Below are 55719 nucleotides of genomic sequence, written 5' to 3'. Positions count from 1 at the left end.
GGTTGAAGGGCGCGGCGATCGGCACCTTGACGTGACCGAGCCCGAGCGAGGACGCGATCGCCACGGGCGCGAGCAGATGCGCGGCGTCGAACAGGCCGATATTGAGCTTGTCGCGCACGTTCGACCAGGAGACCTCGCGCACCAGCTCGACCTCGAGCCCCTCGTTGGCGACAAATCCCTTGTCGACCGCGACGATCAGGGCGGCGGCATCGACCAGCGGAATGAACCCGATGCGAAGGGGGGCGGTCATTTCAGCATCTCCGACGCGGTGATGATCGACTGCGCGATCTCGCCGATTTTCTTCTTCTCGCGCATCGCGGTGGAGCGCAGCAGCACATAGGCCTCGTCCTCGGTCAGGCCCTTCACCTTCATCAGGATGCCCTTGGCGCGTTCGATGATCTTGCGGTCCTCGAGCTGCGACTTGGTGCGCTCCAGCTCCTCCTGGAGTTTTGCGAAGGCGTTGAAGCGGGACACGCAGAGGTCGAGGATCGGCTTGATGCGCTCCTTCTTCAGCCCGTCGACGATATAGGCCGACACCCCCGCCTCGACCGAGGCCTGGATCGAGGCTGAATCGCTCTGGTCGACGAACATGGCGATCGGCCGCTTCACGGCGCGGCTGACCTGGAACATCGCCTCCAGCACGTCGCGGCTGGGGTTTTCCAGATCGATCAGGATGATGTCGGGGTCCACCGCATAAATACGGGCGAGCAGGCTCTGCATCTCGCGGATGTGGACGACCTGGGTGAACCCGGCCTCCCGCAACCCCTCCTCCAGGATCGCGGCCCTGACAGGGCTTTCATCGACGATCACGATTTTGGGCGACTGTTCGGCGCTCATGGCTCACTCACGGCAGGTGATTCATCCATAGCACGCCAGATCGCCCTGCAAAGGGTTGTAATTATGGGCAATTGGGACTAGCTCAGACCGGTCAATCAGGCAAATCAGATATGGATCAGACGGCTGCGCCCAAGGTCAGCTTCGTGTCGCTCGGGTGTCCCAAGGCATTGGTGGATTCCGAGCGCATCATCACGCGCTTGCGCGCGGAGGGCTACGAGCTCGCCCGCAAGCATGACGGCGCCGACATCGTCATCGTCAACACCTGCGGTTTCCTCGACAGCGCCAAGCAGGAATCGCTCTCGGCGATCGGCGAGGCCATGGCCGAGAACGGCAAGGTGATCGTGACGGGTTGCATGGGCGCGGAACCGGAAGCGATCGAGCAGGCCTATCCCGGTGTGCTCTCCATCACCGGCCCGCAGCAATACGAGAGCGTGCTCGACGCCGTGCACCGCGCGCTGCCGCCGGCGCACAATCCGCATCTCGACCTGGTGCCGCCGCAGGGCATCAAGCTGACGCCGCGCCACTACGCGTACCTGAAGATCTCCGAGGGCTGCAATAACCGCTGCACCTTCTGCATCATTCCGAAGCTGCGCGGCGACCTCGTCTCGCGCCCGGCCAACGACGTGCTGCGCGAGGCCGAGCGCCTGGTCGGGGCCGGCGTCAAGGAGCTGCTGGTGATCTCGCAGGACACTTCGGCCTACGGCGTCGATCTGAAATATGCCGAGAGCCCCTGGAAGGACCGCCAGGTCCGCGCAAAATTCCTCGACCTCGCGCGCGAGCTCGGCGAGCTCGGGGCCTGGGTCCGGCTGCAATATGTCTATCCCTACCCGCACGTCGACGACGTCATCGCGCTGATGAGCGAGGGCAAGGTGCTGCCCTATCTCGACATCCCGTTCCAGCATGCGAGCCCCGAGGTGCTGAGGGCGATGAAGCGCCCGGCGGCGCAGGACAAGACGCTGGCGCGGATCAAGCGCTGGCGCGAGGAATGCCCTGATCTTGCTCTGCGCTCGACCTTCATCGTCGGCTTTCCCGGCGAGACCGATTCCGACTTCGCCTATCTGCTCGACTGGCTCGATGAAGCCGAGATCGACCGCGTCGGCTGCTTCAAATACGAGCCGGTCGCCGGCGCCACCTCGAACGCGATCGAGAACCCGGTGCCGGAAGAGGTCAAGCAGGAGCGCTACAACGCGCTGATGGCCCGGCAGCAGAAGATCTCGGCACGGCGCCTGAAGCGCAAGATCGGCACGCGCCAGCAGATCATCATCGACGAGGTCGGTCCGACCGTGGCGAAGGGCCGCTCCAAGGCCGATGCGCCCGAGATCGACGGCGCGGTGTATCTGACGAGCCGCCGCCCGCTGCGGGTCGGCGAGATCGTCACCGCCAAGATCGAACGCGCGGACCAGTACGACCTGCACGGCAGCGTCGCCGGGTTTTGAGCTTCACGACGCCTGTCGGCCGTCACGCGCGGTAAACACTTCCTTGGCCGCGAACAGCCCGTTCACCGCCGCCGGGAAGCCCGCGTAGACGGCCATCTGCATGATGATCTCGACGATCTCCTCGCGCGACAGCCCGACGTTCAGGCCCGCCTCGATATGCACCTTGAGCTGAGGCGCGGCATTTCCAAGCGCCGTCAGCGCCGCGATCGTTGCGATCTCCCGATCGCGCAGGCCGAGGTCCGGGCGGCAGTAGATGTCGCCGAAGGCAAACTCGATCACGTATCGTGCGAAATCCGGAGCGATGTCGGCCAGCGAGGCGACGACCTGTTCGCCGGCTCTGCCGTCAATGCGCGACAGGGCCCGCTGGCCGCGATCGAACCGGCTTTCGGCTTGTGGTTGGGCGTGCGTCATCTTCCTTCGTCCTCTGTTCGCCGCCGGCATAGCCGGCGATCTTGGTATCAAGGACGAGCAGGCATTCCTGGAGTTCGGCAATCTGCGTGCGCACCTGTTCTCGGTGGACCTCCAGCATCTGCCGCCGGGCTGGACCGGTGGTTTCGCCTTCATCACGAAGCGCCGCATAACGCAACATGTCCCGGATCGGCATTCCCGTGGTCTTGAGCCGACCAATGAATGTGATCCATGTGAGGATCGATGCGTCGAAGTCACGCTGACCGGAACGATCCCGGTTGGCGTATGGCAGCAGCCCGACCCGCTCATAGTAGCGCAGCGTGTGAGTCGACAAGCCGGTTCGTTTTGCGAGATCGCCGATCTTCATGTGTGCCCGTTCTCGTATTGACGCATGTACAGATACCCCTTCGAGCGCACTCTAAGTCAAGGGGACCGAAAGTGCTGCTTCCGGCGAGACCAAAATGGCACGACAGCAGAAGATTTTGGCGCGCCGGCTGGGCGGCAGCATCGCGGACTTCAGGACGCTGCCAGCCATTTCGGCACCCAGCGCTCCGGGCGCGGGGCGCGGGCGAGATCGGCCTTCGCTTCGGTGAGCAACGCCGGTTCGCCGTCGATGGTCGGGCGCACATCGTATTCAAAGCTCGGCATGATCCGGCCGTCGGCATAGAGCCCGAATTTCATCGCGTACCACAATCCGAGCTCGGGCTGCGCGCGGCGCATCTCTTCGCGCAGCTCGCGCAGCAGGGATTCGATCGACGCAGCTTCCTCGAACGGCTGCGGCCCGCGCGTCAGCACGCGCGCCTGGTACTGCTTGCCGACGATCGCGACCTCGAAACGCGTGTTGTCCCAGGCATTCTTGCCCTTGGGCAGATGGGCGGCGAGCCGCCAGCCGAGCTCGGCCATCATGCGATGGTTGGCCCAATAGTCCTCGCGGTCCCGGCTCCATTTTTCCATGAAGCCGCGGAAGTCGGGCAGCTCCGCGGCCCGATCGTCACACGTCGCCATGTCGGCAACGGGCTGTGCAGCGAGCCATTGCGCGAGTTCGCCGGTCTGAGGCTCGATCTCGCGATGCGGCTTCAGATCGCTCCAGGCCCTGTCGAATTGCTGCGACGTCAGCCTTGTCAGCAGCGCGTCGAGGCTCGGCGCCAGCAGCTCGTAGTCGCCCTCGGATCCCAGCCCGACGATCGGCGGATTGTCGCGGTCGAGGCCCGCGCCATACCAGCCGCCGACGGCCGAGCCGTCAGGCAGCCGCATGAACAGCGAAAACCGGTCGCGCAAAGGACTGCCGTCGACGATCGGCGCGGAGTCCGAGAACTGGCCCTGCAGCGAGAAGCAGCCGACGCTGCCCCAGGGGCGCCCCTCGAGCCAGGCGGCGAAATCGACCAGCAGCGGAGGCGCGTCGATGCCCGGCGGAAATGCGCCGCGAATGCTGTCGAGATCGATTGGGTAAGGCGTGTCGGACAAGGCTGAAAACTGGTCTGATTGGTCCCGTCTTGCTTGGTCTGAACCGCCATGAATCCGGTTCGAACCAAATTGCGTCCCATGATCACAAACGCGCCAGTGTCCCGATGGTTGCTGCAGGGCGCGGCACCGCAAGACTGCCTGCGCACCGCAATGTGACACTATAATGCATTCACGCAGGGGTCACGGACTCGGCCTAACTCTGCCCGCGTTTTCAACGCGAGCGAGGAACGAGGATGAGCCGCCTCTCGGACATGCTGCGCACGCAGCGCTTCGACGATTACCGCTTCTACCACCAGAGCACCGTGAACCAGACGCTGCACCTGATCAGCGCCGTCATCTTCCTCGGCTGCTACGCCCTGCTGTTCAAGGACCCCGCCATCGCCGGCATCGTCGGCTGGCTCGCGATGCTGACGCGGCAGACCGGGCATTTCTTCTTCGAGCCGAACGGCTACGACGCCGTCAACGACGTCAGCAACGAATACAAGGAAGCGGTCAAGGTCGGCTACAACCAGGCCCGCAAGATCGTGCTGCTGCTGGTCTGGGGCAGCGCGCCGCTCGCGCTGTTCGCCTTTCCGACGCTGTTCGGATTGTTCGAGGCGCCGGACTCTCGGCTCGATTTCATCCGGCATGTCGGCGCGCTCTGGCTCGCGATCGGCATCGGCGGCGGACTTGCGCGCATGCTGCAGCTCTTCGTTACCTGCGACGTCACGACGGGCCTCGTCTGGGTGTTCAAGGTGCTGACCGATCCCTTCCACAATATCGCGCTGTACTGGAATTCGCCGTTCAAGCTGCTGCGCGGCGAGCTGATCGACACCGCGATCGCGGACGCGGATTGGGGCTGTGAAGAGGCCGAGGAAGCCGCGTACCCGACCTGACCGATGCACGCTCGGCGAGCATCTCGCAAAATGCCTGCTTGACAAGTCCTGCTATTCGGCTGTACGGACGCGCCCCATGATCAACGCCCGGACCAACCAGCGCACCGAAATGCTCCGCCGTCGCTCCCGCGACGACGAGAGGGTGCGCCATGTCCGAGGACGCCGCTGAACCACTGAATTCAGCTGAAGTTTTCGAGAAGGCCGCACTCGCAAGGTGCGGCCTTTCTGCTTTTTTGCGCCCTTTTTCCACCCGACCTCCAGAGGAGTACGACATGACCACGCATCCATATGACGCGCTGATGGACATCACCGCACGGCCGAAGACCGTGTTCGTCCGCGGCGCCGGCTCCTACCTCTGGGACGACAGCCGCAAGCGCTATCTCGATTTCGTGCAGGGTTGGGCCGTGAACTGCCTCGGCCACTCCCCGCCCGCGATCGCCGATGCGCTCGCAGCTCAAGCCAAGCGGCTCTTGACGCCGAGCCCGGCCTTCTACAACGAGCCGAGCCTGAAGCTGGCGCAGGCGCTGGTCGAGCACAGCGCGTTCGATCAGGTGTTCTTTGCCAATTCGGGCGCGGAAGCCAACGAGGGTGCGATTAAGCTCGCGCGCAAATATGGCAGCCTGCACAAAGGCGGCGCGTTCGAGATCATCAGCTTCGAAGGCGGCTTCCACGGCCGGACGCTGGCGACGATGTCGGCTTCGGGCAAGAAGGCGTTCGCGCCGCTGTTCGAGCCGAAGGTCGCGGGCTTCAAGAAGGCCAAGCTCAACGACATCGCCTCGGTCGAGCAGCTGATCAACGCCAACACCGTCGCCGTGATGCTCGAGCCGATCCAGGGTGAATCCGGCGTGTGGCCCGCGACCGATCAGTTCCTGCAGCAGCTGCGCGCGCTGACCGAGACGCATAGCCTCTTGCTCATCTTCGACGAGATCCAGACCGGCATGGGCCGGACCGGAAAGCTCTTCCACTACGAGCATGCGGGCATCGCGCCCGACATCATGACGCTCGGCAAGGGCATCGGCGGCGGCGTGCCGCTCGCCGCCCTGCTCGCGACCGAACGCGTCTCATGCTTCGAGCACGGCGACCAGGGCGGCACGTTCAACGGCAACCCGATCATGTGCGCGGCGGGCCTTGCCGTGCTCGAGGAGGTCAAGAAGCCCGACTTCCTCAAGACGGTCACCGAGACCGGCCTGCTGCTCGAAAGCGAGTTGCAGAAGGTCTCGGCCCGGCACGGGCTTGGCGGCGTCCGCGGACGCGGCCTGTTGCTCGCGCTCGATCTCAAGCTGCCGATCGCACCCGGCATCGTCGCGCAGGCGTTCGAGGCCGGCGTGCTGCTGAACGCCCCGCAGGTCGACAGCTTGCGCTTCATGCCGGCGCTGAACGTCACGAGGAGCGAGATCGCCGAGATGATCGAATGTCTCGATGCGATCCTGACCAGGGCCGGCGCGGCAAGACGCGTGGCGTAAGATAGTCTCGTGCCCCGGACGCAGCGCAGCGCTCTCAAGGCGATGCGAAGCATCGTCCGGGAGCGGTGCGCTACAGAGCCGGGGCCCATCTCACCGCAGCGCGTGCCGGATCTGGGTCCCGGCTCAGCGCTGCGATGCTCTCCGGGACACCAGAGCTACGGCTTCAAGATCGAAGCGCCGGTGGTCTTGCGGCTTTCGAGATCGATATGGGCCTTGGCGGCGTCCTTGAGCGCGTAGGCGTGGTTGATCGGCACGTGCAGCTTGCCGTTGATGACGGCGGCAAACAGCGTGTCGGCGCCCTCCAGTAGCTCCTTGCGCGTGCCGATATAGTCGTTGAGCTTCGGCCGCGTGGCGAACAGCGAGCCGTGATTGTTGAGCTCGGCGATCGCGAACGGCGGCACCGGTCCTGAGGCATTGCCGAACGAGACGAACATGCCGCGCGGCTTCAGGCAGGACAGCGAGCCCGGGAACGTCGCCTTGCCGACGCCGTCATAGACGACGTCGCAGCCCTCGTTGCGGCTGATCTGCTTGACGCGCGCGACAAAGTCCTCCTCGTTGTAGAGGATGACGTGATCGCAGCCATTGGCCTCCGCAAGCTCGGCCTTCTCGCGCGAGCCGACGGTGCCGATGACATGCGCGCCGAGCGCCCTCGCCCATTGGCAGGCGAGCAGGCCGATGCCGCCGGCCGCGGCGTGGACCAGCACGCGATGATGCGGCTCGACCTTGAAGGTCTTGTGCAGGAGATACCAGACCGTCAGCCCCTTCAACATCAGCACGGCGCCCTGCTCGTAGGTGATGTGATCGGGCAGCTTGACCAGCTTCTCCCAGGGGATGTTGCGCTCGCCGGTATAGGCGCCGAGATTGTGGTAATAGGCGACGCGGTCGCCGGGATGAAAATTCGTGACGCCTGGCCCGACCGCGACAACCTCGCCCGAGGCCTCGTTACCGGCGATGAAGGGCAGTCCCGGCGCCTTGTAGAGGCCGGTGCGGTAATAGACGTCGATGAAGTTGAGGCCGACCGCATGCTGGCGGATGCGCACCTCGCCCGGCCCGGGCGCCGGCACGTCGACGCTCTCATAGACCAGGGCTTCGGGGCCTCCGACCTTGTGCACACGCATGGCTTTGGTCATCACCGGACCTCCTCTTCTTGCGGCTGAGCGAAAGCCATCGCGCCCGCCTTGTCAACTCGATGCCGATCGGGCCGATCAAGCCGTCGGCTCGCGTTCGGGGCTGATGAGCAGCTGCGTCATGCGAAGGATCGCACCAATCGTATCAAGGCGTCGCTGAAGCTGATCCAGAGCGCGATGGCGCAGAGCACGACGGTCACCCCGGTGCCGACGCGAAAATCCATTTGCAGCGTGTAGAAGGCGAGCAGCGCCCAGATCGCGATCAGCGACATCGTCAGCCAGCGCAGCCGCACGACCCTGACGGGGTGCAGCACATGGATCGGCACGAAAGTCAGCACGACCAGCGCGGCGACGAGCAGCGTCGCCCACACTGGCGGCCAATGCAGCAGGAACAGATAGAACGCGGCCGCATTCCACAGCGCCGGGAAGCCGCGGAAATGATTGTCGTCGGCCTTCATGCGCTGATCGGCGAAATACAACGCGCTGGTGACGATGATGGCGATGCCCAGCAAGGGAGCCGCGACCGGCAGCAGCATGCCGCTCGCGACGATCGCATAGGCCGGCACGAAGACATAGGTGACGAAGTCGACCACGAGATCGAGCACGTCGCCCGACCAGTTCGGCTGCACGTTCTTGACGTCGAGCCGGCGCGCGATCGGCCCATCGATCGCATCGATGATCAGGGCGACGCCCAGCCATTGAAACATCGCCGCCCAGTGCTCGCGCACGGCCTCCAACATCGCCAGGAGCGCGATCGCCGCGCCGAACGCGGTGAAGATGTGCACCGAGAAGGCTGCGGCGCGCATCGCCGCTCTCGGCTTGAGGGAATCCTGCTGAATATCCATGGCTTCTGCTATCAGAATGCGACCGGTTTGCACATCCGCCATTGCGGCGCACGATCGCACAATTCGCCATAAAATCAGGGAAATATAGGTGGGCTTGAATTTGCCGCCCGGCGTGTCAAATGTCGTTCCATGACAGACGCATCGACACTCCATGACGCGGCCGTGATCGGCGGCGGACCTGCCGGACTTGCCGCGGCGATCGCATTGGCGCAGGCGGGTGCCCGGACCGCACTGGTGGCGCGCCGCGTGCCCTATGCCGACAATCGCACCACCGCATTGCTCGGCGCCTCCATCGATCTGTTGGAAAGCCTCGACGTCTGGTCGCGCTGCAGGGACAAGGCGGCTGCGCTGGAAGTCATGCGCCTCGTCGACGACACCGGCCGGCTGTTTCGTGCGCCGGAGGTGCGCTTCTCCTGTCACGAAATCGGCCTCGATGCGTTCGGCTACAACATCGACAATCGCTCGCTGATGCTGGCGCTGGAAGCGCGCGCGGCCGAGCTGCCCAATCTCATCCGCTTCGACGACGAGGCCGAAAGCGTCGTCCTCGAAGCCGACGACGTCGCCCTGCGCACGGTGTCCGGACAGTTTCTCTCGGCCCGCCTCGTGGTCGGTGCCGACGGCCGGCACTCGCTGTGCCGCGAGGCTGCCGGCATCGAGGTGGTCAGGCGCGAGCTCAACCAGACCGCGCTGACCTTCAACGTCGGCCATGCCCGGCCGCATCGCAACGTCTCGACCGAGTTCCACACGCCGCACGGACCTTGCGTGTTCGTGCCGCTGCCCGGCGACCGCTCCAGCATCGTCTGGGTCGCGGCGCCGACGGAAGCCGAACGGCTGCGCGGCTCGAGCGACGAGGAACTGTCGGCCGCGATCGAGAAGCAGTCGCATTCGATCCTGGGACGGATGAATGTGGAGCCGGGGCGCAACCTGTTCCCGCTCGCGATCGAGCGTCCGAAATGCTTCGGTCGCGACCGTATCGCGCTGGTCGGCGAAGCCGCCCATGTGGTGCCGCCGATCGGTGCCCAGGGCCTCAATCTCGGCCTGCGCGATGCCGCCGACATTGCCCGGCTCGCGGGCGAGGCCATCGCCGCGGGACAGGATCCCGGCGCGGACGAATTGCTCAAGCGCTACGATCGCGCCCGGCGGCCCGACATCTTGAGCCGCACCTTTGCGATCGACATCGCCAACCGCTCACTGCTCAACGACTTCCTGCCGCTGCAGCCAGTCCGCGCCGTCGGCATGCACCTTCAGCGTGACCACCGACGCGAAGGTGCCAAGCAGCACCGCGACGGAGGCGGGCTCGATCCAGGCATCGTTCTGACGGGCGATGACGAACACGTTGAGCGCCGGCGGCAGCGAAGCCATCAGCACGGCGGTGGCGGCCCAGGGCTGTGCGAACGGGCCGAACGCCAGCATCAGGGCGAATGCCGTGAGCGGATGGATCAGCAGCTTCACCGCGATCACCCCCGGCACCTCCCACGGCACGCGATCGAACGGACGCAGCGCCACGGTCACGCCGAGCACGAACAGCGCGGTCGGCGCGGCCGCGTTCTGCAGGAAGGTGATGGTGCGGTCGAGCGCGACCGGCAGCTCGATATGCAGCGCCGCCACCGCCGCGCCGAAGCAGGCCGACATGATCAGGGGATTGAGCACGATCTGCTTGAGCACGACGCCGAAAGCGTGGACGAGCGAGGGATGGTCGCGGTCGGACAGCTCGATCAGGAGCGGCACGATCGTGAACAGGAATATGCTGTCGCAGCAGAAGATCAGCGCGGTCGGCGCGGCCGCCTTCGGCCCGAGCACCGCGAGCGCGAGGCCGGGGCCCATATAGCCGATATTGCCGTAGCCGCCGGAGAGGCCCGCGAGCGTCGCCTCGCGCAGCGTCAGCCGTCCGAATAGCTTGCCGACCACCAGCGCCAGTGTGAACGCCGCGACCGTCGACAGCGTCGTCGCCACCAGGAACGGCGGGTTATTCAATTCCGAAAACGGCGTCTTCGACATGATCGCAAACAGCAGCGCCGGCAGCGACACGTAGAGCAGGAAGAAGTTCATCCAGGCGAGCCCCGATTCCGGGATAGACTTGAGCTTGCCGCAGGCGAAACCGACGAAGATCAAGCCGAAATAAGGCAGCGCTAGATTGAGGATATCGGCCATTGCTGAAGTTTTTTCTGAAGGCTTGGAGGCTATCCGCCCCGGAGACGAAGGTTAATTCCAGCTGAGGGCACTAGCATCGGCCACAATCCTGGTCTATCGACGGGGGATGATTAAAGCGCGGACCGCCAAATTCCAGATCGGACAGGTCGTTCGCCACCGGATCTTCTCGTTCCGGGGGGTGATCTTCGACATCGATCCGGAATTCAACAACACCGAGGAATGGTGGCTGTCGATCCCCGAGGAGGTGCGGCCCCACAAGGACCAGCCGTTCTATCACCTGCTCGCGGAGAACGCGGAGTCCGAATACGTCGCCTATGTCTCGGAGCAGAACCTGTTGGCCGACGATTCCGGCGAGCCGGTCCGGCATTCGCAGGTCGCCGAAATCTTCGTCAAGGACAAGGCCGGCGGCTATCGCCCGCGCAATCCCTCGCTGAACTGATCGTCGCCGATCGCGGCCAGCAAAAAAGGCGCTCGAACCGAGCGCCTTTTTCACGTCCGGGATTTGCTCCCGATTACTTCTGACCGGTCGGAGCCGCGCCGGGCGCGCCACCCTGCTGCTCGAGCTTCTTGCGCTGCTCTTCGGCCTTCTTCTGCAGCTCTTCCTGCAGCTTCTTCTGGGTCTCCTCGAACACCTTGGGATCGGTCGGCGGACCGTCATAGGCCTTCTGGAATTCGCCGGTGAGCGGCAGCGGCAGGGTCAGCGGTGCGCCGTTGGCATTGATCGCCTGGACAACCAGATTCTGGCCCTTCTTCATGTTGTTGATGAGCTCGGGCGTGGCCTCGTAGTCGGACATGCAGCCGTTCTGGAAGCAGATCACATAGGGCTGCTGCAGCGGCGCGTTGCTGTCGACGATGATGCGGGTGCCGTGCACGAGCTGCATGCCGAGCGGCAGCGTCACGCGCAGGATCTTCTTCGGCTCGCCTTCCGGCTCGATGATCACGGCCGCGATGACCGGCTGGCCCGACTCGATGCGACCGTCCTTGCCGGTGAAGCAGACCTGCTTGGCATTGGCGTCCTGGCCCTTGAGGCAGAACTTGGTCCAGGGCGCGTAGATCAGCTGGATCTGCTGATCGGCGGGCTGGGCTGCGCCCTGCTGCGGGGCGCCTTGTGCCGGAGCCTGCTGGGCCTGCGGGGATGCTGCGGGCGCCGGAGCCTTCGGAGCCGCCTTGGGGGTCGCCTTCGGGGCTGGGGCGGCCTTGGGCGCGGCCGGTGCGCCGGGGGCCGGTGCAGGGGTCTGAGCCTCGGCGGTAAACGGAACGGCCAACGCCGTCGCCGTCAACAGGGCGAGAAGTCGCCCGCGCGGCCGGACGGACGCGGCCAAGTAACGGAAATTCATTGCGGAAAACCCTTTCTGAACGGGAAGTGCCCGAACCGCTCCGAAGCGCCGAACCTGGCCGCCTTGGGCGCGGCTCTCTCCCCGTCAATTGAGGCGGATAAGTGACGGGCTCGACGCTCTTGCGCGATTGGGTGCCTTCTTAACGTGGCCGACGAAAAGATCAATGCCGACAAGCGTCTTTGGCCGGTCTGGGGCGAAAGCCGCATCAAATTCCCTGTGATAAGATTCGAACCCCGCCGGTCCTCGAATCACGTGTGCCGATGTTCATGTTCCAGCGCCTCTTCGAGGGCCCCGGCCTCCGCCTCTGTGCGCTTGCCCTTGCGCTTGCCGGGGTGCAGTCGGCCGGCGCCGCCGCGGCCGAGGAGGCTCACGCGATCGCCATGCACGGCAAGCCGGCGATGGCCGCCGACTTCAGCCACATGCCCTACGCCAACCCCGATGCCCCCAAGGGCGGCCGCCTGACCTGGGGCATTCTCGGCACCTTCGACAGCCTCAATCCCTTCATCGTGAGGGGATTGGCGGTGCAGCCGGTCCGCAACTACGTGGTCGAGAGCCTGCTGGCGCGCGGACAGGACGAGCCGTTCACGCTTTACGGCCTGCTCGCCAGGACCGTCGAAACCAATGACCAGCGAAGCTTCGTCACCTTCCATCTCGATCCCCGCGCTCGCTTCTCCGACGGCAAGCAGGTCACGGCCGAGGACGTGCTGTTCTCCTGGCAGCTGCTGCGCGACCATGGCCGCCCCAATCACCGGCAGTATTACGGCAAGGTCGCCAAGGCCGAAGCGCCCGATCCCCTCACCGTCCGGTTTGACCTGACAGGCGCCAATGACCGCGAGCTGCCGCTGATTCTCGGCCTGATGCCGATCATGCCGAAGCACGCGATCGACGTCGCGACCTTCGAGGAGACGACGCTGACGGCGCCGCTTGGCTCGGGCCCCTATCGCATCACCGCGGTGAAGCCCGGCGCGAGCGTGACGCTCACGCGCAATCCCGATTATTGGGGCCGCGACCTCGCCATCAATCGCGGGCTCTACAATTTCGACGAGATCAGGCTCGACTATTTTCGCGAGGCCAATGGCCAGTTCGAGGCATTCAAGCGCGGCCTCTACGATTTCCGCGTCGAGCACGAACCGCTGCGCTGGCACGACGGCTACGATTTTCCGGCCGCACGAAGCGGCGAGGTGATCCGCGACACCGTCAAGCCGGGCCTGCCGCAACCTTCCGAATTCCTGGTGTTCAACACCCGCCGTCCGGTCTTCGCCGACATCCGCGTGCGGCAGGCCCTGACGCTGCTGTTCGATTTCGAGCTGGTCAACCGCAACTATTTCTTCGGGCTCTATTCGCGCGCGGCCGGCTACTTCGCCGGCTCGGAGCTGTCGGCCTATGGCAGGCCTTCGGATGCACGCGAGCGCGAGCTGCTCAAACCTTTCGCCGCACAGATCCCGCCCGGCATCATGGACGGCAGCTACCGCCTGCCGGTCACCGACGGATCAGGCCGCGACCGGACCACGCTGCGCGCCGCGCTGAAGCTGCTGTCGGAGGCCGGCTACGATCTCGACGGCACCGTGCTGCGCGATCGCGCGACCAAGACCCCCTTCACCTTCGAGATCATGGTGACGACGCGCGACCAGGAGCGCATCGCGCTCGCCTTCCAGCGCGACCTCAGACGCGCCGGCATCGAGGCCAGCGTGCGCTCGGTCGACCCCGTGCAATTCGACCAGCGCCGGCTCGCCTACGAGTTCGACATGATCCAGAACCGCTGGGACCAGTCGCTGTCGCCCGGCAACGAGCAGTATTTCTATTGGGGCAGCGCGGCCGCCGACAATCCGGGCACCCGCAACTACATGGGCGCCAGGGATGCCGCCGTCGATGCCATGATCGCCGCCCTGCTCGAGGCCCGTGAACATACGGATTTCGTTGCGGCGGTGCGCGCGCTCGACCGCGCCCTGATCGCGGGCTTCTACACAATCCCGCTGTTTAACGTCTCGGAGCAATGGATCGCGCGCTGGAATCGGATAGAACGGCCCAAGACCACCTCACTCTCGGGCTATTTGCCGGAGACTTGGTGGTCGAAGGGGCAGCCGCAAGCTCATCAAGCGAAGTGACGCCGTGAACCAGCCAGCAGTATCGCCGACGCTCGACACATTGTTTCAGCGCACGCTGATGCGGCAGCCGCACGCGACCGCCCTGCTCGATCCGCTCAACAAGGCACGCATCACCGGGCACCAGCCGCGGCGGATGAGCTATGCCGAGGCCGATACCGCCATCGAGGCGCTGTCGGCGCATTTCGTCGAATCGGGCCTGCCGGCCAACTCCGTCATCGCAATCCAGTTGCCCAACACGGTCGAGTACGTGCTGACCGTGCTCGCCGCCCATCGCGCTGGCCTCGTCGTCGCCGTGCTGCCGCTGCTGTGGCGCCATGCGGAACTGACCGCCGCGCTCAACCGCACCGCCGCGCGCGCCATCGTCACCATGAGCACGGTCGACGGCGTCAGCTATGCGGATCTTGCCATGCACGCCGCAGCCGAGGCGTTCTCGATCCGGCACGTCTACGGCTTCGGAAGCGACCTGCCCGAGGGCATGGCTTCGCTCGACGACGTCCTGGCGCGCCCGCCCGGCACCACGCGCGCCGTGATCCAGGACGGCCGCAAGGCGGCCATGATCTCCTTCGATGTCACCGCGGAGGGCTTCCGGCCGGTGCCGCGGCCACATTTCAGCCTGATCGCGGGTGGCCTTGCGATGTCGCTCGAGGCCGACATCAAGCAGGGCGCGACGGTGATGGCGGCGTTCACGCCGATGTCGTTCGCAGGGCTTGCCTCCTCGCTCGCGGTGTGGCTGCTCTCGGGCGGCACGCTGGCGCTGCATCATCCGTTCGAAAACGATGTGCTGGAACAGCAGATCAACGCGCACGAATGCGAGGTTCTGATCGCGCCGGCGCAGCTCGCGCTGCGGCTCAGCGATGCCGACCTCGCGGCGCGGCTACCCACGTTGCACAACGTCGTCGGCCTGTGGCGCGCGCCCGAGCAGGTCGCGGCGAGCGATGCCTGGATCGCGCCGCATGCGCCGCTGACCGACGTCTATCTGTTCGGCGAGGCCGGATTGTTCGGCGCCCGGCGCGGCGAGGACGGCATGCCGGTGCCGGTGATGCCGGGGCCGCACGGCGCGCCGCGGGAGCAGTCCGGCTCCTCCATCGCCGGCGAGATCCTGCTGACGCCGAGGGGTACGCTCGGCCTGCGCGGCCCGATGGTGCCGATCGCGGCTTACGCCCCGCCGCAACCGGTCGGCGAGACGCTGACGGCGCAGCCGCCGCGCGATTATGTCGACACCGGCTATGCCGCGCGGCTCGACCGCCCAAGCGGGGCGATCTGCATCACCGCGCCGCCCTCCGGCATCATGGCGGTTGGCGGCTATCGCTTCCTCTCCAACGACCTGCAGGAATGGGCGCGCCGGCTCGGCCAGGGCGCCCTGCTCACGGCGCTGCCCGACCGCCTCTCCGGCCACCGGCTCGCCGGGCGCGCCCAGGACAATGCCCGCGCCCGCGAGGCGCTCAGCGAACTCGGGCTTAACCCCCTGATGGTCGAGGCTTTTCGTGACCGCTCCGGGGCGGCCTAGGCGCAGTTTTGCCACCTCCGTTGACGCCGCATTAAGGCGGCCAAACTAGATTGCGCAGCAAATTGTTGCGCGATCAGAGTTTGTCGAATGTCCCAGGCGGGCCCGATCCTGTTTGTGTCCGATGCCGAACGCCCCGCCTTCGTGGCAGCGCTGGACGAGGCCCGGCTCTTTCCGGTCGTCGACACCGACTGGGCCAGCGCGACGCGCGCGGTCGAGGAGGTGCAGCCGGCCGCGGTTCTCGCCCTGATGCATGACGGACACGAGCCGTATATTGCGCCGCTCGCACGGAAGATCGCCGCTCAATTGCCTTACCTGCCCTTCGTGACCCTGGATGCGGCGGGCACACTGCCGCACAACGCCCTGCCCTTCTGCTCGCGCGGTGGCAATCCGGACCGGCTGATCGCGCGGCTCCGCGCCGCGCTGCGCGTGCGGACATTGCATGCAACGGTTCTGCGCCGGTTGCCCGAAGTGAAGGTCGCGCTGCCGCAAGGCGATCCCGCACGCGACGCCACCGTGCTCCTGATCGGCCGCGGCGCGGCCTATCCCGCGCTCTCGGTCGCGCTCGGCGAACGCGTCGGCGTGGTCGGCGCGCTCTCGATCGAGGTCGCCGCAAAACACCTCAACACCCGCGACCTCGACGGCATCGTGCTCGCCGAAGGTTTTACCGCGCGCGTGACCGACGCGTTTCTGACCGTGCTCGCCGAGGACACCCGCTTCCGCAGCCTGCCCGTGGTCGTCACCGCGCACCAGCTCACCCAGCGCTACGACCTGCCCAATCTCGAGCTGATCGCGGGCGAGCCGGCGAGGATCGCGGCCAACGCGCTGCCCTTGATCCGCCAGCACGCCCTGGAAGCGCAGCTGAGCCGCACGCTGCGCTCGATCGATGCCGGCGGCTGGCTCGATCCGCGCAGCGGCCTGCTCACGGTGGAAGCCTTCGCCCGCGATTTCGCCAAGGCGGTCGAGCAGACGCTGGCGCGCGGCGGCGGCCTCTCGGTCGCGCGCTTCGCCTTCGATCCCAACAATCCCCGCGCCCAGCTCGACGCCGCCCGCATCCTCAGCCGCCTGATGCGGCAGATGGATTTCGGCACCGCGCAGAAGGACGGCTCGGTGATCGTGGTGTTCGCCGAGACCGACTTCCGCACCGCGCACATGATCGCGCGCCGCCTCTCCGCGGTGATGCGGCACACCTCGAACGGCAAGCACGAGATGCGCAGCGATCCCGTGGTCAGCGTGGACTCGTTGTCACCGTCTGATACGGCCAGGTCCTTGCTGGCGCGGCTGTCGGCGGATGCGTCGAGGGCGGCGTCGTAAGGTCTCGTGCCCCGGGCGCAGCACAGCGCTCTCGAGGCGATGCGAAGCATCGTCCGGGAGCGGTGCGCTGCAGAACCGGGGCCCACCAATGCCTCGAAGAACTGGGTCCCGGCTCTGCGCTCCGCTTCGCTGCGCTTGTCCGGGACACGATAAATCCTACGCCGCCTTCTTGCTCTCGGCGAGCTGCGCCAGCTGCCGCATGATCTCGGTCGTGCCGGCGAGGCGCTCTTCCGGCGTCTCCCAGTCCTGCAGGAACACCACCTTCATGTCGGGCCGCACCTTGGCGGCCTGGCCGTAGCTGCGGATGAAGCTCACGAGGCGGTCGGGATAGGCGAAGGAATTGTCGCGGAAGACGATGACGGCGCCCTTCGGGCCGGCGTCGATCTTCTCGACATTGGCCCTGCGGCAGAACGCCTTGATCGCGGCGACCTTGAACAGATAGCGCACCTCGTCCGGCAGCACGCCGAAGCGGTCGCGCATCTCGGCGCCGAAATTCTCTATCTCCTCCTCGGTGTCGAGATCGGCGAGGCGCCGGTACAGCGACAACCGCACCGAGAGGTCGCTGACATAGTCCTCCGGAATCAGCACGGGCATGCCGATGGTGATCGACGGCGACCAGCGGTCGGCGGCTGGCTCGGAGACGCCGGCCTTGAGGTTGACGATCGCCTCCTCCAGCATCGATTGATAGAGCTCGAAGCCGACCTCCTTGATATGGCCGGACTGCTCCTCGCCGAGCAGATTGCCGGCGCCGCGGATGTCGAGATCGTGGGAGGCGAGCTGGAAGCCGGCGCCCAGCGTCTCCAGCGATTGCAGCACGGTGAGCCGGCGCTCGGCCTGCACCGTGATCTTCTGCTGAGCCGGCAGCGTGAACAGCGCATAGGCCCGCAGCTTGGAGCGGCCGACGCGGCCGCGGAGCTGATAGAGCTGGGCAAGGCCGAACATGTCGGCGCGGTGCACGATTAGCGTGTTGGCGTTGGGGATGTCGAGGCCAGACTCGACGATGGTGGTCGACAACAGGATGTCGAACTTGCCGTCGTAGAACGCGGTCATGATGTCCTCGATCACGGCAGGCGGCATCTGGCCGTGCGCGACCGCGACCTTCATCTCGGGCACGTTCTTGTCGACGAAGTCCTTGACCTCGGCGAGGTCGTCGATGCGCGGCACGACGTAGAACGCCTGGCCACCGCGATAGCGCTCGCGCAGCAGCGCCTCGCGGATCATCAAGGGATCGTGCGGGGCGACGAAGGTGCGAACCGCGAGGCGGTCGACCGGGGGCGAGGCGATGATCGAGAGCTCGCGGACTCCGGTGAGCGCAAGCTGCAGCGTGCGCGGAATCGGCGTCGCCGACAGCGTCAGCACGTGCACCTCGGCGCGCAGCGCCTTCAGCCGCTCCTTGTGGCTGACGCCGAAATGCTGCTCCTCGTCGACGATGAGCAGGCCAAGGTCACGGAACTTGATGGTCTTGCCGAGCAGCGCATGCGTGCCGACGACGATGTCGACCGAGCCGTCGGCGATGCCCTTCTTGACCTCGTTGAGCTGCTTTGTAGGGATCAGGCGCGAGGCCTGCGCGACATTCACGGGGAAACCCTTGAAGCGCTCGGAGAAGGTTCGGTAGTGCTGGCGCGCCAGCAGCGTGGTCGGCACCACGACCGCGACCTGCTTGCCGTCGAGCGCAACCGCGAAGGCGGCGCGCAGCGCCACCTCGGTCTTGCCGAAGCCGACGTCGCCGCAGATCAGGCGATCCATCGGGCGGCCCTTTTCGAGATCCTTCAGCGTGGACTCGATCGCGCCCAGCTGGTCCTCGGTCTCGTCATAGGGGAAGCGCGCGCAGAACTCGTCATAGAGGCCCTGCTGCACCGGCAGCTTCGGCGCCTCGTGCAGCATGCGCTCGGCCGCGATCTTGATCAGCTCGCCCGCGATCTCGCGGATGCGGTTCTTCAGTTTTGCTTTTCGGGTCTGCCAGCCGCTTCCTCCCAGGCGATCCAGCTCGACACTGGTCTGGTCCGAGCCGTAGCGCGACAGCAGCTCGATGTTCTCGACCGGCAGGAACAGTTTCGTTTCGGCGGCATAATGCAGCTCGAGACAGTCATGCGGTGCGCCGGCGACGTCCAGCGTCTGCAAGCCGATGAAGCGACCGATGCCGTGATCGACGTGGACGACGATGTCGCCGGCCGTGAGGCTCGTCACCTCCGAGATGAAATTGTCGAGCTTGCGGCTGGCCTTGCGCGGCCGTACCAGGCGGTCGCCGAGGATGTCCTGCTCGCTGATGACGGCGATCTCGTCGGTCTCGAAACCGCTTTCGAGGCCGAGCACGGCGAGCATGGTCTCGTTGCGCGGCGTCGCCTGCACCGTCCGCCAGGAGTTGACGCTGGTGGTGTGGGCGAGCTTGTGGTCGCGCAGCATCGAATTCATGCGATCGCGCGAGCCCTCCGTCCACAGCGCGATCACGACCTTCTTGCGCTGCGCCTGCAGCGCCATGACGTGGCTGACGACGGATTCGAACACGTTGACATTGCTGTCGTTGCGCTCCGGCGCGAAATCCCGGCCCTTGCGTGCGCCGGCATCGAGGACGCTCGTCCCGTCGGTCGGTACCGAAAACGGCGTCAACCGCGCCAGCGGGATCTCGCCGAGGCGCTTGGTCCATTCCTCCTCGGTCAGATACAGTCGGTCAGGCGGCAGCGGCTTGTAGATCGCGCCGCCGCCGGGATGCTCCATCGCCTCGCGCCTCGCCTCGTAATAATCGAGGATCTGCTTGAAGCGCTCGCGCACGGCGTCCTCGGCCTGCGGCTCGATCGCGATCGCAGCGCCTTGCAGGTAATCGAACAGCGTGTCCATCCGGTCCTGGAACAGCGGCAGCCAGTGCTCCATGCCGGGATGGCGGCGGCCTTCGCTGACGGCCTCGTACAGCGCATCGTCACGCTCTGGCGCGCCGAACTCGGCGACATAGCCCATGCGGAATCTGCGGATGGTGTCGGTGACGAGCTGGAATTCGGAGACCGGCACGAGATCGAGCGAACGCATGTCGAGCAGCGTGCGCTGGGTTTCGGCGTCGAAGGAACGGATCGATTCAAGGCTGTCGCCGAAGAAATCGAACCGCACCGGCTGCTCGAGGCCGGCGGGAAACAAATCCAGAATACCGCCGCGCACGGCATATTCGCCGGGCTCGCGCACGGTGGAGGAACGGTTGTAGCCGTTGTGCTCGAGCCAGGCCACGACGGTGTCCATCGGCACGACATTGCCGGGCGCGACCGACAGCGCCTGCGCGGCGACCAGCTCGCGCGCGGGCACGCGCTGCACCACCGCGTTCACCGTGGTCAGCACGATCAGCGGCTTGTCGCTGCCGGTGAGCGAGGCCAGCCGCGCCAGCGTGGTCAGGCGCTGCGCGAGAATTCCGCCATGTGGCGAGACGCGGTCGTAGGGTTGGCAATCCCAGGCTGGAAAGGTCAGGACCGGCAGATCGGGCGCGAAGAACCGCAAGCCGCGCTCGAGCTGCTGCATGCGCCCGCCATCGCGGCAGACCACGGCAAGGCTGACCGCCGGCTTCTTCGGCCGCGCCGCGATGGCACGGGCGAGATCGGAGACGACGAGGCCTTCGGCACCTTCCGCGACATTGGCAAGCGTCAGCGCGCGGCCGGGCGCGAGCAGCTCGGCCGGCGATTTCATCCCCTGCTTCATGCGTTGCCGTCCGCGATCGGAAACGCCTTGATGCGGGCAAACAGCGCGCCGGTGACATCGGCCGGCAGCACCTTGTCGCCGGTCATGGCGGCATAGAGATCGGGATCGTTGACCTCGAGCAGGCGCTCGAGCTCGCCGAGCTCGGCGTCGGAGAGATTGCCAATCTCGGCATCGGCGAAGCGGCCGAGGATCAGGTCCATCTCGCGCGTGCCGCGGTGCCAGCAGCGGAACAGAAGCCGCTTGCGGCGCTCATCCAGCCCGCCGCTCGATCGTGTCGTTCCCGTCATGCCTCAAATCCAGTCAAACGCAGAAAGCCCGGACGTGCCGGGCGGGGGTGATATAGCCACTCGGACCCCCAGTGTCAGCCCTTTGTTATTGCATTTGTTTGGGGACCGTCATTGCCGGGCTTGACCCGGCAATCCATCGTCCTTGAAAAGATGGATGCGCGGGTCCCTGCTCCGCCAAAGGCTTCGCCGGGCTTTCGATTTCGGGCCGGCGAAGCCTAGCGAAGACGGCAAGCCCGCGCATGACGAATGTTGCGAGAATGCGCCCCAGCCTGCTTAATCCGCTGTTTGCTCCCGTGACCAGCCTGTCCGGCGTCGGTCCGAAGCAGGACAAGCTGCTGCAGTACCTGCTCGGCCGCAGCGAGACGCCGCGGCTGGTCGATCTGCTCTTGCATCTGCCGAGCCAGGTCATCGACCGCCGCGCCCGGCCGAAGATCCGCGACGCGGCCCAGGGAACCGTGGTGACGCTGGAGGTCACCGTCGATCGCCATCGCCCACCGCCGCCGCGCAACGCGCGCGCGCCGTATCTGGTCTATGCGAGCGACGATACCGGCGACGTGGTGCTGACCTTCTTCCGCGCCAAGCCGGGCTATGTCGAGAAGCTGCTGCCGATGGGCGCGAAGCGCTACGTCTCCGGCACGCTGCAGATGTACGACGGCATCCCGCAGATCGTGCATCCCGATCGCGTGCTCGACGAGGAGGCGATCTCGAAGCTGTCGGGAATCGACCCGGTCTATCCGCTGACGGAAGGGCTCGCGCTCGGCTCGCTCCGCCGCGCGATCGCGCAGGCGCTGCTGAAGCTTCCCACGCTGCCGGAATGGCTCAGCCCGGAGGTGCTGCGCCGCTGCAACTTCCCGCCGATTGCGGAAGCGCTCAACCGCGTGCACCAGCCGGTCGAGCTGACCGACATCCTGCCCGACCGGCCGTTCTGGTCGCGCCTCGCCTTCGACGAACTCTTGGCCGGCCAGCTCGCGCTCGCCCTGATCCGCGCACAGCTGCGCCGCCCCGCCGGCGTGCGCAATGCCGGCGACGGACATCTGCGCAACAAGATCATCGACGCCCTGCCTTACGCGCTGACGCCGTCACAGCGCAACGCTGCGGCGGCGGTTGCCGAAGATCTCAAGCAGCCGGTGCGCATGCTGCGCCTGCTGCAGGGTGACGTCGGCTCCGGCAAGACCGTGGTGGCGCTGCTCGCGGCCGCCGCAGTGGCGGAAGTCGGCAAGCAGGCCGCGCTGATGGCCCCGACCGAGATCCTGGCGCGCCAGCACATCAAGACCATCGCCCCCCTCGCCGAGCGCGCGGGGATGCGGGTCGCGATCCTCACCGGCCGCGAGAAGGGAAAAGAGCGGCGCGAGCTCATAAGCCAGCTCGCCGCGGGCGAGATCGATCTCCTCGTCGGAACCCATGCACTGATCCAGGACGATGTGATCTTCCGCGACCTCGCGCTCGCCGTCGTCGACGAACAGCACCGGTTCGGCGTGCGCGAACGGCTCGCGCTGACGTCCAAGGGCGAGGCCGTCGACGTGCTGGTGCTGAGCGCCACCCCGATCCCGCGCACGCTGGTGCTGACCTATTTCGGCGACATGGACATCTCCGAGCTGCGCGAAAAGCCGGCCGGCCGCCAGCCGATCGATACCCGCGCCGTGCCGATGAGCCGCATCAGCGAGGTCATGGACGGCGTCGGCCGCGCGCTCGAAGCTGGCAAGCTGGTCTACTGGATCTGCCCGCTGGTCGAGGAATCCGAGGCGGAAGGCACCGAGCATCTCACCAATGCGACCAAGCGTTTCGAGACCCTGCAAAAGCGTTTCAGCGACCGCGTCGGCCTCGTCCACGGCCAGATGAAGGGCACCGAGAAGGACCGCGTGATGGCCCAGTTCGCGGCGCACGAGATCGGCCTCCTGGTCGCCACCACCGTGGTCGAGGTCGGCGTCGACGTGCCGGCCGCGACCATCATGGTGATCGAGAACGCCGAACGCTTCGGCCTTGCCCAGCTGCACCAGCTGCGCGGCCGCATCGGACGCGGCTCGGACGCGTCGACCTGCATTCTGCTCTATGGCGAGCCGCTCGGCGAGATGTCGAAGGCGCGGCTGAAAGTGATCCGCGAGACCACGGACGGCTTCCGCATCGCCGAGGAGGACCTGAAGCTACGTGGCGAAGGCGACGTGCTGGGCGTGCGCCAGAGCGGCCTGCCCGGCTACCGCATCGCGCGCCCGGTGGTGCACGGCCAGCTCATCGCTCAAGCCAGAGACGAGGCGCTGCGGATCCTCAAGGAGGATCCGAAGCTGAAAGGCGAGCGCGGCGAGGCGCTGCGCTGCCTGCTGTATCTCTACGAGCGGGATGAGGCCATTCCGCTGATTGGGGCGGGATAGACCAAGCATGCCAGCTCCGCGGGCTCATGCAGCCTCCGGCGCGAACACGCGCAAGCGGTGACCATCAGGATCGAGCGCGACGAAGTTCGTGCCGAAGTCCATCCGGGTCGGCACCTGGGCAATGGCAAGTCCGCGCATTTTCCAGGCCGTGTGTGTCTCCTCCACGGCGGCCGCATCGCTCACCGTAAACGCCACTTCGCTGCCGCCGGGCTGTCCGGCGGTATTCGGTTCGGCGGTGGCGCGCGACCACAAGCCGAGCATTACGCCGTCCCGCAACGGCAGCATGGCGAAGGTCGGCGACTGCTCGATGATCGGGATACCCAGCAACTCGTTGTAGAACTTGGCGCTTGCCGCCGGGCTTTCGACATGGAGCAACAGGAAGCTGAAGTCTGGCATGTGAGGTCCCCTCGTTCGGCGCTCGGTGACGTGAGCGCGACGCAGAAACCTATAGCTCGGCATGCTGTCAGTTTATGTCAGCAGCGTCGACGCCAATCACTGCTCCGGCACGCCCTCCAGAGCGCGCCATTCCTTCAACAGCGCGGCGCGCCGTCGTGGATAGCGTTTAGCCGTCGATTTCAACGCCGTGATGCGGTCCGTCCGGAAGTGCCGGTAGCCGTCTCGAAGCTCGCACCAGGCGACGACGACGCGCACGCGATCGAAAAAGGCGAGAGCGAACGGCCAGATTGTGCGCCGCGATGGACTTCCCTTGCCGTCGGCATAAGCAATCTGCATCTTGCGCTCGGCACGGATCGCGTCGCGGATCGATGCGAGCTCGGTATCACCCGCCGCGAGCGCTTCGCCCGGGCCGATCAGCAGGCTCGACGCATCAAGGCTCGTGCGCAAGTCGTCCGGAAGCACCGCGCCGATCTTGGCGAGTGCGTTGCGCGCGGCATCGCCGAGTGGCTGATCGGCGCGTTCCGCCACCCATCGTGAGCCGAGCACCAGCGCCTCGATCTCCTCCTCGCTGAACATCAGCGGCGGCAGCATGAAGCCGGGCCGCAGCACGTAGCCGACGCCGGCCTCGCCGTCGATGTGCGCCCCTTGCGCCTTCAAGGTCTCGATGTCGCGGTAGAGCGTGCGGAGCGACACGCCGAGCTCGTCGGCGAGCGCGGCGCCCGCGACCGGCCGTCGATGCCGGCGCAGCACCTGAATCAGGTCGAGCAGTCGTTGCGAGCGGGACATAAGCGAGCCTCGGGCGAGGCATACTACGCCATGCTGCCAGGACATGGCAGCATCAGAGCAGGCGCCCCAGGGTCTGCTTGCGCGCGATGCTCGCCGCGAAGGCCTTCATCAACGCAACGTCGGCCGCCTCCCCCTTCGCATCCTCCGCCAGGTGCTCGAACCACCTCGCGAAGCCCTCGTAGATCTGGCTGGCCGGATGATCGGGTCCGAGGAAGCCGGAAATCTCCCGCATCTCGGCGACCCAGCGATAGGCCTTCGGGATCATGTCGGGCAGCGCGACTTCGAGCCGGGCCAAAATCGCGGGCTGGCTGAGCGCGAGTTCGTCGCGGAGCGCATCGGCCGCGCCCGCTTTCGTGGCCGCGATCACCATCGCCGAGCCGATGCCGGCAAGGCCCTTGACGATGCCGGCATAGGACATTTTCAACGCCGACGCCGCGCCGACCGGGCCTTCGACGATCCGCACGTCGAGGCCGAGATCCTTCAGGACGGCGACGTCCTTGGCGTGCTCACCCGACATGTAGAAGGCCGGGCTCTTGCCCCCTCGCTGCGGCGGAAAGCCGATGATGCCGGCATCGACGAACGGCGCCTGCGCCGAGCCGATGATCTCCTCGATCCTTTGCACGGTATCGACATTCACCGCGTTGCAGTCGACGACCACCGGCTTCTTCTCGCGCCTGACGATCAGCGACGCCAGCCGTTCGGCCAGCGCGACGGCTTCACCCGGCGGCACGATCGAGAGGATGATGTCGGCGTCCGCGATCGCCTCGTCCTCGGCGCCGACCATGCCGGCGTCTGCCGCGCGTTTCAGCGTCGCCTCGCTGCGCCCCTTCAAGGACGTCAGCACGCGCGCACCATGTTCGTTGAGACGGCGGGCGACAGCGCTGCCCATGGCGCCAGGGGCGAGAATCGCAATGGTTTTGGACATCGTGCACTCCAGCTCGAACGCGAGCGAGGCGCTCGGCTCGACGTGAGACTAGCAGAGGACGAATGCGCCCGCGTGAACGCGGGCCATCCCGCGACGGAATGGCCCTACTCCGCCTTCGCAGGCTCGGGCCGGAGCGTGGAGGCATTGGCAATACGCGCGGCATTCGCCATGCCCGCAAGCGCGGCCGCTTTCTTCGGATCGGGCGTCGAGCCCGGCTGCACGACGCCGGCCGACATGATCAGCGTCGCGGCGTCCTCGGCGGTGAGATCGACTTCGATGATCTTGCTCTTGGGGACATAGAAGAAGAAGCCGGTGGTCGGGTTCGGCGAACACGGCAGGAACACCGAGACATGCTCCTCCTGCCCCGGCAGGCTGCGTGAGATGTCCTCGTTCGGCGATTGCGAGATCAGCACGATCGACCACATGCCCGGCGAAGGAAATTCGACCAGGCCGACTTTGCGGAAGCTCGAGCCCTTGCCCGAGAACAGCGTCTCGAACACCTGCTTCAGGCCGCGATAGATCGCGCGCACCGCCGGGATCCGGCCGAGAAAGGTTTCGCCGACATCGACCAGCGTGCGGCCGATCAGATTGGCCGCGAGGAAGCCGACCAGCGTCAGCGTGAAGAATGCGACAATCAATCCCCAGCCGGGAACGCCATAAGGAAGATAGGTTTCCGGCCGATAGGCCAGCGGCACGAACGGCCGTACCACGCCGTCGACCCAGGTGACGAACCACCAGACCAGATAGAGGGTGATCGCGATCGGCCCCGTCACCACGAGGCCGGTCAGGAAATAATTGCGAAAACGGCCCATCAGGCCGGTATGCGGTTCCGGAACGGGATCAAGTGGCGCAGGCGCGTCGTCGCGGGGGGTCATTCGGGTTCCAGGTCGGTCGCTACAAACAAGCTAGGGTCTTCTAGCAGGTTTTGGAAGACTGCAGCCGACCGATATCCCTATTGCCTATTCCACGGTCACCGATTTCGCGAGATTGCGCGGCTGATCGACATCGGTCCCCATCACGACGGCCGTGTGATAGGCGAGCAGCTGCACGGGGACGGCATAGACCATCGGCGTGAAGGCTGCCGCCATATCGGGCATAACGATGGTGACCAGGGACTCGACGGTCGCCTCTGCCGCGCCCTTGGCGTCGGTCATCAGGATGATGTTGCCGCCGCGCGCGGCGACCTCCTGCATGTTGGAGACGGTCTTCTCGAACACGCGATCATGTGGCGCGATGACGACGACCGGCATGGTCTCGTCGATCAGCGCGATCGGCCCGTGCTTGAGCTCGCCGGCGGCATAGCCCTCGGCGTGGATGTAGGAGATCTCCTTCAGCTTGAGCGCGCCTTCGAGCGCCAGCGGGAAGCTGGTGCCGCGGCCGAGATAGAGCACGTCGCGCGACTTGGCGATCCGGTGCGCCAGCTTCTCAATCTGGAGCTCGCTCGTGAGCGCATCGGCCATCAGGCGCGGAACCTCGACCAGCCCGTGGACGAGCTTGGTCTCGTCCTCGTCCGACAATTCGCCGCGCGCCTTGCCGGCCGCGATCGCGAGGTTTGCCAGCACCATGAGCTGGCACGTGAACGCCTTGGTCGAGGCGACGCCGATCTCGGGTCCCGCCAGCGTCTGCAGCACCGTCTCGCTCTCGCGCGCGATCGTCGAGGTCGGCACGTTGACGACCGCGATCGTGTGCACGCCCTCGGCCTTGGCATAGCGCAGCGCCGCCAGCGTGTCGGCGGTCTCGCCCGATTGCGAGATGAAGACGGCGAGATCACCCTTGCGCAAGGGCGCCTCGCGGTAACGGAATTCGGAGGCGACATCGACCTCGACCGGCAGGCGCGCAAAGCGCTCGAACCAGTATTTGGCGACGAACCCGGCATAGCTCGCGGTGCCGCAAGCGGTGATGTTGATGCGCTGGATGGTCTTGAAGTCGAACGGCAGCTCGACCGGCAGCGCGACGCGCTCGGTCGCCATGTCGACGTAGCGCGCCAGCGTGTGGCCGACCACTTCCGGCTGCTCGTGGATCTCCTTGGCCATGAAGTGACGGTAATTGGCCTTGTCGACCAGCGAGGTCGAGGCAGCGTGCCTGATCTTGTCGCGCTGGACGGCGTTGCCGTCCTTGTCGAAGATCGTGGCGCTCTTGCGGGTCAGCACCACCCAGTCGCCGTCCTCGAGATAGCTGATCGTGTCGGTGAACGGGCCGAGCGCGATGGCGTCCGAGCCGAGATACATCTCGCCGTCGCCGTAGCCGATCGCCAGCGGCGGGCCGTTGCGGGCGCCGATCATGAGGTCGTTGTCGCCGGCGAAGATGAAGCCGAGCGCGAAGGCGCCGCGCAGGCGCGCCAGCGTCAGCTTCACCGCTTCCACGGGCTTGTTGCCGCACGTGAGCAAATCGTCGACGAGATGCAGCACGATCTCGGTGTCGGTCTCGGTGTGGAACACCGTGCCCTTCGCCTCGAGCTCCTCGCGCAGCTCGCGGAAATTCTCGATGATGCCGTTGTGGACCACGGCGACGCGCTCGGTCGCATGCGGATGGGCGTTGTTGACGGTCGGCTTGCCGTGCGTGGCCCAGCGGGTGTGACCGATGCCGGTGGTGCCCAGAAGCGGCTCGGCCTCGAGCCGCTTCTCCAGATTCTTCAGCTTGCCCTCGGCGCGGCGGCGCTCCAGGTGCTTGCCTTCGAGCGTGGCGACGCCCGCGGAATCGTAGCCGCGATATTCGAGACGTTTGAGCGAATCCACCAATTGCTCTGCAACCGGATCGCGCCCGAGAATGCCGACAATCCCGCACATGCGGATCACTATCCCCCAAATCGTCGAAAAATCGCCTAAACGACGCGCTCGGTTTTTAGCGAAAATCCCAGGGAACCAGATACTCAATAATTATTGCTGATTGAGACAGCACCGGACCGCACTTCTGCTTCGCCTGCGTCGAATTAGCCGGCCTTAAACCGCGCGCGTTAACTCGTTGTCAACACTTTTGGCCAACGATTCCGGCCAGGAGAACAAGGTCATGAAAGGCTCGTCCGACCGCAAGGGTCTGTCGTCGATGTATCTGCACGCCAGCGAGACCACGGGCACGCACCTTGCGCATTGGCCGCCGCCGCTCCGCGGCAAAGAAAACAAGCCCCTCTTCATCAAGCATCCCGAAGGCGAGCCGGTGAAGCGCGCCAAGCCGCGCGGCTGGCGCCTGACCCGCGCGATCTTCTCCGAATTCGCCGACGACGAATAGCGCCGCTCACGTCTCCAGCTTCTTGCCGCCGGTCTTCATCTCGCGATAGCGCGCCGCGCCACCTTCCCGGATGGTCTGCTGATTGCGCTCAAGCGCCATCGCGTCGTCGGGTACGTCCTTCGTGATCACCGAGCCCGAGCCGATATAGGCGCCCTTGCCGATCGTCACCGGGGCGACCAGCGAGGAGTTGGTGCCGACGAAGGCACCCTGCCCGATCACCGTCTTGTGCTTCTTGAAGCCGTCGTAGTTGCAGGTGATCGTGCCGGCGCCGATGTTGGAATTGGCGCCGACATTGGCGTCGCCGATATAAGAGAGATGGTTGACCTTGACGCCGGCCTCCAGCGTCGCCGCCTTGGTCTCCACGAAATTGCCGATGCGCGCGCCGTCGCCGAGCGAGGTGCCGGGTCGCAGCCGCGCATAGGGGCCGATCGAGACGTTTTTGCCGAGCGTGGTCTCGACGATATGCGAGAAGGAGTGGATCACCGTGCCGTCCGCGATCGACACGCCGGGGCCGATCACCACGAACGGCTCGATCGTCACGTCCTTGCCGAACACGGTGTCTGCGGACAGATACACCGTCTCCGGCGCGATCAGCGTGACGCCGGCCTCCATCGCCGCCTTGCGCAAGCGCGCCTGCATCACGCTTTCCGCTTCCGCGAGTTGCGCCTTGGTGTTGATGCCGCGCACCTCGTCCTCGCTGGTCTCGATCACCACCGACTCCCATCCCTGCCTGCGGACGATTTCGACCGCATCCGTCAGATAATATTCGCTCTTGGAATTGGCATTGCCGATCTGCCCGAGAATGTCGAGCGCACGGCGGCCGTCGATCGCCATCACGCCGGCATTGCACAAATCGATCTTGCGCTCGTCCGCGCTGGCGTCGGCCTGCTCGCGGATCGCAACCAGGCGGCCGCCCTCGACGATGAAGCGGCCGTAGCCGGTCGGATCGGCGGCGCGAAAGCCGAGCGCGGCAATCGCGGCGCCGCGGGCGAGCGGCGCGCGCAGCCGCGCAAAGGTCTCGGCCGAGATCAGCGGCGTATCGCCGAACGCGACCAGGAGATCGTCGGCGCCGCGCGCGATCGCCTCACGCGCCGCCAGCACCGCATGCGCAGTGCCGAGCCGCTCGGCTTGCACGAAAGTGAGCGCGTCGGGACGGATACGCTTGGCCTCATCCGCGACTGCCTGGTGATCGGGGCCGATCACGACCGCAAGCGAGGTGCCGGTTCCCTTGGGGGCGGCGGCGAGCACGTGGGCGAGCAGACTCTGGTGAGCGACCGGATGCAGCACCTTCGGCAGGCTCGATCGCATGCGCGTGCCTTCGCCGGCGGCGAGCACGATCGTAAGGCTGGAACGGGCAGTCATCGAAATCCTGACAGCTATGGCCGAATCAAATTGGCGCGGACAGGCCGCAAGGCCCTCGGAAGCCATCGCCTTGCTACCCCCGCAAACGCCCGGAATTCAAGTGCGGCGCGCTTTTCCTGTTAATGTTCCCTGATTGATTCGGGGAAGCCGGACGGGGCTGGGCGCTTAATATTCATGGCAAAGGATTCCGACCCACTGGCGGATGCCTTCTCCACCAAGGAGACCGGCGGGCTGTTCTCCGGACTTTTGGCCGAGGAAAGCGCCTTCGACCGGAGCATGATGTGGCGGCTGGGCTCGTGGGGCGTCGCGGCTGTCGGCGCCGTCGTCATTGCCGTGATGGCCAACCAGGCCCAGCTCGGCTGGCGGCGCGATCAGGTTGCGTCCGCGGATCTCGCGCGCCAGGCCGACCGGCTGCAGCAGCTGAGCAAGGAGAGCCAGAACGAAGCGCGCCGGCTCGCCGCCGCGATCGAGACGCTGAACAGCGACCGCGACCGGCTGTATTCGCGCGTCACCGTGCTGGAGCAAGGGCTCGATTCCGTCACCGGCGCCATTGCAAAGCAAGCCGCCACGCCGCCGTCGGGCCCGAAGCCGCAGGACGTAGCACCAGCGGCCGCAGCGCCCAGCATCGCGCCGGTCGCCTCGACGGCGACGAGCGAGAAGCCGCGCGGCGAAGCCGCCAAGGATACGCAGAAGGATGCTCAGAAGGAAACGTTGAAGGAGCCGCCGAGCCCGCCGCCGCAGACCGCGGCCGCTGCCTCGCTCGTGCAACAGAATCCGGCCATGACTTCGGCGTTGCCGAGCATTCCGCTGGTGCCCTCCAAGTCGCTCATGGCGCCGCCGGATCCGGCCGCATCGAAGCTGATTCAACCCGAAGCGGCAGAGAAGGCCGCCGAGAAGAAGGCCGAGCCGACACCCGCCGCGGCCGAAATCGTGGCGGCAGCAAAGCCGCCTGATACAGCCGAGAGCGAATCCCCTGCCATCGCCGTTCAGCAGACGCGCTTTGCGATCGATCTCGGCGGCGCCAATTCGATCGACGGCCTGCGCGCGCTCTGGCGCGGCGTGACCAAGTCCAACCCGGAGATCGCGGCGCTGCGGCCGATCATCATGATCAAGGAAGGCAACACCGGCCTCGGCATGCAGCTCCGCCTGGGCGCGGGCCCCCTGGTTAATGCCGCCGCCGCCGCAAAATTCTGCGCGAGCCTCGCCGAGAGCGACCGTCACTGCGAGACCACCGTGTTCGACGGCCAGCGCCTGTCGATGCGCGGCTCCGACAAGACGCCGGACAAGGCACAAGAGAAGTCCCAGGAGAAGGTTCAAGAGAGGGTTCAAGACAGGGGCCAGGACAAGAGCGCCGAGAAGAGCCAGGACGCCGCGCCGCAAGCCGAAACCGCGCCCGCGCCGAACGCAAAGCCCGAGAAGCCGCAGCGTCGCCGCAGCACTTCGTCGAAACGGTCCAAGCGCGAGGAGCCCGCGCCCCCGCCTGCAGCGCAGCCGGCGCCGACCAAGCCGGAGACTGCGTCGGCGACCTCGACGCTGTCGTCGTTCTTCAGGCGATAGGCCGATCCGTCCGCTCGAAGCCGCTTGCGTTGTTGCCGGCGTATTGACCGATATCGGCTTGCGGAACATACCAAATGATACGGAAGAGGTTCGCGTAAGCAGGCACTATCCGCGGCGAATTCGATTCGGAGCGGAGATGACCGACGCGAACTTTCTGCGGGAGCAACTCGCGTTGATCCGCGAACTGGCTGAGCGGGCCGATCCCCACATCAGGAAGCGACTGCTCGCCTTGGCTGAAAAATACGAGCGCCGGCTGGCGGAGCAGAGCCGGAACACGCAAGGTCGCGGTTGATCGCCCTTGATCGCCTTGGTGCAGGCGGTGACCTATTCCATGCGCGCCTTTTCTTTCAAGTCGCGGATGCGCATCTCCGCCTCGTCCTTGGACTGGACGATTTCCGACCAATCCTCAACCCGCGCCTCCTTGCTCAGCCTTTTGAGCTCGCTCAGCTGCTCCTGCGTCGGCTTGTCCATGCCTCACTCCTCGGACGGCAATGCGTTTGGCAACACATGTTGAGAACCAGCGGGATGCTCGCGTGTTCCCGGACGGTGCCAGGTCCCCGCCGGATCAACAGAAACCTACCCTGCCCTGTTGCCTGGCCGCGCCTTCCCGACCATATTGCCGCCATGACAAAGAAGCCCTTCCGCCTCACGCCCTACCAGGTGCAGTTCCTGCTCGTGGTCGGATTCGTCACCGTCGGCTGCGCGCTCTACGTGCGCTATCTCGCGATCGAGTTTTCACAGGTCGCGCTCGCCTGCGACGCCGGGCTTCAGACCCTGGTCTGCAAGTCACGGTCGGTCTCGACCGTGCTGTTCAAGAATTCGGTGTTCGGCATCGTGGCGCTGGTGGTTGCGACGCTGAACCTGATGCGGCCCTCGATCGTGCTGCTCACGGTCGGCCTCATCGCCGCCGGCCTCGGCATCGTGCTCTACAATGTCGTGCTCTCGGGCCTTGCGATCGGCCTGCTCATTCTTGGCTTTGCGCGGCCCGCGCCCGCCACAGCGTGAGGGCGAACAACAGATAGATCGCGCAGGTCCACAGCGACTGCCAATTGTCGCGGCCTTCGTTGAACAGCACGTACACGGCCGACAGCGCCAGCACGCCCGCGAACACCGCTTCGGCGATCGGACGCTGGCCGATCTGCGGCCGGTTCAGCATCAAGAGCGCAAACGGCACCACCGCCATCGTCAGCGCGGCGTAGGGAAAATCCTTGTAGCGCGGGTCGAACACGAAGCCGAGCGCGGTGGCGGAAGCGATCACCGCCGTCATCGCCAGCGTCAGGCCGAGCACCGCGGTGAGCTTCGACCATTTCCGGCCCTCGCGCGGGCCGAGCAGGTCGAGAAAGGTCGGCAGGCTGCGGCCGATCACCATCGCCTGCGCGCAGAAGATCGGCGACAGGATGCCGGCCAGCAGCAATACGCCCCAGAGCAGCCAGCCGCCGATCCCGTAGCTCTCGTAATACATCTTGTCGGCGCCGATCCCGAGCAGGATTCCGGCCGTCGTCGCCGAGATGCCGACGCCGAGCCAGGCCGGCAAGCGCGGCGTCCACGGCCGGCGGCGCAACGTGATCAGCGCGACCGCGAACACCAGCACGGAAAGCCCCATGCCGGCGCCCATGTACCATTTCCAGTACGGGAAATTGCTGATCGGCTCGCCCGGCGGATATTTCAGGCTCCGGCGCACCGAATCGTACAGGCCCCAATAGCCGCCGACGGTGCCTTCCAGCCTGCGCTTCCACGGCTGGTCGTAGGATTCGATCAGGTTGACGCGGAACTTCTGCGCCTTCGCAAGGCTCAGGATTTCCGAGACGACACGCGCCTGGTTGGTGCGCGAGGGCAGTGCGCCGTCGCGCATGCGCCCCTGGCTCGGCCAGCCGGTTTCGCCGATCAGGATCTCCTTGCCGGGAAACGCCACCGCCATGCGCTCGCGGATCTGTTCGACATGGGCGGCGGCGAACTTCGCCTTGATGGGGAAATCCTCCCAGTAAGGCAGGATATGGATCGTGACGAAATCGACCGCGTCATGGACCTCGCGATTCTTCAGCCAATATTCCCAGACATCGGCATAGGTGACGGGCACGCTGACCTGGGTCTTCACCAGGCGGATGAGGGAGACGAGGTCCGCCGTCGTCATCTCACCGCGCAGCAGCACCTCGTTGCCGACGATGACGGCGGTGATGACGTCGGGGAATTGCTTGATGAGGCGGATGGCGAGCCCGGCCTGCTCGTAGTTCTTGGTGCGGTTGCTGGAGAGCCAGATGCCCTGCAGCACTTTCAGTCCGCCGACCTTGGCGGCGATCGCCGGCACCTGGTCGAGCCCGTTCTCCATCGAATAGGTGCGGACGCAGTCGGTGATCTCCTTGAGCTGGCGCAGGTCCTGCTCGATCTGGTCGGCATCGATTTGGGTCCATGCGTCCAGCGGCGACTGCTCGCCGCGGAACGGCGCATAGGAGACGCATTGAACCTTGTCGGCAGGATCGATCGGGGCGCGCGCGAGCGTGATCGGCGTGGCAAGCCACCACCACACGGCAGCGATCGCACCCAGTGAGACGAGCAGAAGCGCCAGTGGCGTACGAAGAGAAATCGGTTCCGTCCTCCGCGAAGGGCCGTCGATTACCTTCTCGCACGCCGTCTGCCAAGGGGGCACGCCCGGCGGATCCGTTGCGCCCCCAAGGAATTTACCTGCGGCGGTTCGACCGTGATCTAGCATCGTGACTTTGCTGGACAAAATTCGAAATACAGGTCATGGACTCCCAAAGACTTTTCCGCCGCATTGGAGACCCATTTGGACGCCATCAGCTAGCGCGTCCGCGGACCTCCTGACGCGGACGGCCAGCGGATACATTGGGGAATTCATGCGGCAACGGGTGTTCGAGTTACGAAATGCGGTCCTGCGGCAGTTCGCCGCCACCTTGGCCGTCTCCTCCCTGCTCGTTCTGATCGGTGTTGGCGGCGCCCTCGCCCAGAGCGGCACGCCGGCCCCGGCCGACCAGGGCAAGGCGGCCGCCCAGCCCGCCGATGCCGCCAAGGACGCCGCCCAGAATCAGCGTCGCACCGACGAATTCGCGGAGGCCGCCCAGGTCATCAACGGCCCGGCTGGCAATCCCGAATGTGTCTGGCTCGGCCGGCGCGTGGTGCGGCTGATGTGGCGGGACGACCTCGATACCGCGTTCCGCCATCTCGACCTCTACGACCGCTTCGGCTGCCCCGGCGGCCACATCCAGGCGGCATTCCGCTGCCTGACCCGGTTCGGCGGCCAGATCGATCCCAAGGTGGCCGAAACCCTGGATAGCCGTGTGCACGCGTGCTGGCTCAACCCGGCCGCCCAGCCGCAGCAGGCGGCGGCCGCGGCGGCCTCCCAGCCGGCAGCGCCAGCTGCCAATGCGCAGCCGCAGCCGGCCGCGAGTCCCTCGCCTGCGGCAAGCCCGTCCCCGACCCCGGCGAAATAGCAGCCGCCCGTTTCAGCTGCCGTTCAGGAACGGTCGGCCATAGAGACGCTTGGCACTGCCGCGCGTCGTTCGAAAGGCCATGCCCTCATAAGGACATGAGGCCATGACAGTTGTGAAACCGCGCGGCAGAGGTATGCTTCCTTTGCCGCGGACACGGTCGGATCTCGGGGTCGGATCCGCTTCCCTGCCACCTCAGCCCCTATTGGTTTAGCCGCGATGCGCGTTGTCGCCGCCGTTCTGTTGCTCGTGTCTGCGCTCCATGCAGGCATCTGGGGAGTCCTGCGCGACAGGGAACCTGCGCCGGATTTCAAGGGCCTGCTGCCGAGCCTGTCCTATACGCCGTTCGAACCGGGCCATGTCGTCGACCTCAATGTCGACCCCGACAAGATTCGCGCCGACATGAAGAAGCTCTCGACCCTCACGCGAGCGATCCGGTCCTACACCGCGACGGAAGGCAGCGAGCTGGTGCCGCCGATCGCCGCCGAGTTCGGCCTCAAGGTCACCGTCGGCGCGTGGATCGACAAGGACGAGGATCGCAACGAGCGGGAAATCAAGGCCGCCATCGAGCTCGCCCGCAAGAACAGCAACGTGATCGGCATCGTGGTCGGCAACGAGGTGATCTTCCGCGGCGAGCAGAAGGTCGAGGACCTCATCGATAAGATCAAGAAGGTCAAGAGCGCGGTCCGCGTTCCCGTCACGACGGGCGAGATCTGGAACATCTGGCGCGATTTTCCGGACCTCGCCTCCAGCGTCGACTTCATCGCCGCGCACGTGCTGCCCTATTGGGAAAACTTCCGTTCGGATCAGGCCGTCGACCAGGCCGTGGACCGCTACAACCTCCTGCGCAATCAGTTCCCGGGCAAGCGCATCGTGATCGCCGAGTTCGGCTGGCCGAGCGCAGGCTATAATTTGCGCAACGCAGACCCAGGTCCGTTCCAGCAGGCGCTGACCTTGCGCAACTTCGTCACCCGCGCCGAAGCGCTCGGCATGGACTACAACATCGTCGAAGCCATCGATCGGCCCTGGAAATTCTTCGAAGGCGGCGTCGGCCCGTATTGGGGCGTCCTCAATGCCAGCAGCGAACCGAAATTCGCCTGGACCGGCCCGGTCGAGAACCCCGACTACTGGAAGCTGATGGGCATCGCGCTGCTGGTCGGCGTGCTGCTGTCGCTGCCGATCCTGCGGATCGAAAAGGCGACCGCCAGGCAGGCCTTCCTGCTGTCGGCGACCGCCAACGGAGTCGGCGCCTGGGCCGCGACCGTGTTCGCCTATTGGAACGGCCACTACTTCCTGTTCGGCTCGGCCTTCGCGCTGACGCTCGGCATGATCCTCCTTGTTCCGCTGGTCCTCATCGCGATGGCGCGCATCGACGAGATCGCCGCGGTCGCCTTCGGCCGGCCGCCGCAGCGCCTGATCACCAAGGACAAGCCGGTCGAGAACGTGCCCGAGAATTACTGCCCCAAGGTCTCGATCCATATCCCGGCGTATTTCGAGCCGGTCGAGATGCTGAAGCAGACGCTGGATGCGCTGTCGCGGCTGAACTACCCGAACTACGAATGCGTGGTCATCATCAACAACACGCCGGACCCTGCCTTCTGGCAGCCGATCCAGGACCATTGCCGCGCGCTCGGTGAACGCTTCAAGTTCATCAACGCCGAGAAGGTGCAAGGCTTCAAGGCCGGCGCGCTGCGCATCGCGATGGACCGCACCGCGGCGGATGCCGAGATCATCGGCATCCTCGATGCCGATTATGTCGTCGAGCCCGACTGGCTGAAGGACCTCGTGCCCGCCTTCGCCGACCCGCGCGTTGGCCTGGTGCAGGCGCCGCAGGAGCATCGCGACGGCGACCTGTCGATCATGCACTACATCATGAACGGCGAATATGCCGGCTTCTTCGACATCGGCATGGTCCAGCGCAACGAGCTCAACGCCGTCATCGTGCACGGCACGATGTGCCTGATCCGCCGCGCCGCGATGGACATGGCCGGCGGCTGGTCGAGCGACACGATCTGCGAGGACTCCGATCTTGGCCTTGCGATCCAGGAGCTCGGCTGGACCACCCACTACACCAACACCCGCTATGGCGCGGGCCTGTTGCCGGACACTTACGAGGCCTTCAAGAAGCAGCGGCACCGTTGGGCCTATGGCGGCCTGCAGATCGTCAAGAAGCACTGGCGCCGCTTCCTGCCCGGCGCGAGCCGGCTGACGCCCGACCAGAAGCGCGAATACGGTCTCGGCTGGCTGAACTGGCTCGGCGCCGAAAGCCTCGGCGTGGTCGTGGCGCTGCTCAACCTCGTCTGGGTGCCGATCGTCGCTTTCGCCGACATCGCCATTCCCGACAAGATCCTGACGCTGCCGATCATCGGCGCCTTCATCGTCTCGCTGGTGCACTTCCTCTGGATGTACCGCGCCCGCGTCGCCATCAGGCCCGGCCAGATGCTGGGTGCCATGATCGCGGCGATGAGCGTGCAATGGACGGTATCGCGCGCGGTGGCGCAGGGCCTGATCACCGAGCACATCGCCTTCGCCCGCACCTCCAAGGGCGGCCTGTCCCGGATGTCGATCGAGTTCCAGGCGTTCTGGGAAGCCGTGATCGGCACCCTGCTCCTGGTCGGTGCCGGCGTCCTGATCGCCTCCAACAGCTTCAGCCGGATCACCGAGATCTACATCTTCGCCGGCGTCTTGGTGCTGCAGAGCCTGCCGTTCCTCGCCGCCGTCGCCATTGCCATCCTCGAGCTCAGCCGCATCAACTCGTTCCAGTTCTGGCGCGACAGCGCGATCCGGACCGCCGAGCTGATCGGCCTCCGCCCAGTCGCGCTGCCCCCGGTGGGCGCGCCGCAGCCGGTGCCGACCGAGGTCCGGCGGGAGACGAACTGACGCCGCCTTCGCCCACGGCGCATCCTTCGAGACCCCCGCCTGCGGCGGGCCCTCAGGATGAGGTCGAGCCCGCGGCGAGATGTTAGACCCTCATGGTGAGGAGCCCGCCCAAGCGGGCGTCTCGAACCATGCAAGGCCGAACTCTTCCGGCGACCGCTGCAGTTCAGCGTGGATGACGGCGCCAATCGGGTTGAGCTTTTCGTCTTAAGCGACGGAGACCCTGAGCAAATCCCCGCTCTGCCGCGATCTTCGGCAACCACCCGCACTATTGACCTCAGCGTCCCGTCCCCCTACACAGCCCGGGCCGAAGGCATGATCCGGAAACAACCGGTTTTCCCCGCGACGCATTTGGCGAAGCGGCAAGACATGCTTCTCGAATGTCCGAACACGATGGCGACCGCGTCAAAAGCCATCAGCGGTCATGGGAGCGCGTAGCTCAGCCGGTAGAGCACGTGACTTTTAATCACGGGGTCCTGGGTTCGAGCCCCAGCGCGCTCACCAGCAAAATCAGAGACTTAAGAGCCGATATGTTCCGTTTTGCTTCCCAGAAATTTGCATTTGGGAAGCGACTGGGAATGTCCAGCGAAATGCGCCAAGACATCAAAAAACCTTGCGATGTTCTTCGCTCTTCTCGCGGGTATCGGACTCTTGCTGAAATGCTGGGCCGAGCTCTACGTGCTCGAGGCTGACATCAGGTACCACCAGTGCGTCATCGAGCAAATTGACGCCAAGCAGTCACGGTTCGCCTGTGGCCTCCGGCCGCCGAGCGCTCAATAGGTCGTCCCGAACACGTTGCCAGTAGCGGCGCGGACGAGCTCTCATCCGCTAGACTCGGGGCATTTCCATTGGAAGATCGTGTCCGCCATCACCAAGCCGGTGGTCGTCACGCCGCCGTTGTTGGTTGTGTTGGTGGCGGGACTTGAACGTGCCGCATTGACCTTGATGCGGTTCACAGCGCTCGTGCGCGTCGGCCGCTCCACGCTGCCCATGCGCGCTACGGCCTAAGCCGATGCGAAGCTCTGGTTGCGCTGGTGGCTCGGCCGCGCGATTCCATGAAGTGCCTTGGCCGTTCCTGCCGAGTGGCGCACCAGATGGCTGAGCGGTACGATCCCGACCAGACGATTGTTCCGGTCGAGGACCGGCAATCGCCGCACCTGGATCTCGCTCATGTTCGCGCAGACGTGAGATATGTCCTCGTCTTCGAAATAGTATTTCACCTCTTCCGTGATCGCATCGCTCACCTTGGCGTCCGGCCCCTTACCCTCCGCGATGCTGGTTCAGCGCATTCACGGCCGCGTGTACGAAGCCATTTTAGGCGCCCAACGAAGCGAACCTGAAACAATGCAATGCGATGCTGTGATGGTAACGCCCGTTGAGGGAGGGTGGAATGCGTAGCCTGATTTTCGGTGCGGCTCTCCTTGCGCTGGCAACCATCGGATGTTCGACGTTTATTTCGGCCGCACTTTCCGCGGCACGGGATGCAAAGGCCGCAACATTCTCAGAACGGTTCGCGCCGGCAGTGACGGTTCTCCCAACCGGCTAGGCCGCCAGCGTGAAGGTGAGCGGTCCAAAGCGAACAGACTAGTTTCTCGTCCCAATCCGGTTCTGCCCTCCACCTCGGGAAATTCAATTCTGGTCGGTATCGTTTGGGACCCAGAACGCCTGGGGCCGTTCCCTTGGATTCACATTTGTTGATGCAGGAACATCCTTCCGGGACGAACCATGTCGTTACCGGGGCTGGCAAGTTTCATCTCGGATTTATTGTAACCCGGTGGGGCCGCTGCTCCAGAGCAGCGGCCCTTGTTTCTGAAGCGTGAACCGGGGCCGCGCCTAGCGCCTCTTTGGCCGATCGGTTTCTGCTGATCGCGATTTAGGCTTGCCACCCTTGTGAATTGCCGGGGGCGGTTTGCCCTCGAGACTATGCCTCTCTTGCATTTGCTCGGCCGCGATCACGCGCGAGCGCAAATCCTTCAATTCGGAAAGCCCAGAAGCAAGCTTGTCGAAACGCTGTTTCAGAACAGCGGTGCGATGATCGCAACTGCCCATTGTACGCCCCCTCCATCACCCCGAGCCGACCGAGATAACAGGGAAAACTTTGCAATCGAGGAAATGCACTCGCGAGCAGCCGGTTCCTGTGGAAAGCGTTGTGCGGCTGTCGCAGGTCGTGCAATGCGAATTTACTCAGGGCCATGCGCGAACGCTTGGACGCGCCGGCTTTGGGCGGGATCGTAGATCGGGCATAGCGCCAATGACGGCCCCGACCGTGGGGGGCTTTTGGGGTGGGGAGGCCGGGGCCGCTGGAGGTGCTTGGACCTTTGGGGCAAGGCCAAAGCCACCAAAGACTAGGAAAATTCGGCAATCACTTCCGTTCGCTTTCGCACATTGCCTGTACGTTCTTTTTGGCGCAGACGTGATTTTGTGTCTCCAGCTCGGAGCTGCAGTTGTGGTCGGCATGGTGAGCGGAGCTCCAAACATGCTGATGCACCGCCGATCCAGATGAGCACAGGAACGTTTCGACCGGCGGTGAGTCCTACAGGCGCAATCCATCCCGTTTCCTCGTGGATCGAACGATGGAAAGAGCGCTCGCCTATGCCATCTCGGCGGCCCTCGTGGGCTTCGGTGTCTTCATCTTTTTCGCCGGTCTATCTTCCAGCTCGCCCGCTTTATGGACAATCGTCGCGCTGGTCCCGATCACGATCGGCATCGTGAGTGCCTTTGGTCCTGTGTGACTTGATGTGGAAATCAGGCTTTAGGTCAGCGCGTCTGTATTTTCCGAATCGGCATGTCGTGTTCGCTCTCTTGTAGTTTCCAACCGCTGGTGACGCGCGTGAGCCATTTCGTCTCGATGCTTCTGCTTGCGACGGCGCTGATCTTGACGCTGTGCTTCGGAGTGGCAGCCTGGCGCCTCTCGGCAGACAAAGAGGCCGACATCACCGCCACGATTTCGCATCAGGAATACGGCTGGAGGCCAAGGCCCGGCAACTGAACGATTGCATTCCGCCGGCCCAGGCGATCGCTAAGCTGCGGGCGGGTTGCTGAAGCCGCGACCAGAACCGTAACCAGCCGCGTGGCTCAACAGGTACGCAGGAACAAAGGGCTCTGTTCCAGCTTGAGTCTGGCTGGCTCGTCGGCCGAGTTGGCGAGGCAGCCCCAACCAACCGGCACGACGTTTTCTGCGCATGGGTCCTCACGTCGTGGACGAAGAGCGCGACTGGAGGACGACTTGCGGGTTCTTGTAGCCGAAGACGAAGACCTGATCCGGGACGTGGTGGTCGACATCCTGGAGACGCACGGGCACGAGGTCATGGAAGCTGATAGCGGTGAACTTGCGCTTCAGCTTTGTGCCGAAGCCGCGCCCGATCTGTTGTTCACTGACATCAGGTTGGCAGGTTCGCTGACGGGCTGGGATGTTGCTATCCAGTGCAGGGAATCCAACCCGCGCTTGCCGGTGATCTACGCCACCGGCTACACGCACGCCGCTCCGCGTCCGGTGTCAGGCAGCATCATGCTCCAGAAACCATTCGGGCTTGAACGCCTCTTGGAAGCGATGCAGTCGCTCGCTGGCAAATAGCTTTACGCGCCTCAGCTATCCGGCGTGGCGGCTGGCACGGTCAGGGGGGCGCCGCCCACCGACACGGGTCCCAGCGGCTGGACCTCTCGCGTCACCCGCTTGCGCATCGCGGGAAATCCGTAGCGGGCATTCGACCTTCGAATGGACGACGTGACGTCCGACATCATCGTGCTTTGCAGCGCATCGACCTTTGCCATCAGGGTCGACAGCTGCGAGGAGATCTTCTTCACATCGATCCGCTCGTCCGTGATGCTCTGTCGCAGCGACAGCAGCACGGCCGCCGCGCCGTTGATGGCCAGCGCACAGAGCGCAAAGGCCGTGATCGATTTGCGGCTGGACCGCTTGACCGGCTCCGTGGCTTCGGGAGTTTCGGATTGCTGCGCTGCCGCGGCGTCGGCCAGTGCGACGGCGTCGAGCTCTTCGGCAAAGCTTGCCGTTTCGAATGTCGTGGTCACGTGCATGGACCCCAATGAGCGAGCAACAGGCAGCCGCCCCTGGAACGTCCTCGCGAGGAGTCCTTGTACGCAGCACCCTTACACAACTGCCTCAAATTGTGAGCATTCTGAATTAATTCCACGTTAGCGGCCGAGGCTGGCGCCCCCGGCCGATTACGGATATGCAAGCTCCTCGCCGCGCGTCCGACCAACAGCCGTCCTCGCAACGGATTTTCCGAAGTTGGCATCATGCCACTGTTTTGCCCGACGGGTCAAACGGAGGGACGTCGTCGAGACACGCGGCGTGACGTAGAGCAGCTGTACTCGATCACGATCCTGGGCCACCAGCCCCACTGGGCGCGTTCCGCCGATGCAGAGCGGAGCCTTATGGTAGAAGCACTTAGCTACTGTGCATGGGGTTGTTTTCGCATTTTGATGCGCTCTCCCCTCATCAAACCTGGCCCTATCGTGCTCGTAACGCGTTTGGTCGACACAGTCGTTCGTCGCTCGACCTGCGCCTTGGCATCCAGCACCTTGTCTCCCGCCCGTGCGGCTCGCGGCCGACTGACCTGGTCCGAAAGGCTCGACCCTCTCCCTGACAGACCATCTGAACCGACGCTGGCGTTTCCCTGAGCCTTTGTTGCTGGCCGGAATCTGTTTTGGGAGGGCGCCGAACCGTTGGCCCTTTGATCCTCGTTGCTGGTGCCGCTCCCGATCGCACCGATCGGCAGGCCATTTGGAGCGTGACCAACCCCGGCATTTCTCGCGGCCTGAGCTGCCGCCCGCGCCCGGGCAGGCGTGGCGGGCTGAACGTTCGGATTGGTCGGCTCGCCGTTGGCGCCCAGATCTCCGCCGGGCGCAGTGTCCTTCGTCCCCATCCCGGGGGGTGCTGAGGGACCTGCATTGCCCGCACTCGTCCCCATTCCAGACGGTGCCGAGCCGCCAGCGCTACCCGGCCCCGTTCCCATGCCCGCTCCTGCGGGCCCGGCATTAGCGCCGCCTGCTTGCGCCAGAGCCAACAGACACGAGCTTGCGACAATCGCGGCAATGACCGGAGGAATGGCATGTGACATCGGACAATCTCCTTCGCCACGCCCAAATTAACTATAATGGTGGAACAGGGCTTCCGCCACGAATTCGCAATTATCCGCGCTGACGAAGGCGCGAGCCCCTCACCCCTCGTCCAGCAGCTCGAACAGCTCCTCCACCCGCTCGAACGGCGCGTCCTGCGTCTTGGCGTGATAAACGACGCGGTCGCCATCCCGCTGCAGCGACTTGCCCCGCGATTTGCGCAATCGTCCGGGCAGGAACGTCGCGGCCGCAGCTTCAGGGCCGACGTCGAGGCGGATGATGCCTCTGCGCTTGCACTCGATTCTGAGCTTCGCCGCGGCGAAGAAGTCGCGGGCCACTTTCGGCAAAGGTCCGAAGCGGCGGGAGGTTTCCTCCTCGAGGTCGTCGAGATCGTCCTCGTCGTTGCATCGTGCGGCGCGGGCATAGAGCTCGAGCCGCACCGGCTCGGACTGCACATAGCTCTCGGGCAGCATGTCCCCGACCGGCAGGTTGAGGTCGGGCACCCACAGCGCAGCCTGCTGCTCGTCGGTCTTCTCCGAGGCCATTTTCAGCAGGTGACTGTAGAGCACCGGCCCGAACACCTGGACGTGGCCGGATTGCTGCTCCGAGAACAAGTCGCCCGCGCCTCGCAGATCGAGGTCGCGCTCGCTGATGGCAAAGCCCGCGCCCGGCCGGCTGAACTCCTCGAGCACGGCGAGGCGCTTCTCGGATTGTCCGGACTCCGTCTCGGTCAGCAGATGCGCGAAGGCGCGGATGCCGCCGCGGCCGACGCGTCCGCGCAGCTGGTGCAGCTGGGCAAGGCCGAACTTTTCCGGCCAGCACACCACGATGGTGTTGGCGCGGGGGATGTCGAGGCCGCTCTCGACGATGTTGGTCGCGAGCAGGACGTCGGCATGGCCTTCGACGAAGCTCATCATGCGGTCGTCGATCTCGTCCGCCGCCAACCTGCCGTGAAGGCAGACGATGCGCAGATCCGGCGCCACGGCTCTCACCCGCGCCAGCATGGGATCGAGATCCTGGATGCGTGGACAGATCAGGAAGCTTTGGCCGTGGCGGCGCTGCTCGCGCAGCAGCGCCGAGGCGATGGCCGCATCCGACAGCGGCGCGATCCTCGTTGCAACCGGAAGCCGGTGCACCGGAGGCGAAGCGATCACGCTGAGATCGCGGAAGCCGGCAAGGCCGGCGGCCAGCGTGCGCGGGATCGGTGTCGCGCTCATCATCAGCACATGGACGTTCCTGGCGAGGCTTGCGAGCTTGGCCTTCTCCGCCGCGCCAAAGTGCTGTTCCTCGTCGACGATGACGAGGCCGAGATCGTCGAACCTGACGTCCTTGCCGGTGAGCGCCTGCGTGCCGATCACGACCTTGATCCGGCCGCTGCGCAGGCCTTCCCTGGTCTCCCGCAACTCCGCGCCCGAGGTCGCGCGCGAGAGGTTGCCAACCTCGATGCCGAACGGGGCAAAGCGCTTCTGGAACGTCGCGACGTGCTGGCGCGCCAGCACCGTCGTCGGCACCGCGACCGCCACCTGCTTGCCGGACAGCACCACCGCGGCCGCGGCGCGCAGCGCGACCTCGGTCTTGCCGAAGCCGACGTCGCCGCAGATCACCCGGTCCATTGGATGGCCGGATGCGAGATCGTCCAGCACGTCCCGGATCGCCTGGGCCTGGTCGATGGTCGTGAAGTAGGGAAAACGCGCGACGAACTTCTCGTAGGCCGATCCCGGCGGCACCAGCTTCTCGCCGCGCCGCCGCCGGCGCTGGCTGATGTGCTTGGCGAGCGCCTTGCCGGCGATCTGGATCTCGCGCTCGGCCTCGCTGCGGCGCGCCCACCATGTGCTGCCGTCCGCCTTGTCGAGCGAAACCTTGCCGAGCTCGGCGGCGTAAGGCCACATCAAGGCGAGATCGGGCGGCGGTACCAGGACCGCGTTGTCACCGGCGAACTTCAGGCGGATCAGCTCGCGCATCGCGCCGCCGCCGGTGTTGACGGTCTGCAGCCCGTCGAGCACGGCAAGGCCGCGCTGGAGATGAACGACCACCGTGCCCTGCTCCGGCGCATCGGCATGGTCGAAGGCCGCGCTCCAGGGGCGCGCCATCGGCTGCGGATGATGCGCGCGGCTGCCGAGCACGTCGGACGCCGTCACCACGACCAGAGGCTTCTTCGCCGGCACGACGAAGCCGGCATCGAGATCGGCGAGCAGCGCCATCTCGCCGCCCCGCCCGCGCGCCGCCTCCTCCCAGTCCTCGCAGCGCTCCGCCTTGACGCCGCTCATCCGCTCCATCACGCGCAGATCGTCCGCGTGCGCGGCGACGAGGATCAGCCGCGACCCGGCCCGGCGCGTCTCCTCGACGAAGCCACGCAACGCCTTCCGCGAGGATGTCAGCTTTGAAAATTCCGGGACGGGCTGGAACGGCGCCGTGCGCGGCAACACCTTCATGCCCTTGGAAAGCCGTTTCCAATCGCTCCGCCCGAGATAATCGCGCTGCCGCTCGCTGCGGGGCGCGGCCTCCTCGATCGTATCGAGCCATCCGTCGGCGTGCGACGGGACGCCCGCATCGGCGATCCATTTGGCTCCCGTGCAATAGTCGAACAGGCTCGCGCGCTTGCCGTCTTTGCCGGCAAGGCCGAGCCGCTCCGACATGGGATCGACGAGCAGCTCCCTGGTCTCGAAGATGATCCTGTGCTCATGCGGGTCGAAGGCCACGATCCGCTTGATCGTATGCTGCGAATGCTCGATCCGGAACGGCCCCAGCGCGCCCGCGGGAAATATCTCGAAGGTCTGGCCATGGAACAGCGCCCCGCCCGGATAGTCCGGCTCATCGTCAAGATCGTAACCGAGGGATTGGAGGCGGGACTCGAGCTCGTGCTCGGAGAACGTGCCGCCCACCTTCAAGCTCAGGCTGAGGCGCGACAGGCTGGCCGGCGGCGGCATCCGCTCCATCACCGCTTCCGCCGTCGATACGAGAAACACCGGCTTCTTGGATTTCGCAAGACGCCTCAGCACGGAGGCTCTGCGCCCCGCGAGCTCGTGCGAGGGCTCCAGCTGATCGAACGGCAAGGTGTTCAGACGCGGAAACACCAGCACCTCGCAGGCGGGGTCGAGCGCGTGAATGACGCTGCCGAGCCGCTCCGCCCTATTCTCGCTCTCGGCGAGAAAGACGATGCCGCTGCGTCCGGACTGCTTCCATTGTGCCAGCAGATGAAGGGCCATCATGCCGAGGGGCGATGAAGACGAGATCGTGGCGCGCTGCGATCCTTTGCTCTTCTTCGGCGGCTTCTTGGCCAGCCTTGCCTTCCTGGAAAGCCTCACTTGGACCCGCTTCTGCTCTTAAACCGCCGCACACTGAATGCGAGCCGTCTCGATCCTCGAATCGGCAGCTCGCCGCCATGCATATGGGATTTGCCCTGCGAACGCACCTCTCCCCGGCAACGCTCGAGGCGGCGGTGCGATCCCGGCAATCTGGCTTTTGGCCGCGAGAATGGAGGCACGAAAAAACCCCAGCGCTTGGAGCCACGCTGGGGCGTTTCGTTCGAAATGAATCAGTCAAGCAATGACGTCTTCATAGCAGCGGTTTCGCCGCGCGCTTGTGAACTGGTTCACAAACCCTGCCCGGAGGCGCTCCGACCAGGCCGGAGCGGGCTACCGCATCGCCCGCTTTGAGCCCACGCCCGCCGCGCGCTAAGATGCGCGCATTGACGGAGGCTCATTTGAGAACATTCATTTTCATCGGCGCCGTCGCGCTGCTTGCGGCGGTCCCCGCTCACGCACAGACGTTGGTCGATCCCACCAAGGTCGCTCCCGAATACCGCGAGGCCGCCGAGAAGCGCCGGGCCGAGCAGCTGCGTCAGCGCGAATGCGCGCGGCAGGCCGATCTCGAGAAGGTGTTGCCGAGGGACCGCACCGCCTTTCTCAACCATTGCCTGGAGACGATGGCGGCCCAGCAATAACGGCCGGCCGACGGTTCAAACCGGCGTCGTCCGCGACGAGCCGATCGCTCGGCCGCGCGATGTCTGCAGGCATCCGGCCACGACGGCATTCAAGCTTTGTTCAGATATTTCGGATCAGCTGACGATCTATTTTCAAAGTGATTGTCATCCGCGCATGAGTTCAGTCCAGATTCAGTGCACGCGGTGCAAGAACGTGTTTCGCGATCGCGCCGGGCGGTTGCAGGACGGCTATTCCAGGCAATGTCCGAGCTGCGAAGTCGTGCTGTTCTTCGCCGAGGACTCGCAACATCCCTTCATCAAGCGTGCGATGCGCAATGCGCGCCAGGCCCGTAAGGAGATGCGGGAGCTCCAGGCCGCTAAGCTTGCCACACCCGAGCCGGAGGCGGTGCAGTCGAGGAGATTTGCCGGGCGGACGCGATCGGCGGCGCGGGAGGACTAGCGGCTCAGCTTCGCCGCCGCTTGCGCGGAAACAGGCGGTCGCGGATGTAGCGCGAGGTCGCCGTCAGGCGGATGCCGCGGGGCTTGTGCCAGGCGGCGCGGTCGATCTCCTTCTTGTCGCCGATCGCCAGCCTGCCCTTGGCGGACTTGGCGATGAAGATCGCGTCGCTCATCTTGCGGCCGGAGCGCTTGTTCCTCGCCTTCACTTCCTTCCAGAGGCTGATCCTGCCGAGCTTCAGCTTGGGCAGTTCCTCCTTGATCTCCCGCCGCAGGCAGTCCTTCTCCGACTCGCGCGCACGCTTTCGGCCGCCCGGAAACATCCACAGGCCGTCCGACCGGCGTCTGACCAACAATACCTTGCCGCGCCTGGCGGCAACCAGCTTGGAAGACTTTGCCATTGCTGCGCTGTCGAAAACAGAATCGACCCAATGGTAACTTGTCTAGTCGAACAGACAAGTTAGCGGCGCGCCTTGATCACAGGCCGCGGGATGTCCGGCATGGCGGGCAGACCGTACGCCGGCGGGCGCGGGATCACCCCTTCCCCGCCTCCGCCCGGTCCTCGGTCCTGATCCAGGCCATCATCATTTCCCAGGCCACCGAGAGGATGATCGGTCCAATGAACAGTCCGACGATGCCGTGGGCCAGCGTACCGCCGATCACGCCGACGAAGATCACGATGGTCGGGGTGGTCAGGCCACGGCCCATGACGAGCGGCTTCAGCATGGTATCGATGAAGCCGACCAGGACGAAGAACATGGTGAGCAGCAGCGCGGTGGTGACGTCCTTGGCGGTCCAGATCCAGATGATCACCGGCAGCAGCACCAGAAAAGCACCGATCTGCACGATCGAGAGCAGCAGCACGATGAAGGCAAGAAGGCCGGCGCTCGGCACGGACGCGAGCTTGAAGCCGATGCCGGCGAGCAGCGCCTGGACGATCGCGACGCCGATCACGCCCTGCGCCACGGCGCGGATGGTCGCACCGGCGAGCGAGAGGAAATGCTCGCTCTGCTCCGGCACGATGCGAAACAGGAAGCCGCGGCCGGCGGCGACCAGGCGCGGCCCATGCGGAAACAGGAAGCCTGCCACGAACACCGAGACGAGAAACTGCAGCGTGCCGACGCCGGCATCGCCCGCGAGCGAGAGCAGCGGGCCGGCCAGCGGCTGGAGATACGGCGCCACCTCGCGCACCGCCGTCTGAACGTTGTTGTAGGCCTGATCCCAGAGCTCGTAGAGCCAGGGGCCGACCAGCGGCCATGACTTGAGCTGGTCCGGGGCCGATTGCAGCACGAGGTCGCCCGTGCCGAGCTGGTGCGCCAGTTCACGCACGCCGTCCACCGCGCTGATGCCGAGCCAGGTCGCCGGACCGATCACGATACCGAGCGTGATCAGGGTCAGGATTGCTGCCGCGGTCTTGGGCCGTCCGCCCAGGATCTTGGCAACCCAGCTGAACGCCGGATAGAACGCGACCGCCAGCACGCCGCTCCAGGCCAGGATCGGCACGAATGGGCGGATGATCAGGAAGGTCCAGATGATCAGCAGGGCAAGCAGGCCGAGCCGGATCACGAGCTGGATGACGTCCTCTCCCGTCAGCAACTGACGGAGGCTTTTCACGGGCACAGCTTTCCTTGCGGCATGAACGCAGCTTGCGAGCCCAGCCGTTATTGCCAGCAACGCATCTGGCGTCAAGACGACCGGCTGCCGGATACCGCATCGGCCGCACGCCAACCCGGCTTGGCTAACGCGGGTTAACCGGATTTCCCCGCGCCGGTTTACGCCGCTGCAAAGGCTGGCGATTACGCTGCATTGCAGTCACCGAAACGCATTCTGGGCCATGGCCAACAGCATCTGGACGATCGAACAGTTCACCTGTGCGAGTTGCGGCATGAACTACACCGCGACCAGAGAGGAGCACAGCGAGGCTCACAGCGGCAGCTTCAAATGCGGCATCTGCAGCGGCGTCGTGCATGCCTGGTCCGGCAAGCATCACTTCTTCGGCTGGCAGGCCGTGAAGACGAAGCCGCCCGTGTTCGGAAGGCGCTGGGCCGGCGTCGAATGGTAAGCCGCCTACTGTGACGCCGGATCGGCCGAATTGCGCCGGCGCCGTTTGGACTCCGTTCACCGATCGCCGCTAGATCAGGACGGATTCTCCGCTTCGAACACCATGGCCGACCTCAACGCCGTCCTGACCAGGCTTAACGACCGTCTGCTCCGCCTCGAGGGCGAGCTGTTCGTGCTGCGCTCGCTGGCGCGCGCAGCACTGACGGCGGGCGACGACCATGCCGCACGTATGCGCAAGCTGGTCGAGGCCGCAAAAGTCGCGCTGGACGACGAGGCCAAGCGCCCTCTCGACAAGCCGACCCGAAAATATGTCGACGCCGCAACCGCATTGGTGGAGGAATTGCTGGTCGAACCCACCCCGGCGCGGCCGCTGTTCACCGTGATCGACGGCGGCCGGCGCGACTGAGCGCGCCGCCTTTTCCCGCACACCACGCTGGGTCTAAATCGTGGAATTGTCCGCCTTGAGTCGGCTGAGCCCCGCCTCGATGATGGCGATCTCCTCGTCGATCTTTCCGATCGGCAGGCTGAAGTCGTAGCCGGACCGGCTCTTCAGATCGACCGCGAGCCGCTGCCTGTGCATCATCAGCTCGTCGAGTCCACGGCGGTTCTTCAGACGCACATAGGCGTCGACGATCTGCTCGATCGCGTTCGGCATGAAATCTGTCCCGGCGAAAGGGCCCGGCGGCGCGCCCACGCCGGCGGACGATTTCGGTGTCGCGGTACGCAATACAAATCCGCGACGGATTCGTCGATACGCCAAGCTGGTTGAGATCGTGTTACCGTCTGATGATTTCGCGACGCGTGGCTTGAAAAGGCCGCCGGCGATCACGCCGGCCGCGATGATAGAAATTGATCACCGGCCCCTGGGCGCAACGGTAGGCGTTCCGGATCGGCCCCACTGATGGCGCGATGCCGGTCTCCGTTGGGACCGCAGGGTAAGGCCCGCCAGCCTGGGCCGAAGTGGCCGCCAGCAGCATCGCGACGACGAGAAACCCGACGCTGCGCATGCCTTGCTCCCCAGGCGGTGTCATGCCCGCGTGGAAGCACCGGACAGCTCGACTGCGCAATCCCGGAGTTCGCGCAAGCGGCGCCCGGCGCGTTGTTGATAACCCATGCAAACGCTGCGCGGGTGGTGACAGGACATGCGGACGTGTTATCGGGGGATAACGCAGTTGCGAGACGGATCGGACCCCCATGCGCATTACCCTCGTCGGCTCCCGCCATTTCGGCGTGACCACCCTGAACATGCTCCGAGAGCACGGCGTCTCGGTCGTCCGGGTCGTGGTGGCCGACGCCGACGACCGCCTCGCCGCGGCGGCCAAGGCGGCGGGCATCGAGGTGCAGGTGCAAGCCAATCCCAAGCTGGTGGTGGCCTCCGAGATCGACCCGGACACCGATCTGATCATCACCGCGCACAGCCACGCCAGGATCGGCAAGGACGCGCTCGCCGCCGCCAGGTTCGGCGGGATCGGCTATCATCCCTCGCTGCTGCCGCGCCACCGCGGCAAAGCCGCGGTGGAATGGACCATCAAGGAAGGCGACCCGATCGCCGGCGGCACGATCTACCATCTCGCCGACCGCATGGATGCCGGTGCGATCGCCGCCCAGGACTGGTGCTTCGTCAAGAAGGGCGAAACCGCACGGGAGCTTTGGGAGCGCGCGCTGGCGCCGCTCGGGCTCAAGCTGCTGGCCGACGTGATCGATTACGCCAAGGTCCACAAGGCGCTACCCGCCAAAGCCCAGGACGAGCAGTTCGCGACCTCCGCGCCAAGCCTCTCCTGAGCCAAGCCCTCTGAGCCAAGCGCCTCTGGGCCAAAGTCTTCTGGAGCAAGTCTTTGCGAGTCGTCCCGACATTTACCCTTAACGTGAGGCGGCCTTGATTCCATTTCGGAAATCGGAGCCAAATGCGCAAATAAACCATTGTCCCAACAGGAACAATTTTCGGTTTGGCATCGCAACAAATTTCCGTCACATTTCGCCCGAATAAGTGTCAGCATCTCAGACACATTCAAGGACGAATTCATGCGTTTTGGTCGCATTGCGGTGTTCTGTGCCGCCCCGGTTCTCGCTGGCACCCTCGCCGCCCCCGCCTTTGCCCAGAATCCCTATGACGGCAATTGGCAAGTCACCATCGTGACCAAGAGCGGTTCGTGCGAGCCAACCGCAAGCTCCATGCTGACGGTTGCCGACGGCAAGATCACCGCGCCCGGTGCTAACGTTTCCGGCACCATCGGCAGTGGGGGACTTGTGAAAGTTTCGATCAATGGTGCATATGCCAACGGTCAACTCAGCGGCAACGCCGGATCGGGGAAGTGGAATGGAGCATCTGCAGGCATACCGTGCAGCGGGCGGTGGGAAGCATCGCGCCAGTAAACAAATTGAGGCTCGCGCCCGGAACCGGCGGCTGCTGACGGCGGCCGCCGTTTTGCTTGCGGCCGGGATCGCCACGACCGAAAGCAAGGCCCAGTCCGGCCCGTTCGCGCCGCTGGCGGGCAGCTGGAGCGGCGGTGGCACGGTCACGCTGGATGATGGTTCGACCGAGCGAATCCGCTGCCGGGCCAAATACGCGCCGATCGGACCGACCCTCGAGATGTCGCTGACCTGCGCCAGCGATGCCTACAAATTCAACCTCGGCGCCAACGTGAAGGCCGAAGGCAACGCCATTGCAGGCAGTTGGTCCGAGACCAGCCGCAACATCTCCGGTTCGCTCCAGGGCCGCGGCGGCGGCGGAAACTACGAACTGGTGGCCTCCGCCGCCGGCTTCAACGCCAACATCTCTCTGAAGACGTCCGGCAACAAGCAAAACGTCACGATGCGCGCGGACAGCCAGTTCCGCGGCGCGCATATCTCGATGTCGAAGTAGGACACCAGGCGACACGACCATCGATCCGGCGACCCCGCCGGGTCGATTTTTTATGTGCTGGCCACGAACGCCGTGACCTCGATTTCCACCTTGGCACGCTCGTCCACGAGGCCTCCGATATAGAGCAGCGTCGAGGGCGGAAAATTGCGTCCGAGCGTTTCCTTCCAGGCCGCGCCGATGCCGGCACCTGCGGCTTCGTACTCGGCGCGGCTGGTCAGATACCAGGTCAGGCGGACGATGTGCTCGGGGCCGGCGCCGGCCTCGCCCAGCAGCTTGACGATCCGCTTCAGCGCAGTCGCGACCTGGGCCGCCATGTCGGACGCGTAATTGCCCGCCTCGTCGCCGCCGGTTTGGCCGGCCAGAACCACCCACCGGCCCGGCCCCTCGGCCACGACGCCATGGGAAAAGCCGCGCGGTTTTTTCCACTCGGCCGGCTGCAAGATGTGCATGGGCAATCTCTCCCGATGTTCTCGTTGTTCGACTGATGCCTTAACACGCCGCGGCGCATCGCTGCATCCGCAGATTTGGCCGTTGCAAATAGCGGCAATGTCGCCGATACCGGCCGCCCCCTTCGTATTCCACCCTGCCGCATCCGCCGCAAATGAGCACCACACCGTCGAAAATGATGGCCGCGCTGTGGATGGCCGGCTGGCTGTCGCTGATGCTGGTCATGGCGGTGGCCGGGCGCGAGACCACGCGCGAGCTGAATGTATTTCAGATCATGGAAGTGAGGTCGCTGGTCGGCTTCGTGTTGCTCTCACCGATCATCTACCGCGCCGGTGGCTGGAAGGTGCTCAAGACATCGCGCCTGCCGCAGCATGTCGGCCGCAACCTGGTGCACTATGTTGCCCAGCTCGGCTGGTTCTTCGCGCTGACTCTGATCCCGATCGGCCAGGTGGTGGCAATCGAGTTCACCATGCCGATCTGGACGGCCGTCCTCGCGGCAAGCTTCCTGTCCGAGCGGATGACGCCATGGAAGATCGCCGCCATCGTGCTCGGCCTCGTCGGCGTTATGGTCATTGTTCGCCCCTCGACCGGGGAGATCAATCCGGGGCAGCTCATCGCCCTTGGCGCCGCCATGGGATTTGGCGTCTCGATGGCGCTGGTCAAATCGCTGACCCGCACCGAGAGCGCGCTCTCGATCCTGTTCTGGATGCTGGTGGTGCAGTCGGTCGCCGGCTTCGTGCCGACGCTGTTCGTCTGGATCTGGCCGTCGCTCTATGTCTGGGCCTGGGTCGGCGTGATCGCGGTCTGCGGCACGTTCTCACATTATTGCCTCGCCAGCGCGATGCGCTATGCCGACGCGACGATCGTCGTTCCGATGGACTTCCTGAGAGTTCCACTGACCGCAGCTGCCGGCTGGCTCCTGTATTCCGAGCGGCTCGACGCCTGGACCGTGCTCGGCGCCGCGCTGATTCTGTTTGGCAATCTGCTCAATTTGAAGCCCGCTTCGCCGGTTCCCGCCCGCGCACGGTGAACCTCTCGCCGCCTTGCGCGACAAAATCAAGTGGCCGTGTGATTTGGATCACGCTGGAGCGACACTCCATCGTGCACATTCGGCCACACAGCAGCGGGTTGCCGCAACGGACTGCCGTTTTGGTGGCGCGAAGTCGGGCACTTCGTGTAGGTTCGTTGCCAATTTGTTGCTGCCTGCAATTCGATTCTGGGGGATTTCAGAATGCGCTATCTCACCCTCCTCGCTTCGCTGATGTGCATGGTGCTGTCGGTCAGCGCCGCCAAGGCTGACCGCCGCGTCGCCTTCGTCGTCGGCAACGGCTCCTACAAGAACGTCGCGCAATTGCCGAACCCGCCGATCGACGCCAAGGCGATGGCCTCGACGCTGCGCAATGTCGGCTTCGAGGTGATCGAAGGCTCCAATCTTAGCCGCGACCAGATGACGGAGAAGCTGCTCGATTTCGGCCGCAAGGCACAGGGCTCCGACATCGCGCTGTTCTACTATGCCGGCCACGGCATCGCCGTCAGCGGCACCAACTATCTGCTGCCCGTCGACGCCGACATCAAGTCTGAGATGGACGTCAAGCTGGGCGCCGCCATCAACATCGACCTGACGCTCGAGCAGACCATGGGCGACGCTAAGGTCAAGCTGGTCTTCCTCGATGCCTGCCGCGACAATCCGTTCGCCGCCAAGATCAAGTCGAATTCGGCGACCCGCAGCGTCAACGTCCAGAGCGGCCTCGCCGAGATGAAGTCCGGCGAAGGCACGCTGATCGCGTTCGCCACCGGCCCGGGCCAGACCGCGCTCGACGGCCAGGAGGGCAACAACAGCCCGTTCACCCGTGCGTTGATCGACAACATCACCAAGCCCGGCGTCGAGATCCAGCAGGCCATGACGGCGGTGCGCGCCCAGGTCAATGAAGAGACCCGCAAGGGCCAGCTGCCCTGGGGCCACACCAACCTGACCGGCTCCGTCTATCTCAATCAGGCCCCGACCACCCAGGTCGCCACCGCGGCCCCGACCGCGACGGGCATCGTGCCGGCGGCGACCGGAAGTTCGGACGGTGTCGAGCTCGAATACTGGCGCTCCGTCAAGGAGTCCAACAAGCCCGAGGAGCTCAACGCCTACCTCACCGCCTATCCGAACGGCCAGTTCAAGGCGCTGGCGCTGGCACGGCTTGCGGCGATCAAGAGCGGCCCCTCGACCGCGACCCGCACGCTCAACGCCGGCGTCGATCCCGCAACCTTTACCGATGAGGCGACCCAAGTCACCGAGGACCAGATCGGCCTCGACAAGAACAAACGCCGCGACGTACAGCGCCGCCTCACTGCGCTCGGCTTCGACACCAAGCAGACCGGTACGTTCGACGACGAGACGCGCTCGGTGCTCAAGCGCTGGCAAACGGCGCGCGGCTACCCCTCCTCAGGCTACCTGAACAGGCACCAGCACAAGGCCTTGCTCTCGGAAATCGTGGCTGCCCCGGCGACGGCGAGCGACACCAGCCAGAAGCCGGCTCGGCGCGCCGCTACCGCCCCGGCTCAGAGCAGCGCACCGGCGCCGGCTCCCCAGCCACGCAGCAATCCCGGCGATGCGGCCGGCGCGGCCTTCGTTGGCGGCGTCGTCGGCGGCATGATGGGCGGCATGTTCCGCCGCTGACAGACGGGACGTGGATCTCAGAAGATAAAAGCCCGGCTCACGCCGGGCTTTTTCGTTTGTGATCCTCATGGTGAGGAGGCGCGAAGCGACGTCTCGAACCATGAAGGCCCGCCTCGACGACCAGCGGGGCCTTCCATCCTTCGAGACGCTTTCTGCGCAAGCTCTCAGATCCTATGGGCGGCGGGTGGTCAAGAGAGGTTAGGATTGGATTGCAAACCACCCAGCCTCGGAGGACCAAGATGATCAAGCTCGATCGCATTGACGCACCCGCCACGGCGGAGCATGCCACGGTTTACCTGGCTTTTGAACTGAGCAAAGCGAAATGGAAGCTCGGCGTGTTGCTGCCGGGCTCACAGAAGCTGAGCCGGTACACGATTGGTGGCGGTGATCTGGTGGCCTTGGCAGCGCGGCTTGCAGACGTGCGCAAGAAGGCTGCCGCGGATGGACGGCCGATACGCATA

54 protein-coding genes, 1 tRNA gene and 2 pseudogenes (1 of these 57 only partly in view) are annotated in these 55719 nt (G+C 65.3%); 30 read left to right on the top strand and 27 right to left on the bottom strand.

Going from position 1 to position 55719, the window contains the following annotated elements; translation table 11 throughout:
* Window positions 1-250, bottom strand: the 5' end (the start) of a protein-coding gene (locus HZZ13_RS35080) for a CmpA/NrtA family ABC transporter substrate-binding protein (protein WP_197963992.1). It extends 914 nt beyond the left edge of the window; the window shows 250 of its 1164 coding nt (coding positions 1-250); its start codon is at window positions 248-250; its stop codon lies beyond the left edge, outside the window.
* On the bottom strand, window positions 247-837 hold the full coding sequence (locus HZZ13_RS35075; protein WP_197963991.1) for an ANTAR domain-containing response regulator: 591 nt from the start codon (window positions 835-837) through the stop codon (window positions 247-249). Before HZZ13_RS35075 ends, HZZ13_RS35080 begins: the two co-directional genes overlap by 4 nt.
* Before the next feature lie 110 nt (window positions 838-947).
* On the opposite strand from HZZ13_RS35075, the gene rimO reads away from it, so the two are divergent.
* The gene (rimO, locus tag HZZ13_RS35070) at window positions 948-2273 is read left to right on the top strand and encodes a 30S ribosomal protein S12 methylthiotransferase RimO (RefSeq protein WP_197963990.1); all 1326 of its coding nucleotides are present in this window, start codon (window positions 948-950) and stop codon (window positions 2271-2273) included.
* Window positions 2274-2276: 3 nt separating this feature from the next.
* Here rimO and HZZ13_RS35065 read toward each other — a convergent pair whose 3' ends face one another.
* The 3 genes from HZZ13_RS35065 to HZZ13_RS35055 all read right to left on the bottom strand — a co-directional run bounded on the left by HZZ13_RS35065 (window position 2277) and on the right by HZZ13_RS35055 (window position 4145).
* Window positions 2277-2684, bottom strand: a complete 408-nt coding sequence (locus HZZ13_RS35065; protein ID WP_197964007.1) for a carboxymuconolactone decarboxylase family protein — start codon at window positions 2682-2684, stop codon at window positions 2277-2279.
* Complete coding sequence (locus HZZ13_RS35060) at window positions 2617-3048, bottom strand: MerR family transcriptional regulator (RefSeq protein ID WP_197963989.1); 432 nt, start codon at window positions 3046-3048, stop codon at window positions 2617-2619. The genes HZZ13_RS35065 and HZZ13_RS35060 overlap by 68 nt, the downstream gene beginning before the upstream one ends.
* A gap of 149 nt (window positions 3049-3197) precedes the next feature.
* Window positions 3198-4145, bottom strand: coding sequence for a hypothetical protein (locus HZZ13_RS35055; RefSeq protein ID WP_197963988.1), 948 nt, complete (start codon window positions 4143-4145; stop codon window positions 3198-3200).
* Window positions 4146-4378: 233 nt separating this feature from the next.
* On the opposite strand from HZZ13_RS35055, the gene HZZ13_RS35050 reads away from it, so the two are divergent.
* Window positions 4379-5020 (top strand): hypothetical protein, encoded by a 642-nt coding sequence (locus HZZ13_RS35050; RefSeq protein ID WP_197963987.1) that lies wholly within the window; start codon window positions 4379-4381, stop codon window positions 5018-5020.
* Between the two features lie 272 nt (window positions 5021-5292).
* Window positions 5293-6483, top strand: coding sequence for an acetylornithine transaminase (locus HZZ13_RS35045; RefSeq protein WP_197963986.1), 1191 nt, complete (start codon window positions 5293-5295; stop codon window positions 6481-6483).
* A gap of 155 nt (window positions 6484-6638) precedes the next feature.
* Here the strand turns inward: HZZ13_RS35045 and HZZ13_RS35040 are convergent, their stop codons facing one another.
* Both HZZ13_RS35040 and pcsA read right to left on the bottom strand, forming a co-directional pair.
* Window positions 6639-7613, bottom strand: a complete 975-nt coding sequence (locus HZZ13_RS35040; protein ID WP_197963985.1) for a quinone oxidoreductase family protein — start codon at window positions 7611-7613, stop codon at window positions 6639-6641.
* A 116-nt stretch (window positions 7614-7729) separates the two neighbouring features.
* Window positions 7730-8497, bottom strand: coding sequence for a phosphatidylcholine synthase (gene pcsA, locus HZZ13_RS35035; protein ID WP_197964006.1), 768 nt, complete (start codon window positions 8495-8497; stop codon window positions 7730-7732).
* A gap of 87 nt (window positions 8498-8584) precedes the next feature.
* On the opposite strand from pcsA, the pseudogene HZZ13_RS35030 reads away from it, so the two are divergent.
* Window positions 8585-9700: pseudogene (locus HZZ13_RS35030) on the top strand (UbiH/UbiF family hydroxylase); the annotation flags it as partial.
* On the opposite strand, the gene HZZ13_RS35025 reads toward HZZ13_RS35030, so the two are convergent.
* Window positions 9644-10606 carry an AEC family transporter gene (locus HZZ13_RS35025; RefSeq protein ID WP_197963984.1) on the bottom strand — a complete coding sequence of 321 codons (963 nt, stop codon included), beginning with the start codon at window positions 10604-10606 and terminating at the stop codon, window positions 9644-9646. The pseudogene HZZ13_RS35030 and the gene HZZ13_RS35025 sit on opposite strands and share 57 nt — an antisense overlap.
* Window positions 10607-10712: 106 nt before the next feature.
* On the opposite strand from HZZ13_RS35025, the gene hspQ reads away from it, so the two are divergent.
* The gene (gene hspQ / locus HZZ13_RS35020; RefSeq protein WP_197963983.1) at window positions 10713-11045 is read left to right on the top strand and encodes a heat shock protein HspQ; all 333 of its coding nucleotides are present in this window, start codon (window positions 10713-10715) and stop codon (window positions 11043-11045) included.
* Between the two features lie 73 nt (window positions 11046-11118).
* Here hspQ and HZZ13_RS35015 read toward each other — a convergent pair whose 3' ends face one another.
* On the bottom strand, window positions 11119-11943 hold the full coding sequence (locus HZZ13_RS35015) for an invasion associated locus B family protein (RefSeq protein ID WP_197963982.1): 825 nt from the start codon (window positions 11941-11943) through the stop codon (window positions 11119-11121).
* Window positions 11944-12203: 260 nt separating this feature from the next.
* Here HZZ13_RS35015 and HZZ13_RS35010 point away from each other — a divergent pair, with 260 nt between their 5' ends.
* The 3 genes from HZZ13_RS35010 (at window position 12204) to HZZ13_RS35000 (ending at window position 16866) form a co-directional block, all read left to right on the top strand.
* Window positions 12204-14048, top strand: a complete 1845-nt coding sequence (locus HZZ13_RS35010; protein WP_197964005.1) for an extracellular solute-binding protein — start codon at window positions 12204-12206, stop codon at window positions 14046-14048.
* A 4-nt stretch (window positions 14049-14052) separates the two neighbouring features.
* Window positions 14053-15555, top strand: coding sequence for a class I adenylate-forming enzyme family protein (locus HZZ13_RS35005; RefSeq protein WP_197963981.1), 1503 nt, complete (start codon window positions 14053-14055; stop codon window positions 15553-15555).
* Window positions 15556-15642: 87 nt separating this feature from the next.
* On the top strand, window positions 15643-16866 hold the full coding sequence (locus tag HZZ13_RS35000; RefSeq protein WP_197963980.1) for a GGDEF domain-containing protein: 1224 nt from the start codon (window positions 15643-15645) through the stop codon (window positions 16864-16866).
* Window positions 16867-17022: 156 nt separating this feature from the next.
* On the opposite strand, the gene mfd is transcribed toward HZZ13_RS35000, so the two are convergent.
* Both mfd and HZZ13_RS34990 read right to left on the bottom strand, forming a co-directional pair.
* Window positions 17023-20541, bottom strand: coding sequence for a transcription-repair coupling factor (gene mfd, locus HZZ13_RS34995; protein ID WP_197963979.1), 3519 nt, complete (start codon window positions 20539-20541; stop codon window positions 17023-17025).
* Window positions 20538-20828 carry an FAD assembly factor SdhE gene (locus tag HZZ13_RS34990; RefSeq protein ID WP_197963978.1) on the bottom strand — a complete coding sequence of 97 codons (291 nt, stop codon included), beginning with the start codon at window positions 20826-20828 and terminating at the stop codon, window positions 20538-20540. The genes mfd and HZZ13_RS34990 overlap by 4 nt, the downstream gene beginning before the upstream one ends.
* A 257-nt stretch (window positions 20829-21085) precedes the next feature.
* Here HZZ13_RS34990 and recG point away from each other — a divergent pair, with 257 nt between their 5' ends.
* A complete protein-coding gene (gene recG, locus HZZ13_RS34985; RefSeq protein WP_197963977.1) occupies window positions 21086-23194 on the top strand; it encodes an ATP-dependent DNA helicase RecG in 2109 nt (702 codons plus the stop codon).
* A 24-nt stretch (window positions 23195-23218) separates the two neighbouring features.
* Here the strand turns inward: recG and HZZ13_RS34980 are convergent, their stop codons facing one another.
* The 5 genes from HZZ13_RS34980 to glmS all read right to left on the bottom strand — a co-directional run bounded on the left by HZZ13_RS34980 (window position 23219) and on the right by glmS (window position 28087).
* Window positions 23219-23590: a VOC family protein gene (locus tag HZZ13_RS34980; RefSeq protein ID WP_197963976.1), complete on the bottom strand. Its 372-nt coding sequence runs from the start codon at window positions 23588-23590 to the stop codon at window positions 23219-23221.
* Between the two features lie 96 nt (window positions 23591-23686).
* Window positions 23687-24376 carry a helix-turn-helix transcriptional regulator gene (locus HZZ13_RS34975; RefSeq protein ID WP_197963975.1) on the bottom strand — a complete coding sequence of 230 codons (690 nt, stop codon included), beginning with the start codon at window positions 24374-24376 and terminating at the stop codon, window positions 23687-23689.
* A 52-nt stretch (window positions 24377-24428) separates the two neighbouring features.
* Window positions 24429-25301 (bottom strand): NAD(P)-dependent oxidoreductase, encoded by an 873-nt coding sequence (locus HZZ13_RS34970; protein ID WP_197963974.1) that lies wholly within the window; start codon window positions 25299-25301, stop codon window positions 24429-24431.
* A 104-nt stretch (window positions 25302-25405) separates the two neighbouring features.
* Window positions 25406-26176: a DUF502 domain-containing protein gene (locus HZZ13_RS34965; RefSeq protein WP_197963973.1), complete on the bottom strand. Its 771-nt coding sequence runs from the start codon at window positions 26174-26176 to the stop codon at window positions 25406-25408.
* An 84-nt stretch (window positions 26177-26260) separates the two neighbouring features.
* Window positions 26261-28087 (bottom strand): glutamine--fructose-6-phosphate transaminase (isomerizing), encoded by a 1827-nt coding sequence (gene glmS / locus HZZ13_RS34960; protein ID WP_197963972.1) that lies wholly within the window; start codon window positions 28085-28087, stop codon window positions 26261-26263.
* Between the two features lie 220 nt (window positions 28088-28307).
* Here glmS and HZZ13_RS34955 point away from each other — a divergent pair, with 220 nt between their 5' ends.
* Window positions 28308-28526 carry a hypothetical protein gene (locus HZZ13_RS34955; protein ID WP_197963971.1) on the top strand — a complete coding sequence of 73 codons (219 nt, stop codon included), beginning with the start codon at window positions 28308-28310 and terminating at the stop codon, window positions 28524-28526.
* 6 nt (window positions 28527-28532) lie between these two features.
* Here HZZ13_RS34955 and glmU read toward each other — a convergent pair whose 3' ends face one another.
* Window positions 28533-29888 carry a bifunctional UDP-N-acetylglucosamine diphosphorylase/glucosamine-1-phosphate N-acetyltransferase GlmU gene (gene glmU, locus HZZ13_RS34950; protein WP_197963970.1) on the bottom strand — a complete coding sequence of 452 codons (1356 nt, stop codon included), beginning with the start codon at window positions 29886-29888 and terminating at the stop codon, window positions 28533-28535.
* A gap of 174 nt (window positions 29889-30062) precedes the next feature.
* Here glmU and HZZ13_RS34945 point away from each other — a divergent pair, with 174 nt between their 5' ends.
* Both HZZ13_RS34945 and HZZ13_RS34940 read left to right on the top strand, forming a co-directional pair.
* The gene (locus tag HZZ13_RS34945) at window positions 30063-31445 is read left to right on the top strand and encodes a hypothetical protein (protein ID WP_197963969.1); all 1383 of its coding nucleotides are present in this window, start codon (window positions 30063-30065) and stop codon (window positions 31443-31445) included.
* Window positions 31446-31581: 136 nt separating this feature from the next.
* Window positions 31582-31737 carry a hypothetical protein gene (locus tag HZZ13_RS34940; RefSeq protein ID WP_197963968.1) on the top strand — a complete coding sequence of 52 codons (156 nt, stop codon included), beginning with the start codon at window positions 31582-31584 and terminating at the stop codon, window positions 31735-31737.
* A 32-nt stretch (window positions 31738-31769) separates the two neighbouring features.
* Here the strand turns inward: HZZ13_RS34940 and HZZ13_RS34935 are convergent, their stop codons facing one another.
* A complete protein-coding gene (locus HZZ13_RS34935) occupies window positions 31770-31916 on the bottom strand; it encodes a hypothetical protein (RefSeq protein WP_197952427.1) in 147 nt (48 codons plus the stop codon).
* 153 nt (window positions 31917-32069) lie between these two features.
* Between HZZ13_RS34935 and HZZ13_RS34930 the strand changes: the two genes are divergently transcribed.
* Window positions 32070-32450, top strand: a complete 381-nt coding sequence (locus HZZ13_RS34930) for a hypothetical protein (RefSeq protein ID WP_036012544.1) — start codon at window positions 32070-32072, stop codon at window positions 32448-32450.
* Here the strand turns inward: HZZ13_RS34930 and HZZ13_RS34925 are convergent.
* The gene (locus tag HZZ13_RS34925; RefSeq protein ID WP_311972970.1) at window positions 32410-33969 is read right to left on the bottom strand and encodes a glycoside hydrolase family 17 protein; all 1560 of its coding nucleotides are present in this window, start codon (window positions 33967-33969) and stop codon (window positions 32410-32412) included. The two genes, HZZ13_RS34930 and HZZ13_RS34925, sit on opposite strands and share 41 nt — an antisense overlap.
* A 328-nt stretch (window positions 33970-34297) precedes the next feature.
* On the opposite strand from HZZ13_RS34925, the gene HZZ13_RS34920 reads away from it, so the two are divergent.
* The 4 genes from HZZ13_RS34920 to HZZ13_RS34905 all read left to right on the top strand — a co-directional run bounded on the left by HZZ13_RS34920 (window position 34298) and on the right by HZZ13_RS34905 (window position 38773).
* Window positions 34298-34891 carry a beta-1-3, beta-1-6-glucan biosynthesis protein gene (locus HZZ13_RS34920; RefSeq protein WP_197963967.1) on the top strand — a complete coding sequence of 198 codons (594 nt, stop codon included), beginning with the start codon at window positions 34298-34300 and terminating at the stop codon, window positions 34889-34891.
* A 216-nt stretch (window positions 34892-35107) separates the two neighbouring features.
* Window positions 35108-37768: a glycosyltransferase gene (locus HZZ13_RS34915; RefSeq protein WP_197963966.1), complete on the top strand. Its 2661-nt coding sequence runs from the start codon at window positions 35108-35110 to the stop codon at window positions 37766-37768.
* A 425-nt stretch (window positions 37769-38193) separates the two neighbouring features.
* Window positions 38194-38269 (top strand) — tRNA-Lys (locus tag HZZ13_RS34910).
* A gap of 354 nt (window positions 38270-38623) precedes the next feature.
* Window positions 38624-38773 (top strand): hypothetical protein, encoded by a 150-nt coding sequence (locus tag HZZ13_RS34905; protein ID WP_197963965.1) that lies wholly within the window; start codon window positions 38624-38626, stop codon window positions 38771-38773.
* On the opposite strand, the gene HZZ13_RS34900 is transcribed toward HZZ13_RS34905, so the two are convergent.
* Window positions 38770-39009, bottom strand: coding sequence for a CBS domain-containing protein (locus tag HZZ13_RS34900; RefSeq protein WP_311972968.1), 240 nt, complete (start codon window positions 39007-39009; stop codon window positions 38770-38772). The two genes, HZZ13_RS34905 and HZZ13_RS34900, sit on opposite strands and share 4 nt — an antisense overlap.
* Before the next feature lie 1329 nt (window positions 39010-40338).
* Here HZZ13_RS34900 and HZZ13_RS34895 point away from each other — a divergent pair.
* The 3 genes from HZZ13_RS34895 to HZZ13_RS34885 all read left to right on the top strand — a co-directional run bounded on the left by HZZ13_RS34895 (window position 40339) and on the right by HZZ13_RS34885 (window position 41339).
* Window positions 40339-40497: a hypothetical protein gene (locus HZZ13_RS34895; RefSeq protein ID WP_197963964.1), complete on the top strand. Its 159-nt coding sequence runs from the start codon at window positions 40339-40341 to the stop codon at window positions 40495-40497.
* 98 nt (window positions 40498-40595) lie between these two features.
* A complete protein-coding gene (locus HZZ13_RS37055; RefSeq protein ID WP_246504685.1) occupies window positions 40596-40754 on the top strand; it encodes a hypothetical protein in 159 nt (52 codons plus the stop codon).
* A 237-nt stretch (window positions 40755-40991) separates the two neighbouring features.
* The gene (locus tag HZZ13_RS34885) at window positions 40992-41339 is read left to right on the top strand and encodes a response regulator (RefSeq protein WP_197963963.1); all 348 of its coding nucleotides are present in this window, start codon (window positions 40992-40994) and stop codon (window positions 41337-41339) included.
* Window positions 41340-41350: 11 nt separating this feature from the next.
* Here the strand turns inward: HZZ13_RS34885 and HZZ13_RS34880 are convergent, their stop codons facing one another.
* Window positions 41351-41800 carry a hypothetical protein gene (locus tag HZZ13_RS34880; protein WP_197963962.1) on the bottom strand — a complete coding sequence of 150 codons (450 nt, stop codon included), beginning with the start codon at window positions 41798-41800 and terminating at the stop codon, window positions 41351-41353.
* Between the two features lie 1145 nt (window positions 41801-42945).
* On the bottom strand, window positions 42946-46053 hold the full coding sequence (locus tag HZZ13_RS34875; RefSeq protein WP_197964002.1) for a DEAD/DEAH box helicase: 3108 nt from the start codon (window positions 46051-46053) through the stop codon (window positions 42946-42948).
* 494 nt (window positions 46054-46547) lie between these two features.
* On the opposite strand from HZZ13_RS34875, the gene HZZ13_RS34870 reads away from it, so the two are divergent.
* Window positions 46548-46787: a hypothetical protein gene (locus HZZ13_RS34870; protein WP_197963961.1), complete on the top strand. Its 240-nt coding sequence runs from the start codon at window positions 46548-46550 to the stop codon at window positions 46785-46787.
* Between the two features lie 193 nt (window positions 46788-46980).
* Entirely contained in the window at window positions 46981-47226 is a 246-nt protein-coding gene (locus tag HZZ13_RS34865; protein WP_311972964.1) for a hypothetical protein, read from the top strand.
* A 4-nt stretch (window positions 47227-47230) separates the two neighbouring features.
* Here HZZ13_RS34865 and HZZ13_RS34860 read toward each other — a convergent pair whose 3' ends face one another.
* Window positions 47231-47623, bottom strand: coding sequence for an NUDIX hydrolase (locus HZZ13_RS34860; protein ID WP_157286040.1), 393 nt, complete (start codon window positions 47621-47623; stop codon window positions 47231-47233).
* 133 nt (window positions 47624-47756) lie between these two features.
* Window positions 47757-48836, bottom strand: coding sequence for an AI-2E family transporter (locus HZZ13_RS34855; RefSeq protein ID WP_376707096.1), 1080 nt, complete (start codon window positions 48834-48836; stop codon window positions 47757-47759).
* A gap of 220 nt (window positions 48837-49056) precedes the next feature.
* Here HZZ13_RS34855 and HZZ13_RS34850 point away from each other — a divergent pair, with 220 nt between their 5' ends.
* Together HZZ13_RS34850 and HZZ13_RS34845 are read left to right on the top strand one after the other, a co-directional pair.
* Window positions 49057-49284, top strand: a complete 228-nt coding sequence (locus HZZ13_RS34850) for a hypothetical protein (RefSeq protein ID WP_197963958.1) — start codon at window positions 49057-49059, stop codon at window positions 49282-49284.
* 102 nt (window positions 49285-49386) lie between these two features.
* Window positions 49387-49689 carry a hypothetical protein gene (locus HZZ13_RS34845; protein ID WP_197963957.1) on the top strand — a complete coding sequence of 101 codons (303 nt, stop codon included), beginning with the start codon at window positions 49387-49389 and terminating at the stop codon, window positions 49687-49689.
* Window positions 49690-49722: 33 nt separating this feature from the next.
* Here HZZ13_RS34845 and HZZ13_RS34840 read toward each other — a convergent pair whose 3' ends face one another.
* Both HZZ13_RS34840 and HZZ13_RS34835 read right to left on the bottom strand, forming a co-directional pair.
* Complete coding sequence (locus HZZ13_RS34840) at window positions 49723-49938, bottom strand: hypothetical protein (protein WP_197963956.1); 216 nt, start codon at window positions 49936-49938, stop codon at window positions 49723-49725.
* A 121-nt stretch (window positions 49939-50059) separates the two neighbouring features.
* Window positions 50060-50290, bottom strand: coding sequence for a hypothetical protein (locus HZZ13_RS34835; RefSeq protein WP_197963955.1), 231 nt, complete (start codon window positions 50288-50290; stop codon window positions 50060-50062).
* A gap of 187 nt (window positions 50291-50477) precedes the next feature.
* Between HZZ13_RS34835 and HZZ13_RS34830 the strand changes: the two genes are divergently transcribed.
* From HZZ13_RS34830 to HZZ13_RS34820, 3 genes are all read left to right on the top strand, one after another.
* Window positions 50478-51065, top strand: coding sequence for a formyltransferase family protein (locus HZZ13_RS34830; protein WP_197963954.1), 588 nt, complete (start codon window positions 50478-50480; stop codon window positions 51063-51065).
* A gap of 240 nt (window positions 51066-51305) precedes the next feature.
* The gene (locus HZZ13_RS34825) at window positions 51306-51656 is read left to right on the top strand and encodes a hypothetical protein (RefSeq protein WP_197963953.1); all 351 of its coding nucleotides are present in this window, start codon (window positions 51306-51308) and stop codon (window positions 51654-51656) included.
* On the top strand, window positions 51601-52146 hold the full coding sequence (locus tag HZZ13_RS34820) for a hypothetical protein (RefSeq protein WP_197963952.1): 546 nt from the start codon (window positions 51601-51603) through the stop codon (window positions 52144-52146). The genes HZZ13_RS34825 and HZZ13_RS34820 overlap by 56 nt, the downstream gene beginning before the upstream one ends.
* A 50-nt stretch (window positions 52147-52196) precedes the next feature.
* Here HZZ13_RS34820 and HZZ13_RS34815 read toward each other — a convergent pair whose 3' ends face one another.
* Entirely contained in the window at window positions 52197-52595 is a 399-nt protein-coding gene (locus HZZ13_RS34815) for a RidA family protein (RefSeq protein WP_197963951.1), read from the bottom strand.
* Window positions 52596-52747: 152 nt separating this feature from the next.
* Between HZZ13_RS34815 and HZZ13_RS34810 the strand changes: the two genes are divergently transcribed.
* The 3 genes and pseudogenes from HZZ13_RS34810 to HZZ13_RS34800 all read left to right on the top strand — a co-directional run.
* Window positions 52748-53623: a DMT family transporter gene (locus tag HZZ13_RS34810; RefSeq protein ID WP_197963950.1), complete on the top strand. Its 876-nt coding sequence runs from the start codon at window positions 52748-52750 to the stop codon at window positions 53621-53623.
* A 201-nt stretch (window positions 53624-53824) separates the two neighbouring features.
* Window positions 53825-55258: a caspase family protein gene (locus HZZ13_RS34805; RefSeq protein WP_197963949.1), complete on the top strand. Its 1434-nt coding sequence runs from the start codon at window positions 53825-53827 to the stop codon at window positions 55256-55258.
* A 239-nt stretch (window positions 55259-55497) separates the two neighbouring features.
* A pseudogene (locus HZZ13_RS34800) lies at window positions 55498-55719 on the top strand (hypothetical protein); the annotation flags it as partial.

This window comes from Bradyrhizobium agreste (assembly GCF_016031625.1).
Lineage (GTDB): Bacteria > Pseudomonadota > Alphaproteobacteria > Rhizobiales > Xanthobacteraceae > Bradyrhizobium > Bradyrhizobium agreste.
This window is presented reverse-complemented; position numbering and strand designations above follow the sequence as displayed.

Coding starts and splice junctions, on each gene's coding strand:
- HZZ13_RS35075 (WP_197963991.1), bottom strand. CDS start 837: ATGAGCGCCGAACAGTCGCCCAAAATCGTGATCGTCGATGAAAGCCCT.
- rimO (WP_197963990.1), top strand. CDS start 948: ATGGATCAGACGGCTGCGCCCAAGGTCAGCTTCGTGTCGCTCGGGTGT.
- HZZ13_RS35065 (WP_197964007.1), bottom strand. CDS start 2,684: ATGACGCACGCCCAACCACAAGCCGAAAGCCGGTTCGATCGCGGCCAG.
- HZZ13_RS35060 (WP_197963989.1), bottom strand. CDS start 3,048: ATGAAGATCGGCGATCTCGCAAAACGAACCGGCTTGTCGACTCACACG.
- HZZ13_RS35050 (WP_197963987.1), top strand. CDS start 4,379: ATGAGCCGCCTCTCGGACATGCTGCGCACGCAGCGCTTCGACGATTAC.
- HZZ13_RS35045 (WP_197963986.1), top strand. CDS start 5,293: ATGACCACGCATCCATATGACGCGCTGATGGACATCACCGCACGGCCG.
- HZZ13_RS35040 (WP_197963985.1), bottom strand. CDS start 7,613: ATGACCAAAGCCATGCGTGTGCACAAGGTCGGAGGCCCCGAAGCCCTG.
- pcsA (WP_197964006.1), bottom strand. CDS start 8,497: ATGGCGGATGTGCAAACCGGTCGCATTCTGATAGCAGAAGCCATGGAT.
- HZZ13_RS35025 (WP_197963984.1), bottom strand. CDS start 10,606: ATGGCCGATATCCTCAATCTAGCGCTGCCTTATTTCGGCTTGATCTTC.
- hspQ (WP_197963983.1), top strand. CDS start 10,713: ATGATTAAAGCGCGGACCGCCAAATTCCAGATCGGACAGGTCGTTCGC.
- HZZ13_RS35015 (WP_197963982.1), bottom strand. CDS start 11,943: ATGAATTTCCGTTACTTGGCCGCGTCCGTCCGGCCGCGCGGGCGACTT.
- HZZ13_RS35010 (WP_197964005.1), top strand. CDS start 12,204: ATGTTCATGTTCCAGCGCCTCTTCGAGGGCCCCGGCCTCCGCCTCTGT.
- HZZ13_RS35000 (WP_197963980.1), top strand. CDS start 15,643: ATGTCCCAGGCGGGCCCGATCCTGTTTGTGTCCGATGCCGAACGCCCC.
- mfd (WP_197963979.1), bottom strand. CDS start 20,541: ATGAAGCAGGGGATGAAATCGCCGGCCGAGCTGCTCGCGCCCGGCCGC.
- HZZ13_RS34990 (WP_197963978.1), bottom strand. CDS start 20,828: ATGACGGGAACGACACGATCGAGCGGCGGGCTGGATGAGCGCCGCAAG.
- recG (WP_197963977.1), top strand. CDS start 21,086: ATGCGCCCCAGCCTGCTTAATCCGCTGTTTGCTCCCGTGACCAGCCTG.
- HZZ13_RS34980 (WP_197963976.1), bottom strand. CDS start 23,590: ATGCCAGACTTCAGCTTCCTGTTGCTCCATGTCGAAAGCCCGGCGGCA.
- HZZ13_RS34975 (WP_197963975.1), bottom strand. CDS start 24,376: ATGTCCCGCTCGCAACGACTGCTCGACCTGATTCAGGTGCTGCGCCGG.
- HZZ13_RS34970 (WP_197963974.1), bottom strand. CDS start 25,301: ATGTCCAAAACCATTGCGATTCTCGCCCCTGGCGCCATGGGCAGCGCT.
- HZZ13_RS34965 (WP_197963973.1), bottom strand. CDS start 26,176: ATGACCCCCCGCGACGACGCGCCTGCGCCACTTGATCCCGTTCCGGAA.
- glmS (WP_197963972.1), bottom strand. CDS start 28,087: ATGTGCGGGATTGTCGGCATTCTCGGGCGCGATCCGGTTGCAGAGCAA.
- HZZ13_RS34955 (WP_197963971.1), top strand. CDS start 28,308: ATGAAAGGCTCGTCCGACCGCAAGGGTCTGTCGTCGATGTATCTGCAC.
- glmU (WP_197963970.1), bottom strand. CDS start 29,888: ATGACTGCCCGTTCCAGCCTTACGATCGTGCTCGCCGCCGGCGAAGGC.
- HZZ13_RS34945 (WP_197963969.1), top strand. CDS start 30,063: ATGGCAAAGGATTCCGACCCACTGGCGGATGCCTTCTCCACCAAGGAG.
- HZZ13_RS34940 (WP_197963968.1), top strand. CDS start 31,582: ATGACCGACGCGAACTTTCTGCGGGAGCAACTCGCGTTGATCCGCGAA.
- HZZ13_RS34935 (WP_197952427.1), bottom strand. CDS start 31,916: ATGGACAAGCCGACGCAGGAGCAGCTGAGCGAGCTCAAAAGGCTGAGC.
- HZZ13_RS34930 (WP_036012544.1), top strand. CDS start 32,070: ATGACAAAGAAGCCCTTCCGCCTCACGCCCTACCAGGTGCAGTTCCTG.
- HZZ13_RS34920 (WP_197963967.1), top strand. CDS start 34,298: ATGCGGCAACGGGTGTTCGAGTTACGAAATGCGGTCCTGCGGCAGTTC.
- HZZ13_RS34915 (WP_197963966.1), top strand. CDS start 35,108: ATGCGCGTTGTCGCCGCCGTTCTGTTGCTCGTGTCTGCGCTCCATGCA.
- HZZ13_RS34895 (WP_197963964.1), top strand. CDS start 40,339: ATGGAAAGAGCGCTCGCCTATGCCATCTCGGCGGCCCTCGTGGGCTTC.
- HZZ13_RS34880 (WP_197963962.1), bottom strand. CDS start 41,800: ATGCACGTGACCACGACATTCGAAACGGCAAGCTTTGCCGAAGAGCTC.
- HZZ13_RS34875 (WP_197964002.1), bottom strand. CDS start 46,053: ATGATGGCCCTTCATCTGCTGGCACAATGGAAGCAGTCCGGACGCAGC.
- HZZ13_RS34860 (WP_157286040.1), bottom strand. CDS start 47,623: ATGGCAAAGTCTTCCAAGCTGGTTGCCGCCAGGCGCGGCAAGGTATTG.
- HZZ13_RS34850 (WP_197963958.1), top strand. CDS start 49,057: ATGGCCAACAGCATCTGGACGATCGAACAGTTCACCTGTGCGAGTTGC.
- HZZ13_RS34845 (WP_197963957.1), top strand. CDS start 49,387: ATGGCCGACCTCAACGCCGTCCTGACCAGGCTTAACGACCGTCTGCTC.
- HZZ13_RS34840 (WP_197963956.1), bottom strand. CDS start 49,938: ATGCCGAACGCGATCGAGCAGATCGTCGACGCCTATGTGCGTCTGAAG.
- HZZ13_RS34835 (WP_197963955.1), bottom strand. CDS start 50,290: ATGCGCAGCGTCGGGTTTCTCGTCGTCGCGATGCTGCTGGCGGCCACT.
- HZZ13_RS34830 (WP_197963954.1), top strand. CDS start 50,478: ATGCGCATTACCCTCGTCGGCTCCCGCCATTTCGGCGTGACCACCCTG.
- HZZ13_RS34825 (WP_197963953.1), top strand. CDS start 51,306: ATGCGTTTTGGTCGCATTGCGGTGTTCTGTGCCGCCCCGGTTCTCGCT.
- HZZ13_RS34820 (WP_197963952.1), top strand. CDS start 51,601: ATGGAGCATCTGCAGGCATACCGTGCAGCGGGCGGTGGGAAGCATCGC.
- HZZ13_RS34815 (WP_197963951.1), bottom strand. CDS start 52,595: ATGCACATCTTGCAGCCGGCCGAGTGGAAAAAACCGCGCGGCTTTTCC.
- HZZ13_RS34810 (WP_197963950.1), top strand. CDS start 52,748: ATGAGCACCACACCGTCGAAAATGATGGCCGCGCTGTGGATGGCCGGC.
- HZZ13_RS34805 (WP_197963949.1), top strand. CDS start 53,825: ATGCGCTATCTCACCCTCCTCGCTTCGCTGATGTGCATGGTGCTGTCG.